Origin of the sequence: Thermosipho globiformans (assembly GCF_003990895.1) — a bacterium.
Classification (GTDB): domain Bacteria; phylum Thermotogota; class Thermotogae; order Thermotogales; family Fervidobacteriaceae; genus Thermosipho; species Thermosipho japonicus.
Window position 1 is genome coordinate 1 of record NZ_BHXD01000013.1, and the last position, 45425, is coordinate 45425.

The window sequence follows — 45425 nt, forward strand, 5'->3', positions numbered from 1 at the left end:
GAGGAATGAATGAAAGGACGCTAAAGGCACAGATTACATATATGTTACTAGGTCAGCAGTTAACAATGTTAATAGACGCACTCTCTGCTCATCCTAAGCTGATTAGATTGATTGAAAAATAATTTTTACATTGGCCAGGGTGATTTCCTATAGTAAATGTGGGTTGATTGAGTAAATTATGGGTTTATTTGTGATGTTTATATTTAAAAAATGGCTTTGGTGTTTACCAAAGCCATTTAAATTTAAAGATATTAGAAATTTCTATTGATTAAGATTGTTTTTAATTTCTTTTTTTCTAAAAGCAAAAAACATAGAAGGTATAAGGTAAGTCCAGTATGCAATAAATTCAATTAGTGATGGGTTTCCGTTGTATCCAAAAAGTGTTTTTAAAAATCCTCCAAATGTGCCTTTTTCATTTATAAATGAATTTATATCATAGATATGCTCTATGATTATTGGGAACCATCCTGCTTCTTGGAGTTCGTGAATACCATAAGCAATTAATCCTGCTGCAAATAAAATTAAAAGAACGTTTGTAACTGTAAAGAAAATGGAAATATTTACTTTTAGTATTCCGATATAGAGAAGGTATCCAAGTACCACAGCAACTACTATACCTAATATTGCATAAATGATAGATGCATCACCAGGTATTGCAGATAGAAAAATAACAGTTTCAAAGCCTTCTCTAAGAATATTTACGGTAACAAGTAAAATTAAAGTTATTCCAAAATTTTTATTTAATGAACTATTAAGCTTATTTTGGATTTCTTTGCCAAAATTTTTATTTTTATGAAGCCACAATATTAGTGTGGTTATAAGAAAGGCACCGATTAAAGAAAAAATACCTTCAAATGCTTCGGCAAAGTGTTCCTCAAGTGTACCTAATATCATACCGAATATAATGCTTGATACGATTCCCAGTGTGATTCCTAAATAGACATGTTTTTTGTAGCTGGAGAGTTTGTTCGTGTTTAAAAATGCAAAAATAATACTGACGATAAGTACTGCTTCAAGCGCTTCTCTAAAAGTGATTATAAAACTTGCCATATGTACACCTCCATTTTTTATTATTGAGAATGATTATCATTTTCAATAATATTATATTATTTTTACTTAGGTTTGTCAATGTCGATTAGTTTAGTCTAAGTTAATAAAACATATAACTATTATAATATTTGTGGTAAAATATTATCTGTGAGAAAGGAGGAAAAAGATGGAACCAGTTGTTGTAGTAAGGTATTCAGAAATTGGACTGAAGGGTAAAAATAGAGGATATTTTGAGAAAAAATTAATAGATAATATTAGAAAGATTGCAAGACCACCTGAAATAAATAAAAGGTATGGAAGGATAATTATAAGACTTAAAGACATGGATTTTGATGAAATAAAAGAAAGATTAAAGTATGTATTTGGAATCCAAAATTTTAGCTTTGCATATGCTGTTTCTCATGATTTAAATGAAATTAAAGAAGCTGTTTTAAAGCTGTTGAAATTAAAATTAAAAAACGAGAAAACTTTTAAAGTACAAACAAAAAGATCATATAAACAATTTCCTATGAACTCTCAAGAACTTAGTGCGCATATTGGTGCCTTTGTTTTGGAAAATTTTGAAGAATTATCAGTGGATGTTCACAATCCAGATATAATTGTTGGTATTGAAGTTAAAGAAAAGGAACTATTTGTTTTTGTTGGAAAAGAACAACTGTATGGTGGCCTTCCAGTAGGAAGCTCTGGAAAGGCAATTTTGCTTTTAAGTGGTGGGATTGATAGCCCAGTTGCAGGTTGGTATATGATGAAAAGAGGAATTTTAATTGAAAATTTAAGCTTTTTGAGTCCACCATTTACTAGCGAAAAGTCAAAAAACAAAATTCTAGAGTTGTCAAATATTTTGTCTAAGTACGTTCCAGATACTTTAAAAACTTGGATTGTTCCCTTTACTCCTGTTCAGCAATATATTAAAACAAATGCACCAGATAAATATTCGCTTATAATACAAAGACGTAGTATGATGAGGATAGCAAATAAACTAGCAAGAAAGATTAAAGCAAAAGCAATTATAACAGGAGAAAATGTAGGTCAGGTTGCAAGTCAAACGTTAGAAAACTTACATACTATAGAGGCTGCTTCTAACTTACCGATTCTAAGACCTTTAATTGGTTTTGAAAAAATGGATATCGTAGAAAAAGCAAAAGAAATAGGAAGTTATGAAATTTCCATACAGCCATATCTTGACAGCTGCGTTGTTTTTGCTCCTAAAAATCCAGCAACAAAATCTTCTATAAAAGAAATAGAAGAGATAGAAAGCAAATTAGTTGAACTTTCAAATTTAGAAGAAAAAGCATTTGAAAATATTGAAAAGCATGTTATAGGGAGGAAGCTATGAGAAAAATAGGAAGTTTCTTTTATACTTTATATTTTCTTATAGGTGCAGTAATTTACATTGTTTTTTATGGTGCAATTGTATTGTTAATAGGTTTTTTAATAGGCCTATTTAATAAAAACTTATCAAGGCGTTTTGTAGTTGGTCAAATTGAAACTTTTGGAAGAATGGCTTTTAAACTGTTAGGAATTAGGGTACACGTGTATGGAGAAAAACCTGAGATAGGAGAAAATTATTTGGTTGTCTCTAATCATCAAAGCGCCCTTGACATTCCACTCATTATAGGTTATGTAGCACCAGTTGCGTTTATTGCAAAAAAAGAACTTGGGAAAGTGCCTGGAATAAATTGGTTTTTAAAATATTTAGGTAGTGTGTTAATTGAGCGCGGAAATATTAGAAAAACGGCAATGGCATTAAAAGAAGTTGTAAAAAAATTAAATGAAGGAGTTCACTTTATTTTATTTCCTGAAGGTACAAGAAGTCCAGATGGAAGTATTTTGCCTTTTAAAAATAGAAGTTTAGAGATTTCATATAAGTACAAAGTAAAAATTTTACCAGTTTCTATATGGGGTGCGCATGAGGTTTTGCCTAAGAAAAGCTTAATTATTAGAAAAAAACCGATTTATATAAAAATCCATGAGCTAGTTGATCCAAATCAATTTGATAGTGAAGAGGAATTAAGAGACTATGTAAGGAAAGTTATTATAGAAGGGGTGAAATTTTTAGAGGGGAGGAATTTAAATGAAAAAAGCAACAGTTAAAGCGGTTGTTCTTGATAAATTAAACAACGCACCTGTTGTTATTTTGGGGATAGAGGGGACAAATAAGATATTACCAATTTGGATAGGGGCTTGTGAGGCAAGTATATTGGCATTGATGCTTGAAAATACAGAATTTGAAAGACCGCTTACACACGATTTGATGATTAATATAATTGAAGGCCTTGAAGCAAAAGTAGAGAGAGTTTACATAAATAAAATTGAAAATAATACGTTTTTTGCAAGAGTTATATTGAAAGATTTAACAATTCCTGAAGAAGAAGAGGAAGGTCATTATATAGAATTCGATGCAAGACCATCTGATGCAATAATTTTAGCTCTAAAGACATCAAGTCCTATATATGTTTCCAATGAACTTGTAAATACACATACAGTAAATTTTGAAGGTGAAAAATTTGATGATGAAGATGAAGAATTTAAAAAATTTGTTGAAAATTTAGACATTGAAGAATTTAAAAGAAGATTTAAAAAAGGTTCACAGGGGGATAATTAATGGGATTTTTAAAAAAAATACTTGAAAAAATTTCTCCATTTTTTACAATGTTAAAAGAAAAATTAAAATTAAATAAGGTAATTGAGTTTTTAAAATCGTTTTATAAAAGAAAAGTTTTGTTTATCTTAACTATTTCAATAGTTGTAATTGCTGTTGCTTTGTCTATTTTGCTTTCTAGAATACTAAGCAAGAATGCAATAGAAATTAAACCAAACCAAGAAATAACTATTATAGAAAATTTACATGTAAATATTCCAAAGGGAGCATTTCCATATGAAAAAAAATTTAACCTTATTCCTTTAACTAAGGATTCAAACCCAGAGATTTTTTCCTCGGCTCCCTTCATAGATGTAGTTTACGATGTTAAAGCAGCTGACGGAAAAACTGATTTTTCATATGTTCCTATGACTTTTAGATATTATTTTCCAGCAAAATATTTTTTGGGGATTGATTATAACAATGTTGCACTTGCCTATATTCCAGACGATGGAAGTGCATTTAGAGTTTTCCCCGGCTGCTACATTGGCTATGATGAGAAAGGATATTTTGTGGAAGCTAAGTCTTTTCACAGTTCTAAGATTGGGGTTGTGGCTTTAACTCCGAAAAAACAAGAACTAGGTATTAAAGTTTTAGTTGAAAAATTAAGTCCAGAGCCTGCGATTTTAATAGTTCCTGGAACAGATAGAAACTTTAAAGGATATTTTAAATCTGATGAAAGTTCAGATTTAAATTTTTGGTCTGTTGCATTTTCAAATAGAACGATAATGCTTTACAATTATCCATTATATGAAGTACGCTCAAAGTTATACCAAGATATGGTAACAGATTACTTTAAAAGATCCGAACTAAAAAGTTACATAGAATTTGAAGCAGAAAGACTAGCTACTGAATTGAAGAGGTTTAAGAACTTTAAATTTGATATTGTAGCCCAAGACATAGGTGGATTAATAGTTACTTACACACTTCTTTTACACCCAGAGATAGATAATATAAGAAGAATTGCATTTGTATCTGTCCCATTTAAGGGAACTAATATTTCAAACCCTGTGTATTTTGCATCACTTTTATATGGTAAAAACCCAAGTGCACTTTCAAAAGTCTATAATTTGGATGATAATGTTATATCTTCGGTTCAAACTCATATTTTTACGTATTTGGAAACTGTAAATACGTATTGGAATGAGATATTACCTAATTCTCGATTGCTAAAAAAGTTTGAAAAATTCAAGTTTCCAGACTCTGTAAAAGTAGTTTCATTTATGGGTACAAGGCCTCCGCTTGGAATAGATATTACAGGAAGTGGTCTTGCAAAATTTTATCCGGAATTGATTAAGGGACAAGGTGATGGAATAGTCTCTGTTGATTCTGCAGCACTTGATGGGGTTCAACTTGTTCAAATAGACGGCGATGCTTATACATTTTATTCAAAGAGTGAGTTTATAGAAAAGTTGAAGGAATTCTTTACTTTTGATGAGATTAAAGTTCCTGAATATAAGGATGATACGTATAGAGAATATGTTTCTCAAACTGAAAAGGAAAAAGAAGTATATCTTTCTAAATTAATTCCTTATAGGTTTTCTGGTGCAACTATTTCTGATTCAATTGTTGTAGAACCTGAAGAAAAATTAGATTATCCTGGAAATCAAATAGCAATTTACAAGTCTGTGGTTTATACGGGTGGGCCTGATGGATTATTTGCAAACGGAACTAAATTAATGGATGGACCAATTTTAAACTTAAAAGAAACTTTTGATGGAGTTTCATTTAGAACAGCAAACGAGATATATTTCTATAGCCCAGCTATTAAAAAGAAATATAATATTGTATACGTTTCAGATTTTCTTGCAACAGCTGAAGGTGTTTATACTGCTGTTCAAGCAGGCGAGATGATAAGTTTCTGGGATCCACGTGGTAATAAAATTGTGGATTTGAAAGGGCAATATGGAAGGATTAAAGTTGACAACAACTATTTGATCTTTTATACAAACAAGCAGATTTATGTTCCAAAATTAGAACTTCTTTTAAATGTTCCTGATCTTGAAAACAAAAGTATTGATATTTCCGATGCTATTATTTACAAAAATGAAGTATTGTCAGTTACACGTAGTTATGGATTTTTATTTTTTGACATAGGTACTACAGAAGGAAACTACGTAGGAGAAGGTTGGATAGGAAATATCAAAATTCATCATGTTGCAAATTACTTTTTGACAATTGGAAAGAATTTTATTACCATAATAGATATTCCTGAAAGAAGAGTGTTAAAGATAATTGAGAAACTTGATTTTGATGTAATAAATTCTGCTACAGATGGTAAATACTTATATTTAGTATCAAAAGATGGTATATATAAATATAAAGTTAGGGAATATTAGAGGAGGTATAGAATGATACATCTATTTTTGGGGCATTATGTTGCAGATCACGGTTTTACTCACAATAGTAAATTGAGGCATTTAAAAGGTTGGAAATTAATTGAACACATGATATGGTCTGTTTTTGCAATTCTTGCATTTACCTTTGATACATTACTCAAAAATGCACCAGTTATTTTATTTACTTTTATTGCAATCCACCTTGTCCTTGATTATTTAAGGGTAAAGGTTAAAAAGGAAAACTTTTATCATTTGATAGAAATTTCAGGCATAGTTTTGGCCCTTATTTTTAATTTTAGTGTTTATAAATATTTTTATACTTCTTATCTCTCAAAAGAATTTGTTTTGTATCTTTTGGGAATGGCCCTTGTAACTACAGCTTTGTCTTACTTTTTTAGAAATTTTTACCCAAAGGATGAAATGTTTGAAGATTTAGAGGGAATTTCTGAAAGACTTGCATTTTTTGTTTTCTTTTTAGCTAACAAGCCTTTCTTTGCATTTTTATCGTTGTTGTTAGGATTTTTGTATAGACTGTGGAAAGTAAAAAAATTTGATCATGTCTGGTGGATAAGTCCTGCATTTGCTGTTGTATTTTCTGCTGTTTGGAAGGTGATAGTTTTTTAGGGGGAGATATGATTGGATAATAAAAAGAGATTACTAATTTATCTTACTTTTGTTTTTTTCACAATATTTTCGTTAATATTAATAGTTAAAATTTCAAAAAAAGATGTTCCTTCAATTGTTTTAAGATCTCCAGGTGCAAGCGAAGTTGTAAAACAAAGAAAAGTAAAATTTTCTTGGGATGTTGATTATAAAAGACAGATTACTTTGTTTTCCCATGTCTTTCTTGGAAACAGCAAAGAATCTATGCAAGAGATTTATTCAGGTATAGATAATAACTTTGAAAAAGTGCTTGAGCCTGGAACTTACCATTGGAAAGTACAATCTAAGTTTGGAAATAAATTAATTGAAAGTAGTATTGCTACATTTACAATAATTAATAATTTTCCAATTTTGGAAGATGTAAAAGCAAGTGTTGATAAAAATGTGGTAAATTTTGAGTGGAATGCCAAAGATCCTGATAATGATGCACTTGCTTATTCTTTATTTTTGTATGATTCTTCTAACAATGTAAACAAGATAGATTTAAAAAATAATTTTTACAGGTTAAATCTTCCAGCTGGTAGATACAGTTGGAAGATTGTTTGTTTTGATGAATTTGGTGGAATGGCAGAATCGAAATTAAATTATTTTGAAATCAAGAGTGAAGAAGAAAAGGTAGATTTTATACCAACCTTTGATATAGCAAAGAAGAAAGATGGATTTTTGATTTCATTTAAGAGATTAGATGGCTATAAATATTATTTACAAGTATTATCAGATAAAGAAAAAGAAATAAAATTGGATAAAGATTTTTATCTTCTTACTGATATTAAAGAGGGAGTTAGGTATAAGGTAAGATTGAAGGTTGAAAATGAGTCTGGCAAAAGGTTTTATAGTCCCTACAAGGAAATCTTTGTTGAAAGTAGAGATAATGTCCCGCCAAATTTTGAAGTTCTTTTTCCAAGGAATGGGTTTAGTGGAATTTCAGATAAAGTAGTGTTTAGGTGGAATATTAAAGATGATAAAGCCGAACCTTCTGTAACTTTGTACCTTGGAACAGAGAAAAATAAATTAAAAAAGATTGTATCTAATTACAAAGCAAAAAGCTATGAGTATAAGGGGCTTTTACCAGACACTACTTATTTTTGGAAGTTGGTTGTTTCAGATGGTGTAAATAGTGTTGAAAGTCCTATTTTCGAGTTTAAAACGGGTCCTTTAGTTGAAATAATTGATGTAATTGGCACAGAAAATGATGACTATGTAAATGATGTCTTGCAAACAAATGATGATATATATATTTTAATGACTAGTGGAGAAAACGTTGTACTACGGGATGTTAGCGGGAAATATAACTTAGATCTAAACATTAAAGGTGAAGGTGTTGATGTTGAAGAAAAAGATGGTGTTTTCTATATATTGGCAAATACCAAAGATGGAGATTACATCCTTTCTGCATTGAAAAATGGTATTTTTCTTTTTAAAAAAAGATATGGAGGAAAATATAAAGATACTGCTAAAAAGTTAATGTTAAGTGATGATGGTATTTACATTTTGGGCGATACATGGTCTGATGATTTTGTACATTTGTATGGTTGGAACGATGTTTTTTTACAAAAACTTGATTATAACGGAAAAGTAATTTGGACTAGAAATTACGGTGGAAGTAAGTTTGATGAAGCTGTAAGTTTTGCAAAGATAAGTAATGGTTATGTAATTGTTGGAAATACCATGTCAAAAGATATGGATATACCTAAAAACTATGGTATGAAAGATATATTTGTTATGTACTTGGATAAAAATTTCACTCCCAAAGTTACAAGAGTTTTTGGCAGCAAAAATAACGATACAGTAAGTGCATTAAATGTTACAGATGGTTTTGTCTATGTTGTTTCAAAGGTATACTTTAATAAAGATGGAGAAACAGAAGATGCAAATATCTACTATTTAAAACTTAATGAGGATGGAGTGCGTTTAGGGGAAAAATTGCTTGGTGGTAGTGGCAATGATATTTGCAATGACATAAAGATTTATAAAGATAATGTCTATTTATTTGGAAGTACTAATTCAAGGGATGGTGATTTTTACACATATTATACGGCAAAAGGCTTTGGAGATTTGTTTATTTCAAATTTAGGAAAATGGACTATAGTAAATGGTGGATATGAAGAAGATGAAATAAAGTATGGATTAATTACAAAAAATGGTATAATATTTATCGGAAATACTAGTTCGCAAAGCGGATTATTTGACAAGCATATAGGGAATGTGGATGTATTCATAGGAAAAATTGAGAGGTGAAAACACTTGATCAAAGACTTTGTAAAGAAAAGATTTTGGTTTTACCTTGCTGGGGTATTTACACTCATTGTTGTTGATACACTTCAACTTGTTGTTCCAAAATTTATTTCCCGTGCAGTTGATAGTCTAAATGTAGAAACACCCGATGTTAATGTTGCAAAAGTTATGGCGCTTGGAATAATTGGAGTAGCAATTGGAATGTTTATTACTAGGTTTTTCTGGAGATTTTTTATAATTGGAAGTGCCAGAAAGTTCACATATGAGGCAAGAAAAATTTTGTACGACAAAATTCTCTCACTTGATATGTCATTTTTTGATAAACATAGAAGTGGAGACTTAATGGCCCATTTTACGAATGACATGAACAACATTGAGAGAATGATGGGGCCTGGAATTGTTATGATGGTTGATGCATCATTTATGTCTGTAATTACGATCTTTTTTATGGCAACTAGTGTTGGATGGAAGTTAACACTTATAGCTTTGATACCTCTCCCATTGATAGTACTTATTTCCCTTGTATTTGGAAAATTTATTTACAAGCGTTCAAAAAAGGTACAGGATACATTTTCTGATTTAAGTGGTTTTACTGAAGAATCGATAGATGGTGTGAGAATTTTAAAAACTTTTTCTATTTTGCAAAAATTTGAAGAAATATTTCAAGTTAAGGCAAAGAATAATTTTAAAGCTTCACTTTCTCTAATAAAAGTTTGGGGAATTATGTGGCCACTTATACATTTTATTAGTTCTATGGCTTACTTTATAACTATTGCATATGGTGGCCCAATGGTTATAAACCAAAAAATTACATTAGGAGAATTTTTTGCGTTTAATAACTATATTGGTATGATAGTCTGGCCTTTGACAGCAATTGGTTGGGTTATCAATATAATTCAAAATGGTAGAGCATCGTATAACAGAGTATTGAATATTTTAAATACACAATCAAAGGTTGTCGAACCTGAAAATCAGAATATAAAAATAGAAAGTATTGATAATATTGAAATTAAAGATCTAAATTTTGCATATCCAGAATCCGATAGACTAGTTTTGAAGAATGTAAATATGAAAATTTCAAAAGGTCAATTAGTTGGAATTGTCGGAACAGTAGGTAGTGGAAAATCTACAATAGTAAAGATAATAAGTAAACTTTATCCTGTTCAAAGAGGTCACGTATTTATTAATGGTTTTGATATAAACGATATTCCATCAAAAATTGTTAGAACGAAAATATCCTATGTTCCACAAGAAACGTTTTTGTTTTCAACGAGTTTAAAGAATAATATTGCATTTGGAATGGAAGATTTTGATGAATGGCAGGTAAAAGAATATGCGATGCTTTCTGCTGTTCATAGTGATATAGAAAGATTTCCAAAAAGTTATGACACGGTTGTGGGTGAAAGAGGAGTTACCCTCTCAGGTGGGCAAAAACAAAGAGTTACGATTGCAAGAGCTTTAATTAGAAATAGTGATGTATATATATTTGATGATTGTTTATCGGCAGTAGATCCTGAAACTGAAGAAAAAATTATTAAAACTTTGAGAGAAAGTATGAAAAATAAAACCATGGTTATTATTACCCATAGGTTGAAAGTTTTGACTAATGCAGATATGATTTATGTCTTTGATAATGGAGAAATAATTGAAGGTGGAAAGCATGATGAACTAATGAATTTAAATGGGCTTTATGCGAAAATGTATAGAAAACAATTGATTGAGGAGGAACTTAGTTAATTTCATAATAACCCTAAAAGGAGGTGTTTGTATGAGGAATTTGAAGTTTTTAGTTGTTTTGATGGTAGTTTTGGCATTAAGTGTATTTGCAGTTAAAATAAGCATTTTCCATGTAAACGATACACATGGTCATGCATGGACTTTTAGTGAATATCACAATCCAAATATTGGTGGATTTGCAGTTATAGCATCCATTATTGATGAAGAGCGTGCTAAGAATCCCAATGTGTTGTTCTTACATGCAGGCGATATTAACACAGGTGTTCCAGAATCAGATTTATTAAATGCATTGCCGGACATTTTCGCACTTAACAGAATGAAGTTAGATGCTATGGCGGTCGGAAATCACGAATTTGATAAACCTCGTGATGTTTTAAAGTATCAAATGAGCATTGCAAAGTTCCCGTTTTTGTCAGCAAATATATATAAAGATGGAAAACCATTCTTTACACCATATATAATCAAAAATGTTGGTGGAGTTAAAATTGCTATTTTTGGTTTAACAACAGAGGAAACAAGCATTCTTGAACCACTATACAGCCAAGATTTAGAATTTAAAAATGCCATAGAGGTTGCAAAAGAACTTGTTCCAAAATTGAGGGAAAAAGCAGATATAGTTATTGCATTAACACATCTTGGAATGGGACAAGAATATGAAGGAAACTATACAACATCTGAAGAACTTGCACAAAATGTTGATGGCATTGACGTAATTATTGATGGACATAGCCATACAAAGCTTGAAAAAGCTAAAGTTATTAATAATACAATTGTTGTTCAAGCATGGGAATGGGGAAAAATTGTTGGAAAACTTGATTTAGATGTTGAAAATGGAAAAATAAAAGAATGGAATTGGACACCAATTCCAGTAAATCTAAAAGTTTATAAAGGCAAAGATGAAAACGGAAATGCTATCTATGAATACGTTGGAAAACCATATGAACCAGCAATGTATGTAAAGGTTCCACTTGATTACTTTGCAAAACTTGGTTCAAAGAAACTTGATACAGTAATTGGTGAAACAAAAGTATTGCTTGACGGTGAAAGATCACATGTAAGATCGGGAGATACAAATCTAGGACACCTTATAACCGATGCAATGCTCTGGAAAACAGGAGCAGATATTGCCTTCCAAAATGGTGGAGGAATTAGAGCATCTATTGAACCTGGAAAAATTACAATAAGAGATATTTTAACAGTTCTTCCATTTGGAAACACAGTATACGTTATGAAAATGAAAGGTTCAGACATAATGAAGGTATTAGAATACGCAGCAAATATACCAGAAGGAAAAGGTGCATTTTTACATGTTGCAGGTCTTACATTTGAAAGCAAAAATGGAAAGGTAACAAAAGCAATGGTTAATGGAAAACCATTAGAAATGGACAAGGTATATAAAGTTGTAACAAATAATTATATGGCTGGTGGTGGAGACGGCTACTCAATGCTTAAAGAAGCAAAAGCAACAGGATATGACACAGGCTTTGTACTAGCTGACGTTGTTGTAGAATACATTCAAAAAGGATTAAATGGTAAGATCGATACCTACGATGATACACCAAGATATATTAGAATAAATGAATAAGATAATTAAAAAGATAAAAGCCCGGTCAGTACGACCGGGCTTTTTACATATTATGATTAAGAAATGTTATTCTCTTGGAAAAACAATAAATTTAAGAGCAGTTCTTGATTCATTTTCAATATTAACATCGGTAAATGCAGGAACACAGACAAGATCAATTCCACTTGGAGCCAAGTAACCTCTTGCAATAGCAATAGCTTTAACTGCTTGATTTACAGCACCTGCACCAATTGCTTGAACTTCAGCCTTCCCTTTTTCCCTAATTACACCTGCAAGAGCACCTGCAACTTTGTTTGGGTTTGAACCTGATGCAACTTTAAGGACTTCCATACTAATACCTCCTTTACAATGTTGTTAAGTAAAATTTTGCTAAGTCTGCGTGGTGGGACTGTCCCGTATGGCGCGCCTGGCAGGATTTGAACCCGCAACCATCGGATCCGAAGTCCGACGCTCTATCCAGTTGAGCTACAGGCGCGTTATACAATAAAAAAATGGGGTGGCTAGCGGGATTTGAACCCGCGACCACCTGATCCACAGTCAGGCGCTCTACCAGCTGAGCTATAGCCACCATCAATAGTTATATATTAAATTTTGGCGCGCCCGGCGGGAGTCGAACCCACAACCCCCGGATTAGAAGTCCGGTGCTCTATCCTATTGAGCTACGGGCGCGCAAATCCTTTTGGAGCGGGCGACGGGACTCGAACCCGCAACCCTCGGCTTGGAAGGCCGATGCTCTACCAATTGAGCTACACCCGCATATGGTCGGGGCGACTGGACTCGAACCAGCGGCCTCCTGTTCCCAAGACAGGCGCGCTAGCCAACTGCGCTACGCCCCGAATTTCAGAGACCGATATTGATTATAGCATAACAAAGAACCTATGTCAATATACTATAAATGTAAATTTTTTTAGATTTTTGTTTTAATATTATAGCACACCACTTATTGCTTTGACAGGGCATCTGCTTTCACAAAGACCGCATCCAAAACACTTTGAATTATCTACGTTAACTTTTTCATCAATTTTTATTGCAAAGTATGGACATACTCTCTCACAAATTCTGCATAAGGTACATTTTTGATGATCTACAATTGGATGATTTGGAGTATATTTTGTCTGATAATCAGTAACTCTTTGAGATTTAACATCTTCAATACTCTTAAAGTTATATTTTTCAAGCTTTTTAGGTAGATTATTAATTATCTTTTCATATATATCTTTTCCATAGATAAGTGCAGAAGACAATAGTTGAACTGCATCAGCACCAGCTAGAAGAAATTCTATTACATCATCTGCGCTTTTTATTCCGCCTACACCTATTATTGTAATATCTTTGAAAGCATCACGGATAGTCTTAACAATGGAAAGTGCTATTGGTTTAATGGCAGGTCCAGACATCCAAACTTGTCCCTTTTCATTTCCAATTAGAATTTTTCTACTTTTAATATCTATTTTTATAGTTGGTCCAAGAGAATTTATGGCTACAATTCCATTTGCCCCATTTTCTATAGCTACTTTTGTAAATTCAACTGGATCAGGAATGTGTGGGCTTATTTTCATAAAGATTGGTTTGTTTGTGTTTTTTCTAATAGCTTTAACTATTTCAGCTATTGTGTTGTAATCTTTTCCTACATAATGTGTTGAAATTTCAAATGCATCTGCAAATGAATCTAATTGTGGTATTAGTTTTTCCATATCTTCTTTTGAATATCCTGCACTAACAATAAGGGGTTTTTTAAGAACTTTTTTGACTTTGGGAAGTATTTCATCAATCCATTTTTCAGGAGGTAATTCTGACCATAGTTCAGCATTCATTGCAAAATTGTTTTCACCATATATGCACGGTCTTGGTACTTGAGCTGCTTTTATCGATATAGTTTTTGTAACAATTGCTCCAACTCCCATTGAATCAATAAACATTATCTTTTCATAGTCTCCAACTAGAGGCCCAGAAGCTGGCATAACTGGGTTATCAATTTTTATTCCAGATATATTAGTTGATAGATCCATCTAATTTCCCCCCTTGGTTTATTTGTTTAATTTTTTCCAAAGATTTTCAGCGACCTTTCTTGCTTGTTTGTATATTTCATTTACTTGCAAGTTTATCTCATAATTTTGCATTAAAATTTTTCCGTTGACTATAACATGAGAAGGTCTAAAATTATCAAATAATCCAAAGATTACATGTCCAAAAGCATTTTCACTATTTAAAGGAGTAGGAGGAGTATATGGAACAATAATTAGATCTGCAACGTATCCAGGTTTAATTTTTCCTAATTTTACGTTTAAATGTTTGCTTGCAATTTCATAAGTATTTGATATTATATTTTTTAAGTCATCAAAGGAAAATGAAAGTGGTGAATTTCCTTTTAATTTCATTGAAAAATAGAGATTTAAAAGTTCTCTTGCAAAATTAAATCCTAGACCATCATTTCCTGCTATAACCTTAACATTGTGTTTTTTCATTAACTTGTAATTTGGCAGTCCAACAGCATTGTTCATATTTGATGAAACATTTAATGCAACAAAGCAGTTCTTTTTTGATATTAATTCAAGTTCTTCTTCTGAAGTATGAACACAATGAGCAAGAATTGAATTTTCTCTTAATAGGCCAAACTTTTCTAATCGATTAATTACACGAAGCCCATATTTTGAAAGGGAATCTTCAACATCGTCTATGCTTTCAGCAGTGTGAATATGAATTGGCCCTTTGTAGCTTTTAGAAATTTTTTCAAGAGTGTTATCAGATAAACTTAGTGAAGCATGAAGACCAAATAATCCAGCATGCATTTCAGACTGTGTCTTTAAAAATTCTAAATTTTCTTCAATACATTCATCTACGTTGAATCTATCACTAGTTTCAAAGCAAAAAATTCCTCTTAATCCAATTTCATCACAAAGAGCATTTTTTAATGTGTTTAAGCTTCCCTTTATTTGTAGTCCACTTGCGTGATGATCAATTACTGTTGTTACACCGTTTTTTATAAATTCGATTCCTGAAACAAGGGCGCTGTAATAGTTTTCTTCTTTTGCAAGTTGTGAATCAAGTTTCCACCAAAGTTGAGTAAGTATATCTTTAAAATTCAAGGGATTAAATGGCAAGTTTAAACCTCTTGCAAAGGTTGAATAAATGTGGGTATGACCAATCACAAAACCGGGCAAAACAAAATTTCCTTTTGTATCAATTATTTGTGGGGCACCTTTAAAATTTTCCATGGGGCCAATGTCTTTTATTTTTTTATCGAATGTTATATAATAATTTTCATGAAAATTTTCATAGTCAAAAATTTTAGCATTTATTATTGCTTTCATAAATCTACCTCCTGATAAAGTTCCCTTTAACTTTATTGGTCAATTTATCTTGATCAATTGTTATAACACCATTTTTAATTACTTTTTCAACCTTTCCTTTAATTTGAATTCCTAAGTAAAGATCGTAATCTGCTTTTGTATGTGACATGTTTATTTTTCCTTTATAATTTGGATTTAATATCACTATGTCAGCATCTGCACCGGGAAGTAAAGTTCCTTTTTTGGGATAAAGTCCGAAAAATTTTGCAGGATTTATGGTAAATTTATCTATTATTTTCTCACCAAATAACGAGTACATTAGAACAAAGGAATGTTCTATTCCGCCGATTCCCATTGGAAGGTTTCCAGTTTTTCTTTTCCGCTTTTCTTTGCTGTTAAATGAGCAGTGATCAGTACCAATTGAGAAAATGTTATCAATATTATTTTTTAATTTTTCGTTTTCATTTTTACTCCTTAGAGGAGGAGTCATAGTGTAAAGATAACCTTTTTTAGATTCATATATACTATCATCAAAGTAAAAATAATGAGGGCAGCTTTCAAAAAAGATGTTTTTGTTTAGAATATCGTTAAATCTATTGTTTATTTCTTCAATTGAGCTTCCGCAAGTTGTATGGACAATATAAGCGGTTGCTTTTGTTTGATTTAAAAACTCGGCAATTTTAATTATTTCAGAGATTTCAGAGATTTCAGGTCTTGCTTTAGAATGAAAGTTTATTGGTACATTTTCAATAATCATATCTTCGTTTTCTGCGTGAATTAAAATTGGGATGTTATAATTTTTTGAAATTTTGAACAATTCAAACATCATTTTGTCATTAGTTCTTCTATTACTTGAAGAATATGCTGTAAAGATTTTTATAGAAGTTGTTCCAAGTTCTTTTATTTTATTTATTAAAGTATTTACGTTTCCTTCAAATTTTCCTAAAGTTGTATGAAATGAATAATCAACAAGAGACTTTTTTGCAGCAAACAAACGAGTTTTAAAAGCATTTTCTAAATCTTCATTGTTTGATATTGGATCTAAAAAATCAATAATGGTTGTAACACCACCAAATAATGCAGATATACTTCCACTTTCAAAGTCATCAACGGAAGTATACTTTCCAAGGTTTAGTTCAAAGTGAACATGGGAGTCAATAAAACCGGGAAGAACAACCTTCCCGGCTGCATCAATTTCTTCTTTACTTTTTTGAAAGTTTGTTGATATATCAACTATTTTTCCTGATTTTATATATAAATTTGCGTTAATATATTTTCCATCGAGGTATAGTTTTCCGTTGATTATACCCAAATCAAACATTATTAGAATCTTCCTCCCATGAGTAGTGTCATTACCGCTTTTGCTGTATGAAGTCTATTTTCAGCTTCATCGTAAACAACAGAATGAGGGCCATCAATAACACTATCGACAACTTCTTTTCCTCTGTCGGCTGGAAGTGCATGCATATAAATCGAATGTTTTTTGGTGAGCTTCATTAATTCTTCCGTACATATCCAATTTTTGTGTTTTGCTTGTTCTGCTCTAATTTCATCGGGATTATCTGAAACAAAGAAGCCACCCCAATTTTTTGGAATTACTATATCTGCATCTACAAATGCATCCTCCATCTTATGAGAAATTTCTAGCTTTCCACCGTACATTTCGGCATTTTTCTTTGCCTGTTCAACAATTTCTGGCATTAGATCAAATCCTTCAGGGTATGCCAGAGTTACATCCATGCCGAACCTAGTAAATAACAATATTTGTGATTGAGGTACCGACAACGGTTTTAAATGGCTTTCAGCATATGCCCAACTAATACCTACTTTTAATCCTCTTAAATTTTTTCCAAATCTTTCTTGGATTGTCATAAGGTCTGCCATAACTTGGAAAGGATGGTAAACATCATCCTGTAGATTCATGACGGGAGCCTTTGAGTGTTTTGCCATTTCATTTAAATATTTATTTCCTTCGCCGAATTTACAGAATCTAATTCCAATACCATCACCGAATCTTGAAAGGATTATTCCAGTATCTTTTGCAACCTCGCCATGGGCAATTTGCATTTTATCTGGTGTTAAGAAAATTCCGGTACCACCCAATTGTGCAATACCAGCTTGCATACTGTTTCTTGTTCGTGTGCTTTCATCAAAGAATATTAAAAACAAAGTTTTGTATAAAAGGTATGGAGTTGGTTCTCCATGGCTGAACTTAATTTTTAAATCTCTTGCAAGATCTAACATAAGTTCTATTTCTTCATTTGTAAAATCCTGTGTGGTTATAAAGTGCCTTCCTCTAAAAAATGTGGACATCCTACCCCCTCCTCGTTTTTAAAAGTTCAACAATTGTCTTTGGAAAAGTTGCATAAAATGCAGCGGCTTTTACAAGATGTTCTATTTCTACTTTTTCATTTGGTGCATGTGCAAACCTTTCTTCTCCAGGACCAAAACCAACAGTCGGTATTCCATATACTCCGGCTGTTACAGTACCATTTGTTGAAAAAGTCCATTTATCTATGAAAGGTTCTTTTCCAAAAACATCGATGTAGTTCTTTTTTGCTGCTTGCACTATGAAACTATCTTCTGGGAAAGTCCAAACTGGAAAGTATTTTTCAGTTGGAAAAATTTCACCTGTATAGGATGGCTTTTTGTATTCAAGTTCAATAATTTCAGCATCTTCTACACCGGCTCTTTTGAACACGTCTTTTATTTCTTCAAAAACAGTTTCTTTTGTTTCACCTTCAGTTATTCTTCTATCGATCTGTATTTCGCATTCATCTGGAACGGCGTTATGAGAAGGAGATTTAAAGAAAATTTGAGAAACGACAATTGTGCCTTTTCCTAGGAAAGAATCGCTTTTTAAACGCTCATTTAATTTTTCAATTTCATTTATTATTTTTGCCATTTTATAAATAGCATTTACGCCTCTTTCAGGTGCACTTGCATGGGCTGACAGCCCTGTAGTTCTAATTCTAAATTCGATTCTCCCCCTATGACCTCTGTATATATTTAACGATGTAGGTTCTGTAATCACAACAAAATCAGGTTTTAGATGTTCTTTTTCTACAATATATCTCCAGCAAAGTCCGTCGCAATCTTCTTCCATTACTGTACCGGTTATGTAAAGTGTAAAATCATCAAAAAGCCCCAATTCTTTTAAAATTTTTGCACCATACACCATGGAACACATTCCGGCTTTTTGATCGGAAGCACCACGGCCATACACCCATTTTTCATCATAGTCCCCACTGAAGGGATCTTTTTCCCAAAGTTTTTCATTTCCTATGTCTACGGTATCAATGTGAGCATCCATTGCAATTTTGTATTTTCCATTTCCGATCTTTCCAATAATGTTTCCTAATCCATCAATTTTGATTTCATCAAAACCTACTTTTTCCATTTCCTCTTTTATTACTTGAACAACTTCTTTCTCTTGACATGAATAACTTTTTGCTCTTATGAGTTTACTCATGAAGTTGACGATTTCATTTTTGTATTTATAAGCAAGTTCTAATGCTTTATTCATCAAAACACCTCCCATATCTTTTGTTTGTATTATAGTTTGAATTAAAGCTATAAAAAATATATGAAAAACAGAAAAAATGGAAAGAAAATTGTATTTTTAAAGGATATTTGTGAAAAACAAAAATACTAGGAAGATAAAAACTTTTGTTGACAAAAGAAAATAATGTGCTAAATTATTAGTTGTGATGGGGCCGTAGCTCAGTTGGGAGAGCGCTACCTTCGCACGGTAGAGGCCGTGGGTTCAAATCCCATCGGCTCCACCAAAAAATAAACCTCCACGCAATTAGCGTGGAGGTTTTGTTTTATACTTTTTGAGATTATAACTTTTTTACTTCTTCAAGGATCTTATCAACTATTATTTGTCCAACTCTCAGTTGTGCTTCAACTGTTGAAGCACCAATATGAGGTGTTGCAACAACATTTGGAAGTTCAAGAAGTTTTTTTCTTAGTTCATCTGTTGGAGGTTCAACTTCAAATACATCAAGGCCAGCTGCATAGACTTTTCCAGAAACAAGTGCGTTATAAAGTGCTTCTTCATCAACTACTCCACCACGTGCTGCATTGATTAATATGACTCCTTCTTTCATCTTTTCAAATGCATCTTTTGATACAAGATGTTTTGTCTCATTTGTTAAAGGAACATGGATTGTAATAAAATCTGATTCCTTAAATATTGTGTCAAGATCAACTATTTCAACATTCATATCTGTTTCCTTAACAAAAGGATCATATGCAAGTACTCTCATGTCAAAAGCAAGTAATCTTTTTGCAACTTCTCTTCCAATGTTTCCAAAACCAATAATTCCAACTGTTCTTTTGTAGAGTTCGTGACCTTTTAGTTGTTTTTTTGTCCACTCACCATTTTTTAGATCTATTGTTCCCTTTGCAATATGTCTTGCACAAGAGATCATTAGTCCAATTGCAAGTTCTGCAACAGAAATTCCATTTGCTCCAGGAGTGTTTATAACCTTAATACCTTTTTCTTTTGCCTTTTCAACATCAACATTGTCAAGTCCAGTTCCTGCTCTTGCGATTATTTTTAAATTTTTTCCAGCCTCAATGACGTCAGCGGTCACTTTTGTTGCACTTCTTACAACTAAAACGTCTATATTTGGAATTTCCTTTATTAGCTCTTCTTTTTCAAGATGCTCTGAGGTCACATTGTATCCAGAGTTCATGAGTCTTTCCATGGCACTCTTGTCAAGAGGATCATTTACATGTATTCTCATTATTTGTTTACCTCCTTAAAGAGGACCTCTTGAGCTGCCTTGACTCCTGTGCCAAATTCTACTTTGTATCCAAGTTCATTCAAAACAAATTCAAGTGCAGATATACCAACAATTGTATCAAAAATGCTCAAATAACCAAGAGTTGAAATTCTAAAGATCTTACCTTTTACATGTTCTTGTCCACCTGCAATTGTTACACCGTATTTATCTCTCATAATTTTTGTTAATTTATTTCCATCTACACCTTCAGGAACTTTAACGGCGGTTGCAACGTTTCCTGGGCGTTTGGAGAAGAGTTCTAATCCCATAGCCTTTACAGCAGCTCTTGTTGCATCCGCAAGTATTCTATGCCTTTCCCAAACATTTTCTATTCCTTCTTCTTTAACCATTTGAATTGCTTTTCTTAACATGTATATTAGGTTAACACCTGGAGTCCATGGATTGTCTGGATATTTTTTTGCGTATGCTTTGAGGTTAAAGTAGTAATTTGAATTTTTGCTATTTTCTACTAATTTCCATGCCTTGTCATTTAATGCAATAAATGCAAGTCCTGGAGGAAGCATAACGCCTTTTTGAGAACCACTTACAACAACGTCTACTCCCCATTCGTCCATCTTTAGTGGTTCTGCAAGAAGGGCACTAACAGCATCAGTTACGAGAACTACATCTGTATCTCTTGTAACTTTTGCAATACCTTCAAGATCAATAACTGTACCAGTTGAGGTTTCACTATATGTTGTGAATACAGCTTTTGCATCTGGATGTTTTTCAATAGCTTCTTTAATTTGTTCTGGTGTAACGGCCTCTCCCCATTCTAATTTAATAGACACAACATTTACATTAAATCTTTCTGCAATTTCTCTCCATCTTTCTCCGAATTTACCTGCTTCGACAATAATTGCTTTGTCTCCAGGGTTTAAAAGGTTTGTTACAGCAGCTTCTAGAGCACCTGTTCCCGAAGAAAGAAGTGTGTAAACTCTATGTTCTGTTTGAAAGAGATATTTTAACTCATTCAAAGTTTCCTCTAGTATTTTTACAAATTGTGGGGTTCTGTGGTGAATAGTTTCACGAGCGCCTTCTAGTAAAATCTCAGATGGGACTGGAGTTGGCCCAGGAGCCAAAAGATAATTCTTTTTAATCATTTAATAACACCTCCTAGTTTTTTTGTAGTTACCACTTACAATTTTAAATTAAATAAATGAATTGTAAATGGAGTTTATTGTTAGTATTTTTCAATAAACTAGAGAAAATTGCTGATTTTGAAGGAAAACTTGCTTATTTAGAGTTTTACTATTTTGTATTTCTATTGTACACTTATTATAGAATTATTTCAATTGTTAAAAAATGCAAAATTTTGCATGCAAAAAATTGCAAACAATGAGAAATAAGATACATATATTTGGAGGTGAAACTATGGATTATAGTTCAAAGTATTCGAAATTAGGTGACAACCTTCGATCCTCCTTGATAAGAGAACTCTTAAAGTACGCAAGTGTTGAAGGTGCTATTTCGTTTGGAGGAGGAGTTCCAGACCCAGAAACCTTCCCAAGACACGAACTTTCCAAAATTGCATCCGAAGTTATAGAAAATGAATATGGCTACGTGCTTCAATATAGTACAACCGAAGGTGATCCAGAACTTGCAAAGCAAATGTTGAGATTATTGGAAAAATTATTTGGAATTAGTGGCCTTGACGAATCAAATATTATGTTTACGACAGGTTCACAGCAGGCACTTGAGCTTGCTGGAAAGGTATTTTTAGATGAAGAAAGCATAGCTATTGTTGAGAATCCATTTTATCTTGGTGCGGCAAGTGCATTTAGAATGAGATTTGCAAATTTTGTTTCGGTACCTATTGAAGATGATGGAATGAATGTGGATGTTTTAGAAAAGAAATTAAAAGAGCTCGATGAGAAAGGTCAGATAAAGAAAGTAAAGTTTATTTATGTAATTCCAAACTTTCACAACCCAGCTGGTGCAACACTTTCTTTGGAAAAGAGAAAGAGAATTATAGAGCTTGCTGAAAAATATGACTTGTTAATATTAGAAGACGATCCATATGGATTGCTCAGGTTTGAGGGAGAGCATCTTCCTTCATTATTTAAACTTGCAGGAAAAGAAAGAGTTATTCTTCTTAATACTTTTAGTAAGATACTTGCTCCTGGACTTAGAATAGGTGCAGTTATTGGTGAAAAAGAGCTAGTTAGAAAATTTGTTCTTGCAAAACAAGGTACAGATTTGTGTAGTCCAGCTTTAACACAAAGAATTGCAGCAAGATATCTTGAAAGATACGATTTGGTTGAACAAATTACACCGACACTAAAGCTTTATAAATCAAAGAGAGATACAATGATGAAAGCTTTTGAAGAAAACTTTTCAGATATTAATGGTATTAAATGGATTTATCCATCAGGTGGTTTGTTTACTTGGGTTACTTTACCTGAAGGTTTTGATACTCTTGAAATGTTTGAAATTGCAAAGAAAAGATTAGTGTTTTATATCCCAGGCCAAGCATTTACTCCTGATGACAGCGTTTCAAGTTCAATGAGGCTTTCATTCTGTTTACCACCACATGAAAAGATAATAGAAGGTGTTAAAAGATTGAAAGATGTAATTGTTGAGTATGGAAAGAGTAAGGGGTTGATATAGTGTTGATTTTAGTTATTAACCCTGGCTCTACAAGTACAAAGGTAGCAATTTTTGAAGATGATATAAAGAAAGTTCAGGAGACTTTGAGACATGACGTAGAAGAACTTGAAAAATTTAGTGATTTAATGGAACAAGAAGATTTTAGAAAAGAAGCAATTTTAAAATTTGTAGAATCTAATGGCTACAAATTGGAAGATTTTGATGCAATAGCATGTAGAGGTGGAATTTTACCACCACTTGAAAGTGGAACATACATAGTAAATGAAGAGATGGTTGATTATTTAAAAAATAAGACTAGGGTAAAGCATGCATCTAATCTTGCAGCGGTAATTGGATATTCACTATCTGGTGGAAAGATTCCTGTATATATAACTGACCCGGTTTCGGTTGATGAAATGATTGATGAAGCTAGACTTTCTGGAATTCCTGAGATAGAAAGACTTAGCCTTGCACATGCGTTGAATATAAAGGCGGTAGCAAGGGAAGTTGCAAATCAACTAGGAAAAAGATATGAAGAATTAAATATGGTTGTAGCACATCTTGGTGGAGGAATATCCGTAACAGCTCATGAAAAAGGTAGAATGATAGATGTAAATAATGCAAATGACGAAGGTCCATTTAGCCCAGAAAGAACTGGAGAACTTCCAGTAGGTGATGTGGCAAAATTATGCTTTTCAGGAAAATATACAAAAGAAGAGTTAAAAAAGATGTTTATAGGAAAAGGTGGAGTTGTAGCTTATTTAGGAACAAATGATGTAAAAAAGGTCATGGAAGAAGGAACTGAAGAGGAAAAATTCATAATAGATGCAATGGTATACCAAATTGCAAAAGAAATTGGCGGAATGTGTGCAGTTTTAAAGGGAAAAGTTGATGCAATTGTCATAACAGGTGGAATTGCAAATAATGTGGAAGTTGTGGAAAAGATAAAATCTTATGTATTTAAATTTGCTCCTGTCTTTTCTGTACCCGGAGAATTTGAAATGGAAGCTTTAGCAAAGGGAGCTTTAAGAGTTTTAAAAGGTGAGGAAGAGGCAAAGATATGGGGTGAGAAAAAATGAAAAAACTAAATGAAATTTTAGAAAAAGCTAAAAAGTATGGGCCAAAAACTGTCGCAGTTGCAGCAAGTGAAGATGAAGTTGTTCTTAAAGCAATTGATAAAGCAAAAAAAGAAGGAATAATAAACGCAATGCTCGTTGGAGATGTAGAAAAAACTAAAAAATTAGCAAATGAAAACAATATTGACTTAAGCGAATATAAACTAGTGGATGCAAAGGATTACAATGATGCTGCGGAAAAAGCTGTAAAATTAGTTGCAGATAAACAAGCTGACTTTGTAATGAAGGGAAAGATCAAAACTGGAGATTTGATGAGAGTTGTTTTAAAAGAGGAATATGGTCTTAGAACCGGAAAAACATTATCGTTAGTTAGTATTTTTGAAACTCCTTTGTATCATAAACTTTTGGTTGTTTCTGATGCTGGAATGACAATTGCCCCAACTTTAGAACAGAAAGTAGACCTTATAAATAATGCAATTTTTGTGGCAAAAAAGGCAGTAGGTGTTGAAATTCCTAAGGTTGCTATCTTAGGTGCTGTTGAAATAGTTAATCCAAAAATGCCAGCAACAATTGAAGCAGCCATTCTTTCACAAATGAATAAAAGAGGTCAAATCAAAGGTTGTATTGTTGATGGACCTTTCGCTTTGGATAATGCAGTTTCAAAAGAAGCAGCAGAGCATAAAGGGATCGTAAGTGATGTTGCTGGTGATGCAGATGTTTTAATTATGCCAGATATAGAAGCAGGAAATATTTTCTATAAATCGATGGTATTTTTAGGTGGAGCAAAGGTTGCATCTGCAATAGTTGGTGCAAAAGTTCCAGTTGCATTGACTTCGAGAGCAGATTCTGATGAGACAAAGTTACTTTCCCTTGCTCTTACAACGCTTTTGGCAGGTGATCTTAATGTATAGAATATTAGTTATAAATCCAGGTTCAACCAGTACAAAATTGGCTATTTTTGAAGACGAAAAGCAAGTGGCTTCTAAAACCTTAAGACATACCCCTGAGGAGCTTTCTCAATTTAAGAGATTAATAGATCAATATGAATTTAGGGTAAATGCAATTGAAGAGTTTTTAAAAACACTTGGATTTGAATACAAAGATTTTAATGCTGTTGTTGGCCGCGGAGGTCTTGTAAGGCCTATTCCAAGTGGAACTTATTTAGTTGATGAGTTAATGGTTGAGGAATTAAAACAAGCAAAATATGGGGAGCATGCATCAAATCTTGGAGCTGTAATAGCTTTTGAAATTTCAAATAAATATAATATTCCTGCATATATTGTTGATCCAGTTGTTGTGGATGAAATGGAAAAAATTGCAAAGATTTCTGGACATCCAATGTTTGAAAGAAAATCAATTTTCCATGCTCTAAATCAAAAGGCTGTTGCAAGAAGAGCTGCTGAAGAGCTAGGAAAAAAATACGAAGAAACAAACCTTATTGTTGTTCATATGGGTGGAGGTATTTCCATAGGTGCTCACAGAAATGGAAAAGTCATTGATGTAAACAATGCACTCGATGGTGATGGACCATTTACCCCTGAAAGAAGTGGTACACTTCCATTGACTCAGTTGATTGATTTGTGTTATTCAGGAAAGTACGATTATGATTTTATAAAAAAGAGAATAAAAGGAAAAGGTGGACTTGTGGCATACCTTGGTACCAATGATGCAATGAAGGTACAGGAAATGATCTCAAGTGGTGATAAAAAGGCAGAACTTGTTTACAAAGCAATGGCATATCAAATTGCAAAATGGATTGGAAAAATGGCAGCAGCCTTAAAAGGAGAAGTTGATGCAATAGTTTTGACCGGGGGACTTGCATATGATGAAAATTACATGGTCAAATGGTTAAAAGAATATACAAGCTTTATTGCTAAAGTACTTGTTTACCCAGGTGGAGATGAAGAAAAAGCGCTTGCAATGGGTGCACTTAGGGTCCTAAGAGGAGAAGAAAAAGCAAGGAGCTATAAGGAAGAGGTGCAAATGCGTGGCTAAAAATTTTGTTTTTGTAGGTTTATTTGGTAGTGGTAAGACGGAAGTTGCAATAAATTATGCATTAAAGTTAAAGAATGAGTATGAAAATGTTGCGATTGCAGATGTGGATATTATTTCTCCATACTTTAGAACAAGAGATGCAATTGATGAACTTGAGGCAGAAGGAATTAAAGTAGTAACACCTCCAGGTGCTTTAAAGCATGCAGATTTACCGATAGTTACTGGTGCGGTAGCAGGTTATTTGAACAATCCTCAGTATAAGACGGTGTTGGATGTTGGCGGGGAGGAAAATGGTATAGTTGTTGTGGGGTATTTAAAACCACACTTGAAAAATACAGAGATTTATATGGTTGTTAATACAAGAAGACCATTTACTTCTACAGTTGAGGGAATTGTAAAGACTTATCAACAATTGACCGAGGTAGCCAAGATAAAAATTGATTATCTAATTAATAATTCTAATTTATCTTCAGAGACGACAAAAGAGGTAATTTTAGAAGGTGAAAGAATATTAAAAGAAGCTTCCCAAGTATTAGAAGTTCCAGTGAAGTATACAGTCATACCAGACTTTTTAGAAGATTTTGAAACAGAGTTTCCAAAATTTAGGTTAAAAAGGTTCATGAAAATGGATTTTTAAGGAGGTTGTGAAAATGCCTAAGGTAAAAGGATATATTGAAATCGATCAGGAAAGATGTAAAGGTTGCGGATTATGTATCAATGCTTGTCCAATGAAAGTTATAGAATTTTCTGATTCATTTAATTCAAAAGGTTATCATCCTGCCGAACCAAAACACTTAGAAAAATGTATTGCATGTGGATTTTGTTATAGAATGTGCCCTGATGTTTGTATAACAGTATACAGGGAAGAGTGAGGAGGGAAAGAGTATGGCAAAAGTAATGGTTAAAGGAACGGAAGCAATTGGCGAAGCCGCGATAAGAGCAGGTTGTAGGCATTTCTTTGGATATCCTATAACTCCTCAAAGTGAGCTTCCAGAATATATGTCAAAGAGATTACCAGAAGTTGGAGGAGTTTTTTTACAAACCGAAAGTGAAGTTGCAACTGTTAACATGTTATACGGTGCAGCATGTACCGGTAAAAGGGTTATGACATCTACATCATCGCCAGGTTTCAGTTTGATGATGGAAGGCGTTTCCTATATGGCCTGCGCAAAACTTCCAGCGGTATTTGTAAACGTTGTACGTGGTGGACCTGGACTTGGTGATATCCAACCAGCACAAGGAGATTATTGGCAAGCAACAAAAGGTGGTGGACACGGAGATTATAGATTAATCGTACTTGCACCATCGACTGTTCAGGAAGCTGTTGATCTTACAGTTCTAGCATTTGATTTATCAGATAAATACAGAACACCTGCTCTTATTCTTGCAGATGGTATGTTGGGACAGATGATGGAACCAGTTGAATTTCCAGAATTTAGAGATCTTTCTACTTTACCTGATCATAGTGATTGGGCTTTAACCGGTGCAAAAGGAAGAGAACCTCATATAGTTACTTCATTTGATATAGATCCTTATAATCTTGAGAAAATGAACTTGGAATTAGTTGAAATATACAAAGAAATAGAAAAGAATGAAGTAAGATGGGAAGAGTACAAAACTGAGGATGCAGATATTGTAATAACAGCATTTGGAACTGTAGCAAGAATTGCAAAGAGTGTTGTTGATATGGCAAGAGAAGATGGATTAAAGGTAGGTTTATTTAGACCAATTACAGTTTGGCCATATCCATATGAACCCCTTGAAAAACTAGCAGATAAGGTAGAAATGTTCTTTGACGTAGAAATGAATATGGGACAAATGCTTGAGGATGTAAAACTAGCTGTAAAAGGTAAAAAGCCAATTAAGTTCTATTCAAGAATGGGTGGAGTAGTTCCAACACCTAATGAGATTTACGATGCATTGAAAAAGGAAATTGGGAGGTGAGTTTAATGAAAAAAGTTTTATATAAAATGCCTGAATCATTAACTGGAAAGGAATTTACGTATTGTCCTGGATGTCACCATGGGATTATCCATAGATTAGTTGCAGAAGTTATTGATGAGCTCGGAATTAGAGAAAAAACATTGGTTGTATCTCCAATAGGTTGTTCAGTTTTTGCATACCAATTTTTTAACATGGATGGAACAATAGCACCACACGGTAGAGCACCAGCAGTTGCAACTGGAATGAAAAGGGCAAGACCAGATTTATATGTATTCACATATCAAGGTGATGGAGACTTGGCAGCAATTGGTACAGCAGAGATTATGCACGCTGCAAATAGAGGAGAAAAGATTACTACGATTTTTGTTAATAACGCAATTTATGGGATGACTGGTGGTCAAATGGCTCCAACAACGCTTTTGGGAATGAAGTCAACAACAACACCATATGGAAGAAAAGCAGAAAATGATGGTTATCCAATGCATATGTGTGAATTCTTAAAAGAAGCAAGGGGAGTAGCATATCTAGCAAGGACAAAGGTGAATACTCCTCAAGATGTAGAAAAAACTAAAAAAGCAATTAAAAAGGCATTTTTAGCTCAGGTAAAGGGAATAGGATTTGGAATGGTTGAAGTTCTATCAACATGTCCAACAAACTGGGGAATTGATCCTGTATCTGCAAACAAATGGCTTGAAGAAAATATGATTCCTGAATATCCATTGGGTGTATTTGTGGATAAGGTTGGTGATGAGAAATGAGATTTGTGTTTGCAGGATTTGGTGGTCAAGGTGTAATGCTTATGGGTCAGATCCTTGCTTATGCAGGAATGATTGAGGGAAAAAGTGTAACTTGGATGCCATCGTACGGTCCTGAAATGCGTGGCGGAACTGCAAATTGTACAGTTGTAGTTGAAGACAAAGAAGTTGCATCACCAGTGGTAGATAAGGCAGAGGTTGTAGTAGCTATGAATATTCCTTCAATGCTAAAATTTCAAAGCTTTGTAACTGATGGTGGATACTTGTTCTTAAACGAATCAGTTATAGACAGAGAACCTGATAGAAAAGATGGAATAAATATATACAAAGTTAATTGTAATGAAATTGCAGATGAACTTGGGAATTTAAAAGTAGCAAACATGGTAATGCTTGGAGCAGTAATTGGGGCTACAAATATAGTTTCAAAAGAAAGTGTAATAAAGGCGCTTGAGCAAAAGTTAACTGGAAAGAAAGCAAACCTTATAGATATTAATATTAAAGCTATTGAAAGAGGAATGCAGGAAGCTAGCAAGCAGTAGGCGGATGAGATAAAGCCCTCATTATGGGACCCTTCGGGTCCCGTCTTTTTAATTAAGATAAAATAAGTTGAAAATGCGAAAAAAGTTTTGAAAAAATTAAAAAATCGTGTATAATTGTTAATAGGAGTGATTAATTTGCTAAAAAGTATGACTGGCTATGCCAAAATGGAAAAGTTTTCAGAAAAATTTAGAGTAAGTTGTGAAGTAAAAAGCCTCAATTCAAAAGGATTAGATATTAATGTATCCCTTCCTTATTATTTATCTTCAAAAGAAATTGAAATTACTAAGATAATTTCAAACTTTTTGACTCGTGGTAAGGTTAATGTAAGAATAAATGTTAAGTTTTTAACACCGGTAAATCTTTCAATCGATTATGTTATGGCCAAATCGTACTATGATACATTAGAAGGCGTAAGGGAGAGTCTTGGAATACAAAATTCGATAGTTTTGGGTGATTTATTGAATTTTAGAGAAATTTTCCGTGGCGATATTGAAGATGAAGTGGTTGAAGAATTGTGGAATTTTACAAGAGAAGTTTTATCATCGTCTTTAGAGATGTTAGTTGAGGAAAGAAAAAAGGAAGGTCAAAAGATATGTAAGGACATAGAAAATATGGTGAAAAAAATAGAAGAAATAACATTTAATATAGAAAAAATTGCTAGTAATATGAAAGAAGAAATTGCAAAGAAATTAAGAGAAAGTGTTGAAGAAATTTTACCTGAAAATGTTGAGATGGATACAAACCAATTTGAAACAGCGGTAGCTTTGATAGCAGATAAAGCAGATATAAGGGAAGAAATAGAAAGATTAAAAAGTCATATAGATAGGATGAAAGAACTTTTATTAAAGGATGAGCCAGTTGGGATGTTATTTAATTTTCTAACACAAGAAGTTCATAGAGAATTTAATACAATACTTTCTAAAAGCAGAATGCTTGAAATTAGTAATTTAGCCCTTGAGGGCAAATATATTAACTCACAATTGAAAGAGCAAATTCAAAACGTTGAATAATTTGGGAGGTGTATTTTATGTTTGGTTTAATTAATATTGGCTTTGGAAACGTAATTGCAGGTGACAGGATTGTAGCAATTGTTAATCCTGAAAGTGCACCACTTAAAAGACTAAAAGAAGATGCAAAGGAAGAAGGAAAGCTTATAGATGCAACATACGGTAGAAAAACAAGAGCTATCCTAATTTCCGATAGTAACCATATAATTTTAAGTGCAATTCAACCAGAAACTATTGCCCAAAGGTTTATGCAATCATTCTTTGAAATAGAAGAACAACTTGACAAGATTAGAAGAAAGGGATAATATGAAGGGGACTTTGTTTGTAGTTAGTGGACCATCAGGAGTTGGAAAAACAAGCATTATTAGTGCCCTTATGAATAAACTAGAGAATATAGTTTTTTCTGTTTCGTGTACTACACGCCCACCACGTCCAGGAGAAGTTGATGGTGTAGATTATTTTTTTGTAAGTAGAGATAAGTTTATTGAAATGAGAGAAAAAGGCGAATTTTTAGAATGGGCTGAAGTGCATGGGAATTTGTATGGAACACCGAAAAAATTCGTACTTGAAAATATTGAAAAAGGTAATAGAATAATATTGGATATAGATGTACAAGGAGCGTTGCAAGTAAAGAGAAATTTTGATGATGCAGTTTTTATTTTTGTTGCACCACCAAGTTATGAAGTTTTAAAGGAGAGGCTTTTAAAAAGAGGAACTGAAAATAGCCAGTCAATGTTAAAAAGGCTTGAAAATGCAAAGTGGGAAATGTCAAAAATTGTGGAATTTGATTATTTAATAGTCAATAGCGATCTTGAAAAGTCTATACTTGCTATGAAATCTATTATTACAGCTGAATCGTACAGAACAAGGAGAATTTTAGACGAAGCATTGATAAAACGGCTTTTTAAAGGGGTGAGTAAAAGTGAGACCGGTAATTAACTATGATGAACTACTAAAGAGAATTCCCTACAAATTTGCTATCCCAATTGCAGCGGCAAAACGTGCAGAAAATTTAAAGGAATTCGCAAAACCATATGTTGAGACGTGGGATAACAACTATGTAAGTATTGCATTAAAGGAATTGAGTGAAGGTTATATAAGGATTAAGAACGAAGAGATTTTGAAAGTTTTAATTCCAAATGTAAAGTAAAAAAAAGAAAACATGACCCTGAAAAATTCAGGGTCATGTTTTTTAGTGTGCTATTAATTTAGGGTTTTACTTTACCACTGGAGCACTTTCGAGAAATTTTTTAACTAGTAAAACACTGTTTTTATAATCATCAAGGCTTATTACTATTATAGGGCTGTGAATGTATCTTGAAGGAATTGAAATTACTGCAGCAGGAACACCGTATGTACTTCTTGCATACCTTGCAGCATTTGTTCCACCGGCGGTTCTTCTTTTATACTGGAATGGAATGTTATTTTTCTTTGCAGTATCAACAAGTGCATCGAATAAGTCTTTATCGATGACATAGCCTGAATGTAAAAATGTCAAAGCTGGTCCATCACCAATATGAGTTGCCCATTGGGACTTATCTAATTCAGGATTATCACCAGCTGTAGTTGTTTCAAGTGCAATTGCAAAATCTGGTTTTATTTGCTGGCTAACAACTGCTGCACCACGAAGACCTGTTTCTTCTTGAACACTAAATACAAAATAGAGGTCATAGTCACTTTTTATATTACTTTCAATTAAATCTATTAAAATGCTACAGCCGCCTCTATCGTCAAATGCTTTACCAGTTGCAAAGTTGCCAATTTCTTTGTATTTTGTTGTAAATGCAACGTAATCACCTATTTTAACCTTTTTTTCTGCCTCTGCCTTTGAAGAAAATCCTGCATCAATTTTTAATTGTGAAAATTCAGGAGCTTTATACGGATCATCTTGCAAGTGAATTGCTTTAAAACCAATAACTCCTATTATTTCATCGTTAATAATAACTTTTTTACCGATTACTACCCTTGGATCTACTCCACCAACTGGCATAAAAGAAAGTGTTCCATCTTCTTCAATATTTGTAACCATGAAGCCAACTTCGTCCATGTGTGCATCCAAAACAACTTTTGCCTTTCCATTTCCTTTCTTAAAAGCAATTAAATTTCCCATTCTATCAACCCAAAATTTATCAACATTATCTTTTATCTTTTCTATGATAAAGTCTCTTACTTTCTTTTCATTTCCTGAGACTCCATTTATTTCAGAAAGTTCTTTTAAATACATTTATTGCACCTCCAATTCTGAAATGGTAAATGCCATAAGCTTTGCTGTATTTTCAACGTCATTTACATGAACCTTTTCATATGGTGTATGCATGTACTTTAATGGAATTGATATCAATTGGGTTTTTATACCAGCCTTTACAAGTTGGACTGCGTCTGTATCTGTACCACTTCTTCTTGGAATAGGTTCGTATTGTATCTTTATGTTATATTGACCTGATACATTTTGTACTTTTTCGTTGAATTCTTTATCTACAACAGGTCCAACAGCCACAACAGGCCCCTTATTGATTTCTATTTTTCTAAATCCTGGAATTGATTCATCTCCATGTGTAACATCTATAACAAATGCATAGTCAAGGTCTGCAAAATATGCTGCCGTAGGAGCACCTGGACCACCTATTTCTTCTTGAGTGGAAAAAATAAAGTAAACATCAAATTGATGTTTTATTTTTTTAAGCATTTCAGCAGTTTTAATTAGTGAAACACAACTTGCTCTATTGTCGAGTGCAGGTGCGTATACGATGTTGTTTTTTTCAAATCCTTCAATTTCATCTAACATTACAATATCTCCAACTTGAATTTCTTTCCAATTTTCGTTCATACTTATATCAAGGAACAAATAATTAAAAGTTGGTATTTTTTTTCTATCTTCTGCTTTTTGAAGATGTGGTGCTAAAAATCCAAAGATTCCGTAGAATTCTCTGTTTTTTGAATAGATTTTTACTCTTTGACCAATTACAGTTTTTGGATCCCATCCACCTATACCAGCAACATATGCAAAACCATCATCTGTTATCTTCGAAATTACAAAACCAAGTTGGTCAACGTGTGCAAGTAGTCCAATTTTACCTTTACCTTCCCCTTTTTTTACACAAACTAAACTTCCAACTTTCGTATAATGACATTCATCTACTAAGTCTTTCATAATATTTTCAATTTCTTTTGTTACTTTGTGTTCATATCCCGATGGTCCATGAATTGATGATAACTTTAGTAACAAATCTTTAGTGTTCACTGTATCCCTCCTTCTTATTTTCTAACAAGATTTTATCACAATTTTAAAGAATATGGTATATACTAATATAGGTAAAAACTTAAGAAAAGGGGGAGAGATATGCGGTATCCAAAGATAATCGAGTTTGAACTAACGACTGCTTGCAATTATTCTTGTAAACACTGCTATTGCAATGCAGGTAAAAAATCTTCTAATGAGCTTTCTTTTGATGAGGTGAAAAAGGTATTACATGATTTAAAAGATGCAAATGTTGAAATTGTTGATCTAATTGGTGGGGAGCCTTTAATAAGGCAAGATATTATTGATATCATTTCTTATGCTGCAAGTATTGGACTCGATGTTATGTTAAATACAAATGCATCACTTGCAAGCAAGGAAATTGTTAAAAAGATTAAGGAAGTTTATCCAAAATTAAAGGTAGGAATTTCATTTGATGGACATATTCCAGAAATTCATGATTTTGTTAGAGGACCCGGTGCATTTGAAAAAACCTATAGAGGATTTATAAATTTTCTGGAAGAAGGATTTGATGTTACAGTATTACATGTTGTAAATAAGATTAATTATGAACATTTTGAAGAAATGGTTAAATTTGCAATAGAGCATAATGTTTCACTTTATGTAGATAGATTTGTTCCTGTAGGCAGAGGAGAACTTTATAAAGATCTTCTTTTGCCAACAAAAAAAGAAGTTGAGCATGTTAGAAAAGTAATTAAAAAGTATGAAAATAAATTAACATTTTATGTTGAAGAGAATATTTCTGGAGGGTTGTGCACTGCAGGTAGAGAGCATGCATCTGTTTTAGTAGATGGAACGGTTGTTCCCTGTGGCCATTTTAGATATGATAAAGAATACTATATGGGAAATTTAAAGGAAAAGCCATTTAAGCAAATTTGGGAAAGTTATAACCCAGATATATTAATTTCAAATTGTAAGGGTTGTCCTCATTTTAGCAATTGCTTTGGTGGATGTAGAGCATTTGCAAAGAAATTAGGTTTGGATTATGATCCAATATTTTGCGAGGTGCATGTAGATGATAAAGAAGGATAAACAATTTAGAAAATTTCAAATGTATGGCTTTCTGAAAAATTTGCGTTTTTTTGAACCATTTTTGATTTTGTTTTTCCTTTCTTCTGGCCTTAGCTATCTTCAAATTGGAATTCTTTATTCAATTAAAAGCATTGCAACTAACATTTTAGAAATACCAACTGGTGTAGTTGCAGATTTGTATGGGCGAAAAAAATCTATGCTTTTTTCTATGTTATCATATATCATTTCCTTTTTGATTTTTTATTTTTCAAGATCGTTTTATTTGTACATACTTGCAATGATCTTTTTTTCTTTTGGAGACGCTTTTAGAACAGGAACTCACAAGGCAATGATTTTTCAGTATTTAAAACTTAATGGCATGTATGATTTAAAAGTTCAGTATTATGGCGCAACAAGAGCAGCTTCTCAGCTTGGCTCTGCGCTTAATTCTTTGATTGCTGCATCTATAGTTTTTGTAAGTGGAAACTATAGAACTGTATTTTTTATTGCAATTCTTCCATATATTTTAAATTTGATTAACCTTGCAACTTATCCTAATGAACTTGATAAAGCTGAAGTAAAAAAGACAAAAAAACAAACTTTAAAAGATTTTATTGATGCTGTTGCAAGCTGGAGGGTTTTAAAAATACTTTTAAATACATCAAGCTATTCTGCTATTTTTAAAAGTTTAAAGGATTATTTGCAACCTATTTTGGAATCATTTGCATTGTCAATTCCAATATTTGTGTGGTTAGATGATAAAAAGAGATCATCTATTGTAATTGGTATTGTTTATTTTTTCCTTTACCTTTTAACTTCATATGCATCTAAAAATTCATGGAAGATTGGAAAGAAAAGTTCCTCATTTGCTTTAAATTTGACATTATTTGTAGGTGCATTATCAGTAATTTTTGCGGGAGTAAGCTATATTTTTAATTTTTATATAATTTCTATCTTGATTTTTATTGTTTTGTACGTGCTTGAGAATTTAAGACGTCCAATTGCAGTTTCATATGTAGGAGACAATGTTGAATCTGATGCTCTTGCATCAGTTTTGTCGGTGGAGTCACAAACTAAAACACTATTATCGGCAGTTTTTTCGATTGTTTTGGGTTTTTTTGCAGATAAATTTGGAGTTGGACAAGCAATATCTATTTTAGGAGTAATCCTGCTTTTGATGAGTTTGTTTTTTAAGATAAAAGATTAAATTTGTGTTTTTTTCTATTTAGTGTATAATGGAATTGTATTAAATTTTGTGAGGTGATATTCATGGGTATTAAAAGTGGAGACAAAGTTAAAGTCCATTATGTGGGAAAATTTGAGGACGGAGAAGTTTTTGACAGTTCAGTTGGAAAAGAGCCATTAGAATTTGTAGTTGGTATGAATCAAGTTATTCCAGGCTTTGAAGAAGGTTTGATGGGTATGGAAGTTGGAGAAAAAAAGACAATAAATGTTCCATTTGAAAAGGCATATGGGCCTTATAGAGAAGATCTTGTTTTTCCAGTTGAAAAGTCAAAGCTTCCTGAAGATGTTGCAGTGGATCATTTGTTGGAAGTTCATCAACCAGATGGTAGTAGCTTTGTTGTTAGAGTAAGTGATATAAAAGATGACATGGCTTATTTAGATGCAAATCATCCACTTGCAGGAAAAAACTTGGTATTTGAAGTAGAGATAGTTTCTATAGGTGAATGATTTCTTTTTATTAAAATAATAAAGTGTGTTATCAATATACCCCATCCAGAGTGAAAAGGATGGGGTTTTTATTTGTTGAAAAAATAAGTTTTTCAGTTTTTAAGAGTGTCTGTGAAATTCTTTCAGTCTTTCCATAATCTGTTCTTTGCCATTCCTTTTGCCGTATTTTTTATCTATTTTTAAATATTTGAGCAGCAAATTTTCTTTTCCAAGTTGATAGTATTTCCAAGACTTGAAAAATTTAATATAACTTGTAAAAATATTTTTATTATAAGTTATTTTCTATTGGAGAAGTATTCATATAGATATTGATTCAGTAAAATATTTCTTTAATACATTATATGAATTGATTTGTATTTTGTTTACTAAAAATACATTATTTCGTCATCTTTTGTTTTGTTTTTATTTATTATAATTATAACTGACGTAAGTTTTATTCTTAGAAAAAAATTATAAGGGGGGGAATTATGAATTCAATTATTTGTACTGTTGGAGCAAGTATTAAAGCTAACTTAAAGGGGTTGGGGTTAGAAAATGAATTTGAAAGTGAAAATTATGAGAAATTGGTCAATTATTTTTTGAATTTTGAAAAAGATCCTGAAGAAGCTAGAGAGTTAGGTGCCGAAATAAATTCAACTGTAAGTATATTAAAAAGAGGTTACTTAGATGAGAGAAAGAACATTTATTTTTTAGTTTCAGACACAAAAGACGGAGAGAGAATTGGAAATATTTTAAAAGGCTACTTTCGAAATGTGAAAAATTTCAATTTTGAAAATGTTGAAGTGATCAAAATAAAAAGGTTGGATGATTCAAAACCTGATGATTTTAAATTATATGGATTAAGAAATTTAGTGAAAGAGATGGCAAAAATTATAAAAAAGAATTTGGGAAGTGTCATTATTAATGCAACTGGTGGATATAAGGCACAGATTGCGTTTGCATTAGCTTTAGGGCAAGGATTAAAAGTGCCAGTATATTACAGGTTTGAAAGATTTCAAAAAGTTATTGAATTAGAACCATTACCAATTAATTTAGATACTTCTTTATATTTTTCTGTTAGAAGTTTATTTGATATCTTGGAAGAAAAAAATGTTGTTCTTTTTAGAGAAGTTGAAAATATTTATAAAGGTTTGGGAAAAGAGGCGACCATATTTTTCGATATAGAAAAGATTAACAATGAAAAATATATTGCTATAAGTCCAATGGGACAAATTTATTTGGAAGTTGTAAGAAATGAATTTTATTATTTAGAAAAAGAGTATGAATTACTTGAAAGAGATAAAGAATTCGTATTTATAACTAGCAATAAAGAAGGGCATTCGTTAGAATTAATAAATAAATACAGAATTAAAGAATTATTTGAAAGGTTTAAATATGGAACTAAAGCGAGAGTATCCGTTTATTCAAAAAATGAAAAAGCGAAAAACTTTAAGGTTAAGATAAAAGGTGATAATTTAGTTGTAATTTTAACAACTAAGAAGGGATTGATTCATTTGGAGTTAGAAACAACTGCTAGAAACGAAATGGAATTGGAAATCATTAAAATAAAACTTGAGAAATATTTAGAAGAAAATTTTAAATGAGAGTTTTATTTAATTATGAATTGAGTTATTTTAAGATTTTAATTTTGTCATTTTTAATTGAGTAGGAGGGAAAATGTGCATAAATTAGAGTTGTATATTCGTTTTATATCTCCTCTTTTTTCAAGTAACGATGGTAATAATTTTAAATTAACTCCCCAAACTTTGAGAGGAATATTAAGATTTTGGTTTAGAGCAGTTGTTCCTAGAGTTCTTAATATTGATAGATTTAATGATGAGAATAAGGATTTAATTGGTTTAAAAAAAGCCGAAGAGTATATTTTTGGTTCTACAAAAATGAGATCATCTTTTGATATAGTTGTTGAAGAAATTGATATTAAAAGAGGTTATTTAAGTGAAAAAGAAAAAAGATATCAATTATATGGATTGAATAATGGATTGAATAAAAGAGAATATGCAATAGAAAATTCAAAAGTTAAAGTAGTTATTTATTTAAAAAAGAAAGATAAAGATATTGGAGAGTTAATAAAATATTTATTTGTTTTAGTTTCAATTGTAGGGGGGATAGGTTCAAAGTCGAGAAAAGGTTATGGAAGTTTTGAAATATTGAATCAGAAAAAATATACGCTTGAAGAAATTTTAAACATTTTAGATGATATAAACAGAAGAATATTTTCAAGAATAAAGGGGTTTGATATTCAACCAACTGCGTTTAATGGTACAGTTACGGAATTTCCTACATTACTTGAAGGTTATTATGACTTTTTTATCTATGATCGTGGTTTTTCTAACTTGGAGCAGGTTTTTAAGTTTCTTTACGAAAATTCAAGAGTAGATAAAAAGGGTATCTATTTAAAAGTAAAGGAAAAATTAAGAAAGTTTAATAGACATGATTCATTTCGAGAAGCATTTATCTTAATTAACAGTCGGGATAAAAAAATAAAAAATAAAAAAGATAAACATAAGAAAATTGTTTTTTATCAATCAATTATGGGGTTACCAATAAATTATTATGTTAAAAGCTTGAAAAAACCTATTAAATTAATACCTACTAAGGGTACGGGAGAAAGAAAGGCATCTCCTTTGTTTATATCGATTCATGAAAATGAAAAGAATAAATATAGATTGCATTTTTTAGTTATGAGGAGCAAATTAACTGATAATGGTAGACCTTTATTAAATTTTGGGGAAATAACAGTTTTAGGTAATCAAGATTACAAACAGTTCTTGAATATATTAAAAGAAGAACTATATAGTCAGGGGTGAATAAAGTGATTTTGCTCAAGAAAGTAGTTTTAATACAAAATTTTTTGGAAAAATTTTTTGAAATAAAATTTGATGAATCAATCATAAAAAATTTAGATATAGAAAGTAATTTTGATTTAGAGAAATTAGATTTAATTGCTAAAGAAGCGGAACTTGGTTTTTTTCAAGATGTTTCCATAAAAAACGAAGTAGATCTTTTGAATAATCCGGAATTTATTCATCCACTTACGAGCGAGAAATTAAAGTATGATTTTATGAAAGAATTTAATAAAAACTATGAGAAAAAAATAGTTAAGAAAGAAGATTATATTGATGATATTAAAAAATATTTCTATAAATTATGGTGGAATTTACCAAATTTTTTTAGTGCTTCTTTTATGCTTCCTGCCGATCCAAAAATTCCCGTATATTCGATTATAGATTATTTGGATAATGTTTTAGCAATAAGTGTTTCTGATAAATTGTCGTTGATGTTAGTTTCCATAGGACCGGTTCAGGAATTTATAGCAGCTGCTAGAAGTACTATAGATTTGAAAATGGGTAGTTATTTGCTTTCTTTTTTAACTTATCAAGGAATAAATGTTATAGGTGAAGAGTATGGTTATGAAAATGTTATTTTTCCATATATGAGAGGAAATTATTTTGTTAAAAAAGACTTAGAGAAACTTGGAATTGAAATTGAAAATTATATGGATCCTTCTGTTGCTTCTTTACCAAATGTTTTTACGGCAATTGTTCCTACGAGTGATATTAAAAACTTGGAGAGAAAAATTAGAAAAGCAATAAAAGAAAAAATGAATGAAGTAAGTAATTTTATGAAAACATTTTTAATGGAGAATAATAATATTGCAAATCAAAAGATAACTTTGTTGAAAAACTTTTCTAATGTATGGGATAAACAAATTTCACAATTTCCAACTATATTAATAGTTAGTCAAGAAATAGATAGTTTAAAAGAGAATTTAGAAAAGCATTTTGATTATACTGGAGATAACAATTATTTAAATCTATTGAAAAAAGCAGGAAAAAATTCATCCTCCATTAGATTTTATGGAGTTTTCAGTGAACTGCTTGGAATAAAGAGTTCGTTGAGAAAGGCTACAAGAGATTTTGTTCAAAATTTTGAGATTGGTGGAGAACAAGGAGACGATATTGGTGGAGAAAATAAAGCAGTAATTGAAGTTAGAACAATATACAATAATGAGGAAAGAAGAGAAAAGTTGTCTGCAATATCTGCTATAAAACGATTTTTTGTAAATTATCTTGAAAATAAAGGTTATATAGAAGCTTATGAAAAATTAAAAAAAATAAGGACAACAGAAGAAATTGCTGGCGAGTATAAATTAGCAGTATTAATAATGGATGGAGATAATATGGGCAAATGGATATCTGGGAAATTAGCTCCTAATATGAAGGAAAGGCTTCATTCTAAAGTGATTGCTGAGTTAGAAAGAAATGGATATGATAATTTATTTGAAAATGTAAATTTTGTTACCCCATCATATCAAAGAATTATAAGTAGAACATTAAATAATTTTACAAATTTTGTCCCAAAAATAGTAGAAGAATTTGGAGGTTTATTAATTTATGCAGGGGGCGATGATGTTTTAGCATTATTTTCATCCAATAAAGTATTCTACGCTGCTAATAAATTGAGAAAAGTTTATTCCGGTATTGGTAATGTTGAAGTAGAAAAATTCATTTTTAGAGATGGATGGTGCTATTTAAAAGATAAGAATATTCCAGTCTTTAATATGATGGGGCCTAAAGCTACTATGAGTGCAGGAATTTCAGTTGCTAATTGTAAGTTTAATTTAAAAATGCTATTAAATTTAGCAAGAAAAATGGAAGGATTAGCAAAAAATAATGAAGATAATAGTGGTAAAAAGAAAAATAGCTTTGCAATTTCCACAGTTAGAAGAAGTGGACAAGTAGTTGAATCAAGGATATTTTGGGATATTGATGGATTTGATGTTTTATTTTATGCACAGAATTTTATAAAAAGTTATGAAAAAGTTAAGTCAGTAAAGCGATTAATAAATAGGTTAATTTCTGAATACGAAAATTTTGGTGTTGGAGAGGATATTATTTCTGTTAATGATTTTAAAGAAAAAGTAATTCCTTATATTGCAAAGAAAATAAATTTTAAAAATCTAGCTAAAGAAAGATTTTTGGAAATTGAAGATAAAGAAAAATTTTTAGAATATTTAAAAATTCTTGAAAATATAGAGTATTCAAGAAGAGAGGAGTATGAACATGAAAATTAAAGTTTTATATATAAAGCCTTTAGATACTTTGGCATTTAGAAAATCTAAAACTTTTTCAACTTCTGAAGAATCAGTATTTCCAAATGCAAAAACATTTTATGGAGCTATATTTGCAGCTTTTTTTAGAAATAAAAAAGTAGATATAAATCGAATTGAGTTATTTATAAAGAATAAAGAATTGAGTATTATAGGCCCATTTTTGTCTGATGATACTGGTGAAATATTTTTTAGAATGCCTTCAGTTATTAAGATGAATGATGAAACTGAAGAATATTATAAAGCATATATAGATAAAACTTTTTCTTTTAATATAGAAGAGAAAAAATTATATGGAATTAGATATAAAAAAATGAGGAATTTAAAAGAACCAACTAAAAAATACGTATCATTAAAGGAATTAGAAAAAATAAAATATGGTTATTTGAATATTTCTGATATGAAAGAATCGAATGATCAAAGAATATATAAAGAAGAAATAAAGATAGGAATAGCATTAAAAAATAGAAAAGCAGTTGAAAGAATGCTATATCTTCAATCTTATTATAGATTTATAGAAAATGCAGGTTTTGCATTTTTTGTTGAATATGATAATTTGGGTATATTAAATGAAGTAGATGTGATAAAGCTTGGTTCAAAGGGAAAGTTAGCAAGGTTAGAATTAAAGGAAATTGAAACTACTATATTTGAAAAAATTAACGACAAGGAGAAAGGAATTTTATTGTTAACACCAGCATTTTTTGATAGAGGTGTATTACCTAAACACTGTGATAATATAATCGCAATTGCAAATTATAAACCTGAAAGTATAGGTTTCTGGGATTTGAAAAATAATAAGCCTGGAGAAATGTTTAAGGTTGTTCCAGCAGGTAGCGTATATTATATTGAAGGTGATTTAAGTAATGAGTATACTGAAAACTTTACAGATAAGTTTCAGGAATTTAATTTTGGAAAATATATAGAGATAGAATTATAAGGGGGTAAGTTTAATGGATGGGAAAATAGGATTTTTATATGCAGTTACTCAGGTTCATGCTGGAAAGGGGATAGATGTTGGCGTAGTAGATCAACCTATTCAAAGGGAAATTCATACAGGTTTTCCAATAATTTCTGGTATTAAAGGAGCTTTAAGAAATGAAGTAGAGTTTGAAAATGAAGAAGAAATTTTCGGGTCTGAGCCAGGTGATAATGAGAAAGAAACAAGACCAGGGAACGTAGCCTTTTCAGAAGCTAAAATTTTATTTTTTCCTGTAAGAAGTTTAAACAAAGGATTGATTTGGATAACTTGTCCGATGGTTTTAAGTAGATTGAAAACTGCTTTTAAAATAGTAGGGAACGAAGAATATGTAAGAAAGATTGATAATTTTTTGAATGAATTAGAAAACGAAGATATTGAATATTCAACGTTAATAAATGAGGAAGTAAGTTTGGAAGAATATGCGGTTAAACCAAAAAATTCAAAAAACTTGGTTGAATTAATAAGAGGATTAAATAATATTGCTCCAGATCAATATTTGTTTAATTTATTGTTTGAAAATTTAATAGTTTTGAAAGATGAAGACTTTTCTTTTTTCGTAAAAAATTCAACCGAAATTCAGCCTAGAATTAGAATTGATAAAGAAAAAGGAATAGTTGCCGAAGGTGCATTGTGGTATGAAGAATATTTGCCACAAGATACAATAATGTATTTTATAATAAAACCGCTTAATAGGTCAAATTTAATAAATGATTTAATAAAAAAGATTGATGGGATTTTTATAAATATAGGAGGAAAAACAACCATAGGTAAAGGCTTTACATATATTACTGTGCTGTGAGGTGAAAAAATGAAAAGAGAAAATAGTACCAAATTAATAGCAAAGAACTGTGTTGTTGAAAAAGTTCTAAAGGAGGAAAACGATAAAAATATTTTGAAAAGTTATAGATCTTTAATAATAGGATTAGGTGCAATGATTATTCAAAATGGACTTTATGGTACATTAGTTTTTTTAAGAGCTAAAGGAAAAAGGCACCATGAATTTGTTTTTGAAGATATAAGAATTTTTCTTGAAAAAAAGAAATATATTAAAAGTAAAGATGTTCTTGAATTTTTGGAGCAAACAGATAATCTTTCTTTGATTCAAGAAAGAGTTTTAGAATTTGTAAATTGGTATAGAAGATATGCAGAAATATTTATAAAAACATCTAATGAAGACGATGAAAATAATTAATAGGTGGTGATTGTTTTGAAATTTTTTCAGCATAACCCGAATAATATTAAGAATTCAAGTTTGTATTATGATAAATTTGCTTTTAAAGAAAAAAGGATTATGGAAAGTAGAAAAAATATTTCTAGTAGAATTAATGAAATTTTAAATGGTAACACAAAAAAAGTTAATATTGAAAAGAATATCAGGGAATTACAAGATTTAGATGATTTTTACTACCTTGATTTAAAACATATTGAGGATATAAAAAAATTAGCTAAAGAAAAAGATATACAGAAGGTTATTGATAAACAGATAAAGGAAAGGTATAAAGATATATTGATAAAAATAGCTACAAATTCTAATGATCTGTTTGAAAAAATAAAAACTTTGAAAAGAACAAGGGAGAGAATGATAAAATCAATAAGTAAGAGGTATAGAGTAGTAAGTTTTAGTGAGGTTTATGTGAAAACTTCTTTTCTTATTGGAGCCGGTATTCCTTCTATTGATGAAATAGGATTTTATTGGTCGAGAAATTTTGGAATTCCAATAATTCCAGGTTCTACATTGAAAGGTGCTTTTAGAAATTATCTTGAAGAGATTGGGGAAAAGTATGTTGAAGAATTATTTGGAACTGATGAAAAAAGAGGAAGTGCGATTTTTCTTGATGTAATACCTATAGATAAAATTACTTTAGCGATTGAGTATCAGACTCCACATTTTCAAAAATACTATATGGATAACAAAGTTCCAAATGATATATATAATCCAATACCTTTAAGTTTTTTAACTGTAAGTTCTGGAAAATTTAGAGTTGATATAATATTAAACAATGAAAATTATTTTGAATTAGAAAAGACTTTAAAAATTCATTTAAAAGAATTTTTGGAAAATTATGGGTTAGGCGCAAAAAGTTCTTCTGGTTATGGTAGATTTAAAATAGAAAATCAGTAATAATTATTGATATAATGAAATATAAAAAGTTCCCACACTATCCAAGTGGGAATTTTTTCAAAGAACATATATTAATTTACTACTTTACCTTTCGTTTCTATACCTAAGATACCATCGAATAGTGCAAATATTGATATATATAAGATTACTAAAAATAAATATTTATCAACAAATAACCGGTAAAGTATGATGCAATAATATTTGAAATTCTTACAGTTGCCCAAGTTATTCCATTTGCTGTTCCACAAAGCAGAGTTGGAAATAATTCAGGAGTGTATGCATGTACAAGTCCCCATACGCCTAATATAAAAAATAAAAGTATTAAAATTGTAAATAGAAGTAAATAGAAAAAGATTTTTATTGACTTTAAAAGTAAGAAAGAACCAAGAGCAACACCACTGAAATATGTTGTAAAAGTTTTTTCGACCCCACTTTTAATTAAGAGTGACACTGAAAGATATTCTGTAAGCTGTGCAGGGTGAACAAAGAATGTATACCATTTTGTATTTGTTATAGTTATTCCTAAACTTGTAATAAATATTTTAGTACTCATGAAAATAGAGCATAATACATAAAACTAATTACAAACCAGGAAATAATAAGTGCTGTTTGTTTTATATATTCTTTTTAAATATCCCACTAAAAGTGATTTTTTTATTTTTATTTTTTCATATTTACAGGGACTTTGTAAAAAATTTTTTAGACTATTTATTCCTTTATTTTTTGAAGATAGACCCTGGCCAAAGTAAAAAGTAGGTTAAATTAGAATAAAAAAAGGCTACACCTGTTAAAATTATTTTTGTGCTAAATATAACACAATACAAGGAGGTGTAGCCCAAAAATATTCTCTTCAATATTATTTAACAACAAAAATTGCTTAATAAAATATCTAATCTTGTCTTTGACAAATCTAAAAGTGTAATGCACCCCGAAAAATTGGACAGAAATCAAGAAATTTTTGTGTAGTTTAAGTATTCTTCGTATACCTCTCGTGGGCTTCTGTATTTCAATGC

Annotated in this window: 43 protein-coding genes and 6 tRNA genes; 32 read left to right on the top strand and 17 right to left on the bottom strand. The window is 31.4% G+C overall.

The window, feature by feature from the left end; translation table 11 throughout:
- Nucleotides 1–261: 261 nt before the first annotated feature.
- Nucleotides 262–1050 (bottom strand): FTR1 family iron permease, encoded by a 789-nt coding sequence (locus EO083_RS08390; protein ID WP_126993791.1) that lies wholly within the window; start codon nt 1048–1050, stop codon nt 262–264.
- A 166-nt stretch (nt 1051–1216) separates the two neighbouring features.
- Between EO083_RS08390 and thiI the strand changes: the two genes are divergently transcribed.
- Genes thiI through EO083_RS08430 form a run of 8 tightly spaced genes read left to right on the top strand, consistent with a single transcriptional unit; the run spans nt 1217 to nt 12250 of the window.
- Nucleotides 1217–2386: a tRNA uracil 4-sulfurtransferase ThiI gene (thiI, locus tag EO083_RS08395; protein ID WP_126993793.1), complete on the top strand. Its 1170-nt coding sequence runs from the start codon at nt 1217–1219 to the stop codon at nt 2384–2386.
- Nucleotides 2383–3144, top strand: a complete 762-nt coding sequence (locus tag EO083_RS08400; RefSeq protein WP_126993795.1) for a lysophospholipid acyltransferase family protein — start codon at nt 2383–2385, stop codon at nt 3142–3144. The genes thiI and EO083_RS08400 overlap by 4 nt, the downstream gene beginning before the upstream one ends.
- Entirely contained in the window at nt 3125–3655 is a 531-nt protein-coding gene (locus EO083_RS08405) for a bifunctional nuclease family protein (RefSeq protein ID WP_126993797.1), read from the top strand. The genes EO083_RS08400 and EO083_RS08405 overlap by 20 nt, the downstream gene beginning before the upstream one ends.
- Nucleotides 3655–6030 carry a hypothetical protein gene (locus tag EO083_RS08410; protein WP_126993799.1) on the top strand — a complete coding sequence of 792 codons (2376 nt, stop codon included), beginning with the start codon at nt 3655–3657 and terminating at the stop codon, nt 6028–6030. Before EO083_RS08405 ends, EO083_RS08410 begins: the two co-directional genes overlap by 1 nt.
- 12 nt (nt 6031–6042) lie before the next feature.
- Complete coding sequence (locus tag EO083_RS08415; protein ID WP_126993801.1) at nt 6043–6654, top strand: hypothetical protein; 612 nt, start codon at nt 6043–6045, stop codon at nt 6652–6654.
- Nucleotides 6655–6666: 12 nt separating this feature from the next.
- Nucleotides 6667–8931, top strand: a complete 2265-nt coding sequence (locus EO083_RS08420) for a fibronectin type III domain-containing protein (RefSeq protein ID WP_241230028.1) — start codon at nt 6667–6669, stop codon at nt 8929–8931.
- Between the two features lie 6 nt (nt 8932–8937).
- A complete protein-coding gene (locus EO083_RS08425; protein WP_126993803.1) occupies nt 8938–10665 on the top strand; it encodes an ABC transporter ATP-binding protein in 1728 nt (575 codons plus the stop codon).
- Nucleotides 10666–10696: 31 nt separating this feature from the next.
- Entirely contained in the window at nt 10697–12250 is a 1554-nt protein-coding gene (locus EO083_RS08430) for a bifunctional UDP-sugar hydrolase/5'-nucleotidase (protein ID WP_126993805.1), read from the top strand.
- 66 nt (nt 12251–12316) lie between these two features.
- On the opposite strand, the gene EO083_RS08435 is transcribed toward EO083_RS08430, so the two are convergent.
- The 11 genes from EO083_RS08435 to EO083_RS08485 all read right to left on the bottom strand — a co-directional run bounded on the left by EO083_RS08435 (nt 12317) and on the right by EO083_RS08485 (nt 19066).
- Entirely contained in the window at nt 12317–12580 is a 264-nt protein-coding gene (locus tag EO083_RS08435; protein WP_004104037.1) for a stage V sporulation protein S, read from the bottom strand.
- A 68-nt stretch (nt 12581–12648) separates the two neighbouring features.
- Nucleotides 12649–12725: transfer RNA gene (locus EO083_RS08440), tRNA-Arg, on the bottom strand.
- 17 nt (nt 12726–12742) lie between these two features.
- A tRNA-His gene (locus EO083_RS08445) sits at nt 12743–12818 on the bottom strand.
- A gap of 24 nt (nt 12819–12842) precedes the next feature.
- Nucleotides 12843–12919, bottom strand: a tRNA-Arg gene (locus EO083_RS08450).
- Between the two features lie 11 nt (nt 12920–12930).
- Nucleotides 12931–13006, bottom strand: a tRNA-Gly gene (locus EO083_RS08455).
- Nucleotides 13007–13009: 3 nt separating this feature from the next.
- A tRNA-Pro gene (locus tag EO083_RS08460) sits at nt 13010–13086 on the bottom strand.
- 90 nt (nt 13087–13176) lie between these two features.
- Complete coding sequence (locus EO083_RS08465; protein ID WP_126993807.1) at nt 13177–14259, bottom strand: 4Fe-4S binding protein; 1083 nt, start codon at nt 14257–14259, stop codon at nt 13177–13179.
- Between the two features lie 18 nt (nt 14260–14277).
- A complete protein-coding gene (locus tag EO083_RS08470) occupies nt 14278–15561 on the bottom strand; it encodes an amidohydrolase family protein (RefSeq protein ID WP_126993809.1) in 1284 nt (427 codons plus the stop codon).
- 4 nt (nt 15562–15565) lie between these two features.
- Complete coding sequence (locus EO083_RS08475; protein WP_126993811.1) at nt 15566–16861, bottom strand: amidohydrolase family protein; 1296 nt, start codon at nt 16859–16861, stop codon at nt 15566–15568.
- A 2-nt stretch (nt 16862–16863) separates the two neighbouring features.
- Nucleotides 16864–17853 (bottom strand): ornithine carbamoyltransferase, encoded by a 990-nt coding sequence (locus tag EO083_RS08480; RefSeq protein ID WP_126993813.1) that lies wholly within the window; start codon nt 17851–17853, stop codon nt 16864–16866.
- A gap of 1 nt (nt 17854) precedes the next feature.
- Nucleotides 17855–19066: a YgeY family selenium metabolism-linked hydrolase gene (locus EO083_RS08485; protein WP_126993814.1), complete on the bottom strand. Its 1212-nt coding sequence runs from the start codon at nt 19064–19066 to the stop codon at nt 17855–17857.
- A 186-nt stretch (nt 19067–19252) separates the two neighbouring features.
- On the opposite strand from EO083_RS08485, the gene EO083_RS08490 reads away from it, so the two are divergent.
- A tRNA-Ala gene (locus tag EO083_RS08490) sits at nt 19253–19328 on the top strand.
- A gap of 54 nt (nt 19329–19382) precedes the next feature.
- Here the strand turns inward: EO083_RS08490 and EO083_RS08495 are convergent.
- Both EO083_RS08495 and EO083_RS08500 read right to left on the bottom strand, forming a co-directional pair.
- Entirely contained in the window at nt 19383–20294 is a 912-nt protein-coding gene (locus EO083_RS08495; RefSeq protein ID WP_126993816.1) for a D-2-hydroxyacid dehydrogenase, read from the bottom strand.
- On the bottom strand, nt 20294–21436 hold the full coding sequence (locus EO083_RS08500) for a pyridoxal-phosphate-dependent aminotransferase family protein (RefSeq protein WP_126993817.1): 1143 nt from the start codon (nt 21434–21436) through the stop codon (nt 20294–20296). The genes EO083_RS08495 and EO083_RS08500 overlap by 1 nt, the downstream gene beginning before the upstream one ends.
- A 271-nt stretch (nt 21437–21707) precedes the next feature.
- Between EO083_RS08500 and EO083_RS08505 the strand changes: the two genes are divergently transcribed.
- From EO083_RS08505 to rpoZ, 13 genes are all read left to right on the top strand, one after another.
- Nucleotides 21708–22943: an aminotransferase-like domain-containing protein gene (locus EO083_RS08505; RefSeq protein ID WP_126993819.1), complete on the top strand. Its 1236-nt coding sequence runs from the start codon at nt 21708–21710 to the stop codon at nt 22941–22943.
- Nucleotides 22940–24001 (top strand): butyrate kinase, encoded by a 1062-nt coding sequence (buk, locus tag EO083_RS08510; protein WP_206512287.1) that lies wholly within the window; start codon nt 22940–22942, stop codon nt 23999–24001. The genes EO083_RS08505 and buk (EO083_RS08510) overlap by 4 nt, the downstream gene beginning before the upstream one ends.
- On the top strand, nt 23998–24909 hold the full coding sequence (locus tag EO083_RS08515) for a phosphate butyryltransferase (RefSeq protein WP_126993823.1): 912 nt from the start codon (nt 23998–24000) through the stop codon (nt 24907–24909). Before buk (EO083_RS08510) ends, EO083_RS08515 begins: the two co-directional genes overlap by 4 nt.
- Complete coding sequence (buk, locus tag EO083_RS08520) at nt 24902–25993, top strand: butyrate kinase (RefSeq protein WP_126993825.1); 1092 nt, start codon at nt 24902–24904, stop codon at nt 25991–25993. Before EO083_RS08515 ends, buk (EO083_RS08520) begins: the two co-directional genes overlap by 8 nt.
- The gene (locus EO083_RS08525; protein WP_126993827.1) at nt 25986–26630 is read left to right on the top strand and encodes a cobalamin biosynthesis protein CobQ; all 645 of its coding nucleotides are present in this window, start codon (nt 25986–25988) and stop codon (nt 26628–26630) included. Before buk (EO083_RS08520) ends, EO083_RS08525 begins: the two co-directional genes overlap by 8 nt.
- Nucleotides 26631–26643: 13 nt before the next feature.
- Nucleotides 26644–26865 carry a 4Fe-4S dicluster domain-containing protein gene (locus tag EO083_RS08530; RefSeq protein ID WP_004103990.1) on the top strand — a complete coding sequence of 74 codons (222 nt, stop codon included), beginning with the start codon at nt 26644–26646 and terminating at the stop codon, nt 26863–26865.
- A 13-nt stretch (nt 26866–26878) separates the two neighbouring features.
- Nucleotides 26879–27937 carry a 3-methyl-2-oxobutanoate dehydrogenase subunit VorB gene (locus tag EO083_RS08535; RefSeq protein WP_126993829.1) on the top strand — a complete coding sequence of 353 codons (1059 nt, stop codon included), beginning with the start codon at nt 26879–26881 and terminating at the stop codon, nt 27935–27937.
- Nucleotides 27938–27942: 5 nt separating this feature from the next.
- Nucleotides 27943–28695, top strand: coding sequence for a thiamine pyrophosphate-dependent enzyme (locus EO083_RS08540; RefSeq protein ID WP_126993831.1), 753 nt, complete (start codon nt 27943–27945; stop codon nt 28693–28695).
- Nucleotides 28692–29231 carry a 2-oxoacid:ferredoxin oxidoreductase subunit gamma family protein gene (locus EO083_RS08545; protein WP_126993833.1) on the top strand — a complete coding sequence of 180 codons (540 nt, stop codon included), beginning with the start codon at nt 28692–28694 and terminating at the stop codon, nt 29229–29231. Before EO083_RS08540 ends, EO083_RS08545 begins: the two co-directional genes overlap by 4 nt.
- A 126-nt stretch (nt 29232–29357) precedes the next feature.
- On the top strand, nt 29358–30242 hold the full coding sequence (locus EO083_RS08550; protein ID WP_241230029.1) for a YicC/YloC family endoribonuclease: 885 nt from the start codon (nt 29358–29360) through the stop codon (nt 30240–30242).
- 17 nt (nt 30243–30259) lie between these two features.
- Nucleotides 30260–30544: a DUF370 domain-containing protein gene (locus tag EO083_RS08555; protein WP_004103981.1), complete on the top strand. Its 285-nt coding sequence runs from the start codon at nt 30260–30262 to the stop codon at nt 30542–30544.
- 1 nt (nt 30545) lies between these two features.
- Nucleotides 30546–31178 carry a guanylate kinase gene (gene gmk / locus EO083_RS08560; RefSeq protein WP_126993837.1) on the top strand — a complete coding sequence of 211 codons (633 nt, stop codon included), beginning with the start codon at nt 30546–30548 and terminating at the stop codon, nt 31176–31178.
- Complete coding sequence (rpoZ, locus tag EO083_RS08565) at nt 31162–31389, top strand: DNA-directed RNA polymerase subunit omega (RefSeq protein WP_126993839.1); 228 nt, start codon at nt 31162–31164, stop codon at nt 31387–31389. The genes gmk and rpoZ overlap by 17 nt, the downstream gene beginning before the upstream one ends.
- Before the next feature lie 66 nt (nt 31390–31455).
- Here rpoZ and EO083_RS08570 read toward each other — a convergent pair whose 3' ends face one another.
- Nucleotides 31456–32463 carry a M42 family metallopeptidase gene (locus EO083_RS08570; protein WP_126993841.1) on the bottom strand — a complete coding sequence of 336 codons (1008 nt, stop codon included), beginning with the start codon at nt 32461–32463 and terminating at the stop codon, nt 31456–31458.
- Complete coding sequence (locus tag EO083_RS08575; protein WP_126993843.1) at nt 32464–33480, bottom strand: M20/M25/M40 family metallo-hydrolase; 1017 nt, start codon at nt 33478–33480, stop codon at nt 32464–32466.
- A 99-nt stretch (nt 33481–33579) separates the two neighbouring features.
- On the opposite strand from EO083_RS08575, the gene EO083_RS08580 reads away from it, so the two are divergent.
- The 10 genes from EO083_RS08580 to cmr6 all read left to right on the top strand — a co-directional run bounded on the left by EO083_RS08580 (nt 33580) and on the right by cmr6 (nt 44412).
- Nucleotides 33580–34530, top strand: a complete 951-nt coding sequence (locus EO083_RS08580; RefSeq protein ID WP_126993845.1) for a radical SAM/SPASM domain-containing protein — start codon at nt 33580–33582, stop codon at nt 34528–34530.
- Nucleotides 34514–35716 (top strand): MFS transporter, encoded by a 1203-nt coding sequence (locus tag EO083_RS08585; RefSeq protein WP_126993847.1) that lies wholly within the window; start codon nt 34514–34516, stop codon nt 35714–35716. Before EO083_RS08580 ends, EO083_RS08585 begins: the two co-directional genes overlap by 17 nt.
- 62 nt (nt 35717–35778) lie before the next feature.
- Nucleotides 35779–36201, top strand: coding sequence for an FKBP-type peptidyl-prolyl cis-trans isomerase (locus tag EO083_RS08590; protein ID WP_126993849.1), 423 nt, complete (start codon nt 35779–35781; stop codon nt 36199–36201).
- A gap of 467 nt (nt 36202–36668) precedes the next feature.
- Entirely contained in the window at nt 36669–37784 is a 1116-nt protein-coding gene (locus EO083_RS08595; RefSeq protein WP_126993851.1) for a putative CRISPR-associated protein, read from the top strand.
- A 75-nt stretch (nt 37785–37859) separates the two neighbouring features.
- The gene (cmr1, locus tag EO083_RS08600; protein WP_164723710.1) at nt 37860–39008 is read left to right on the top strand and encodes a type III-B CRISPR module RAMP protein Cmr1; all 1149 of its coding nucleotides are present in this window, start codon (nt 37860–37862) and stop codon (nt 39006–39008) included.
- 5 nt (nt 39009–39013) lie between these two features.
- The gene (cas10, locus tag EO083_RS08605) at nt 39014–41275 is read left to right on the top strand and encodes a type III-B CRISPR-associated protein Cas10/Cmr2 (protein WP_164723711.1); all 2262 of its coding nucleotides are present in this window, start codon (nt 39014–39016) and stop codon (nt 41273–41275) included.
- Complete coding sequence (gene cmr3, locus EO083_RS08610) at nt 41265–42248, top strand: type III-B CRISPR module-associated protein Cmr3 (protein ID WP_126993855.1); 984 nt, start codon at nt 41265–41267, stop codon at nt 42246–42248. The genes cas10 and cmr3 overlap by 11 nt, the downstream gene beginning before the upstream one ends.
- A 13-nt stretch (nt 42249–42261) precedes the next feature.
- Complete coding sequence (cmr4, locus tag EO083_RS08615) at nt 42262–43089, top strand: type III-B CRISPR module RAMP protein Cmr4 (RefSeq protein ID WP_126993857.1); 828 nt, start codon at nt 42262–42264, stop codon at nt 43087–43089.
- A gap of 9 nt (nt 43090–43098) precedes the next feature.
- The gene (gene cmr5, locus EO083_RS08620) at nt 43099–43482 is read left to right on the top strand and encodes a type III-B CRISPR module-associated protein Cmr5 (protein ID WP_126993859.1); all 384 of its coding nucleotides are present in this window, start codon (nt 43099–43101) and stop codon (nt 43480–43482) included.
- Nucleotides 43483–43497: 15 nt separating this feature from the next.
- Nucleotides 43498–44412 carry a type III-B CRISPR module RAMP protein Cmr6 gene (gene cmr6, locus EO083_RS08625; protein WP_126993861.1) on the top strand — a complete coding sequence of 305 codons (915 nt, stop codon included), beginning with the start codon at nt 43498–43500 and terminating at the stop codon, nt 44410–44412.
- Between the two features lie 148 nt (nt 44413–44560).
- Here the strand turns inward: cmr6 and EO083_RS08630 are convergent, their stop codons facing one another.
- Entirely contained in the window at nt 44561–44965 is a 405-nt protein-coding gene (locus EO083_RS08630) for an MFS transporter (RefSeq protein WP_126993863.1), read from the bottom strand.
- Nucleotides 44966–45425 lie beyond the last annotated feature (460 nt).

What these genes read in the sequence shown, in the direction of transcription:
- EO083_RS08390 (WP_126993791.1), bottom strand. Translation starts at nt 1,050, where the DNA reads ATGGCAAGTTTTATAATCACTTTTAGAGAAGCGCTTGAAGCAGTACTT.
- thiI (WP_126993793.1), top strand. Translation starts at nt 1,217, where the DNA reads ATGGAACCAGTTGTTGTAGTAAGGTATTCAGAAATTGGACTGAAGGGT.
- EO083_RS08400 (WP_126993795.1), top strand. Translation starts at nt 2,383, where the DNA reads ATGAGAAAAATAGGAAGTTTCTTTTATACTTTATATTTTCTTATAGGT.
- EO083_RS08405 (WP_126993797.1), top strand. Translation starts at nt 3,125, where the DNA reads ATGAAAAAAGCAACAGTTAAAGCGGTTGTTCTTGATAAATTAAACAAC.
- EO083_RS08410 (WP_126993799.1), top strand. Translation starts at nt 3,655, where the DNA reads ATGGGATTTTTAAAAAAAATACTTGAAAAAATTTCTCCATTTTTTACA.
- EO083_RS08415 (WP_126993801.1), top strand. Translation starts at nt 6,043, where the DNA reads ATGATACATCTATTTTTGGGGCATTATGTTGCAGATCACGGTTTTACT.
- EO083_RS08430 (WP_126993805.1), top strand. Translation starts at nt 10,697, where the DNA reads ATGAGGAATTTGAAGTTTTTAGTTGTTTTGATGGTAGTTTTGGCATTA.
- EO083_RS08435 (WP_004104037.1), bottom strand. Translation starts at nt 12,580, where the DNA reads ATGGAAGTCCTTAAAGTTGCATCAGGTTCAAACCCAAACAAAGTTGCA.
- EO083_RS08465 (WP_126993807.1), bottom strand. Translation starts at nt 14,259, where the DNA reads ATGGATCTATCAACTAATATATCTGGAATAAAAATTGATAACCCAGTT.
- EO083_RS08470 (WP_126993809.1), bottom strand. Translation starts at nt 15,561, where the DNA reads ATGAAAGCAATAATAAATGCTAAAATTTTTGACTATGAAAATTTTCAT.
- EO083_RS08475 (WP_126993811.1), bottom strand. Translation starts at nt 16,861, where the DNA reads ATGTTTGATTTGGGTATAATCAACGGAAAACTATACCTCGATGGAAAA.
- EO083_RS08480 (WP_126993813.1), bottom strand. Translation starts at nt 17,853, where the DNA reads ATGTCCACATTTTTTAGAGGAAGGCACTTTATAACCACACAGGATTTT.
- EO083_RS08485 (WP_126993814.1), bottom strand. Translation starts at nt 19,066, where the DNA reads ATGAATAAAGCATTAGAACTTGCTTATAAATACAAAAATGAAATCGTC.
- EO083_RS08495 (WP_126993816.1), bottom strand. Translation starts at nt 20,294, where the DNA reads ATGAGAATACATGTAAATGATCCTCTTGACAAGAGTGCCATGGAAAGA.
- EO083_RS08500 (WP_126993817.1), bottom strand. Translation starts at nt 21,436, where the DNA reads ATGATTAAAAAGAATTATCTTTTGGCTCCTGGGCCAACTCCAGTCCCA.
- EO083_RS08505 (WP_126993819.1), top strand. Translation starts at nt 21,708, where the DNA reads ATGGATTATAGTTCAAAGTATTCGAAATTAGGTGACAACCTTCGATCC.
- EO083_RS08515 (WP_126993823.1), top strand. Translation starts at nt 23,998, where the DNA reads ATGAAAAAACTAAATGAAATTTTAGAAAAAGCTAAAAAGTATGGGCCA.
- buk (WP_126993825.1), top strand. Translation starts at nt 24,902, where the DNA reads ATGTATAGAATATTAGTTATAAATCCAGGTTCAACCAGTACAAAATTG.
- EO083_RS08530 (WP_004103990.1), top strand. Translation starts at nt 26,644, where the DNA reads ATGCCTAAGGTAAAAGGATATATTGAAATCGATCAGGAAAGATGTAAA.
- EO083_RS08535 (WP_126993829.1), top strand. Translation starts at nt 26,879, where the DNA reads ATGGCAAAAGTAATGGTTAAAGGAACGGAAGCAATTGGCGAAGCCGCG.
- EO083_RS08540 (WP_126993831.1), top strand. Translation starts at nt 27,943, where the DNA reads ATGAAAAAAGTTTTATATAAAATGCCTGAATCATTAACTGGAAAGGAA.
- EO083_RS08545 (WP_126993833.1), top strand. Translation starts at nt 28,692, where the DNA reads ATGAGATTTGTGTTTGCAGGATTTGGTGGTCAAGGTGTAATGCTTATG.
- EO083_RS08555 (WP_004103981.1), top strand. Translation starts at nt 30,260, where the DNA reads ATGTTTGGTTTAATTAATATTGGCTTTGGAAACGTAATTGCAGGTGAC.
- gmk (WP_126993837.1), top strand. Translation starts at nt 30,546, where the DNA reads ATGAAGGGGACTTTGTTTGTAGTTAGTGGACCATCAGGAGTTGGAAAA.
- EO083_RS08570 (WP_126993841.1), bottom strand. Translation starts at nt 32,463, where the DNA reads ATGTATTTAAAAGAACTTTCTGAAATAAATGGAGTCTCAGGAAATGAA.
- EO083_RS08580 (WP_126993845.1), top strand. Translation starts at nt 33,580, where the DNA reads ATGCGGTATCCAAAGATAATCGAGTTTGAACTAACGACTGCTTGCAAT.
- EO083_RS08585 (WP_126993847.1), top strand. Translation starts at nt 34,514, where the DNA reads ATGATAAAGAAGGATAAACAATTTAGAAAATTTCAAATGTATGGCTTT.
- EO083_RS08590 (WP_126993849.1), top strand. Translation starts at nt 35,779, where the DNA reads ATGGGTATTAAAAGTGGAGACAAAGTTAAAGTCCATTATGTGGGAAAA.
- EO083_RS08595 (WP_126993851.1), top strand. Translation starts at nt 36,669, where the DNA reads ATGAATTCAATTATTTGTACTGTTGGAGCAAGTATTAAAGCTAACTTA.
- cmr3 (WP_126993855.1), top strand. Translation starts at nt 41,265, where the DNA reads ATGAAAATTAAAGTTTTATATATAAAGCCTTTAGATACTTTGGCATTT.
- cmr4 (WP_126993857.1), top strand. Translation starts at nt 42,262, where the DNA reads ATGGATGGGAAAATAGGATTTTTATATGCAGTTACTCAGGTTCATGCT.
- cmr5 (WP_126993859.1), top strand. Translation starts at nt 43,099, where the DNA reads ATGAAAAGAGAAAATAGTACCAAATTAATAGCAAAGAACTGTGTTGTT.
- EO083_RS08630 (WP_126993863.1), bottom strand. Translation starts at nt 44,965, where the DNA reads ATGAGTACTAAAATATTTATTACAAGTTTAGGAATAACTATAACAAAT.